The organism is Vibrio sp. SS-MA-C1-2 (genome assembly GCF_021513135.1).
Taxonomy (GTDB): domain Bacteria; phylum Pseudomonadota; class Gammaproteobacteria; order Enterobacterales; family Vibrionaceae.
In genome coordinates this window covers 2,191,520-2,249,190 of the sequence record NZ_CP090981.1, presented here as the reverse complement: position 1 = coordinate 2,249,190, position 57,671 = coordinate 2,191,520, and the positions used below count along the sequence as shown (strand labels likewise).

General features: G+C 36.2%; 49 protein-coding genes and 2 pseudogenes (1 of these 51 cut by a window edge). 25 read left to right on the top strand and 26 right to left on the bottom strand.

Annotation, left to right across the window (positions count from 1 at the left end; translation table 11 throughout):
• From L0B53_RS14600 to L0B53_RS14580, 5 genes are all read left to right on the top strand, one after another.
• Positions 1 to 314, top strand: partial view of an alpha-glucosidase gene (locus L0B53_RS14600; protein WP_235060334.1) — the end only. It extends 1,705 nt beyond the left edge of the window; 314 of the gene's 2,019 nt are visible here — the last part of the coding sequence; its start codon lies off the left edge, out of view; the stop codon is at positions 312 to 314.
• 392 nt (positions 315 to 706) lie between these two features.
• On the top strand, positions 707 to 1,120 hold the full coding sequence (locus tag L0B53_RS14595) for a hypothetical protein (protein WP_235060333.1): 414 nt from the start codon (positions 707 to 709) through the stop codon (positions 1,118 to 1,120).
• A gap of 56 nt (positions 1,121 to 1,176) precedes the next feature.
• Positions 1,177 to 3,300 (top strand): protein-disulfide reductase DsbD, encoded by a 2,124-nt coding sequence (locus tag L0B53_RS14590; protein WP_235060332.1) that lies wholly within the window; start codon positions 1,177 to 1,179, stop codon positions 3,298 to 3,300.
• A gap of 85 nt (positions 3,301 to 3,385) precedes the next feature.
• Positions 3,386 to 4,123, top strand: coding sequence for a DsbA family protein (locus tag L0B53_RS14585; RefSeq protein ID WP_235060331.1), 738 nt, complete (start codon positions 3,386 to 3,388; stop codon positions 4,121 to 4,123).
• A 150-nt stretch (positions 4,124 to 4,273) separates the two neighbouring features.
• Positions 4,274 to 4,741, top strand: coding sequence for an isoprenylcysteine carboxylmethyltransferase family protein (locus L0B53_RS14580; protein WP_235060330.1), 468 nt, complete (start codon positions 4,274 to 4,276; stop codon positions 4,739 to 4,741).
• A gap of 41 nt (positions 4,742 to 4,782) precedes the next feature.
• Here L0B53_RS14580 and L0B53_RS14575 read toward each other — a convergent pair whose 3' ends face one another.
• Complete coding sequence (locus tag L0B53_RS14575; RefSeq protein WP_235060329.1) at positions 4,783 to 4,947, bottom strand: hypothetical protein; 165 nt, start codon at positions 4,945 to 4,947, stop codon at positions 4,783 to 4,785.
• 202 nt (positions 4,948 to 5,149) lie between these two features.
• Positions 5,150 to 5,638 carry a hypothetical protein gene (locus tag L0B53_RS14570; RefSeq protein WP_235060328.1) on the bottom strand — a complete coding sequence of 163 codons (489 nt, stop codon included), beginning with the start codon at positions 5,636 to 5,638 and terminating at the stop codon, positions 5,150 to 5,152.
• 378 nt (positions 5,639 to 6,016) lie between these two features.
• On the opposite strand from L0B53_RS14570, the gene L0B53_RS14565 reads away from it, so the two are divergent.
• The 5 genes from L0B53_RS14565 (at position 6,017) to L0B53_RS14545 (ending at position 11,739) form a co-directional block, all read left to right on the top strand.
• The gene (locus L0B53_RS14565) at positions 6,017 to 7,057 is read left to right on the top strand and encodes a CDP-glycerol glycerophosphotransferase family protein (protein WP_235060327.1); all 1,041 of its coding nucleotides are present in this window, start codon (positions 6,017 to 6,019) and stop codon (positions 7,055 to 7,057) included.
• A 394-nt stretch (positions 7,058 to 7,451) separates the two neighbouring features.
• Complete coding sequence (locus L0B53_RS14560) at positions 7,452 to 8,270, top strand: O-antigen ligase (RefSeq protein WP_235060326.1); 819 nt, start codon at positions 7,452 to 7,454, stop codon at positions 8,268 to 8,270.
• A 69-nt stretch (positions 8,271 to 8,339) separates the two neighbouring features.
• A complete protein-coding gene (locus tag L0B53_RS14555; RefSeq protein WP_235060325.1) occupies positions 8,340 to 9,335 on the top strand; it encodes a glycosyltransferase family 9 protein in 996 nt (331 codons plus the stop codon).
• A 608-nt stretch (positions 9,336 to 9,943) separates the two neighbouring features.
• Positions 9,944 to 10,675: a glycosyltransferase family 25 protein gene (locus L0B53_RS14550; protein WP_235060324.1), complete on the top strand. Its 732-nt coding sequence runs from the start codon at positions 9,944 to 9,946 to the stop codon at positions 10,673 to 10,675.
• Entirely contained in the window at positions 10,672 to 11,739 is a 1,068-nt protein-coding gene (locus tag L0B53_RS14545) for a glycosyltransferase (protein ID WP_235060323.1), read from the top strand. Before L0B53_RS14550 ends, L0B53_RS14545 begins: the two co-directional genes overlap by 4 nt.
• 247 nt (positions 11,740 to 11,986) lie before the next feature.
• Here the strand turns inward: L0B53_RS14545 and L0B53_RS14540 are convergent, their stop codons facing one another.
• The 4 genes from L0B53_RS14540 to yddG all read right to left on the bottom strand — a co-directional run bounded on the left by L0B53_RS14540 (position 11,987) and on the right by yddG (position 16,194).
• Positions 11,987 to 12,514: a glycosyltransferase gene (locus tag L0B53_RS14540; RefSeq protein WP_235060322.1), complete on the bottom strand. Its 528-nt coding sequence runs from the start codon at positions 12,512 to 12,514 to the stop codon at positions 11,987 to 11,989.
• Positions 12,515 to 12,618: 104 nt separating this feature from the next.
• Positions 12,619 to 13,080 carry a hypothetical protein gene (locus tag L0B53_RS14535; RefSeq protein ID WP_235060321.1) on the bottom strand — a complete coding sequence of 154 codons (462 nt, stop codon included), beginning with the start codon at positions 13,078 to 13,080 and terminating at the stop codon, positions 12,619 to 12,621.
• A gap of 13 nt (positions 13,081 to 13,093) precedes the next feature.
• Complete coding sequence (locus L0B53_RS14530) at positions 13,094 to 14,917, bottom strand: DUF3413 domain-containing protein (protein ID WP_235060320.1); 1,824 nt, start codon at positions 14,915 to 14,917, stop codon at positions 13,094 to 13,096.
• 395 nt (positions 14,918 to 15,312) lie between these two features.
• A complete protein-coding gene (gene yddG / locus L0B53_RS14525; protein ID WP_235060319.1) occupies positions 15,313 to 16,194 on the bottom strand; it encodes an aromatic amino acid DMT transporter YddG in 882 nt (293 codons plus the stop codon).
• A gap of 297 nt (positions 16,195 to 16,491) precedes the next feature.
• Here yddG and L0B53_RS14520 point away from each other — a divergent pair, with 297 nt between their 5' ends.
• Positions 16,492 to 16,938: a gamma-glutamylcyclotransferase gene (locus tag L0B53_RS14520; RefSeq protein ID WP_235060318.1), complete on the top strand. Its 447-nt coding sequence runs from the start codon at positions 16,492 to 16,494 to the stop codon at positions 16,936 to 16,938.
• A gap of 150 nt (positions 16,939 to 17,088) precedes the next feature.
• Here L0B53_RS14520 and gnd read toward each other — a convergent pair whose 3' ends face one another.
• The 4 genes from gnd to L0B53_RS14500 form a co-directional block, all read right to left on the bottom strand.
• A complete protein-coding gene (gene gnd, locus L0B53_RS14515; RefSeq protein WP_235060317.1) occupies positions 17,089 to 18,537 on the bottom strand; it encodes a decarboxylating NADP(+)-dependent phosphogluconate dehydrogenase in 1,449 nt (482 codons plus the stop codon).
• A 26-nt stretch (positions 18,538 to 18,563) separates the two neighbouring features.
• Positions 18,564 to 19,280 (bottom strand): 6-phosphogluconolactonase, encoded by a 717-nt coding sequence (gene pgl / locus L0B53_RS14510; protein ID WP_235060316.1) that lies wholly within the window; start codon positions 19,278 to 19,280, stop codon positions 18,564 to 18,566.
• The gene (gene zwf, locus L0B53_RS14505) at positions 19,277 to 20,779 is read right to left on the bottom strand and encodes a glucose-6-phosphate dehydrogenase (RefSeq protein WP_235060315.1); all 1,503 of its coding nucleotides are present in this window, start codon (positions 20,777 to 20,779) and stop codon (positions 19,277 to 19,279) included. The genes pgl and zwf overlap by 4 nt, the downstream gene beginning before the upstream one ends.
• 364 nt (positions 20,780 to 21,143) lie before the next feature.
• A complete protein-coding gene (locus L0B53_RS14500) occupies positions 21,144 to 21,977 on the bottom strand; it encodes an NAD(P)H-binding protein (RefSeq protein WP_235060314.1) in 834 nt (277 codons plus the stop codon).
• 255 nt (positions 21,978 to 22,232) lie between these two features.
• Between L0B53_RS14500 and L0B53_RS14495 the strand changes: the two genes are divergently transcribed.
• The 3 genes from L0B53_RS14495 to L0B53_RS14485 all read left to right on the top strand — a co-directional run bounded on the left by L0B53_RS14495 (position 22,233) and on the right by L0B53_RS14485 (position 26,213).
• A complete protein-coding gene (locus L0B53_RS14495; protein WP_235060313.1) occupies positions 22,233 to 22,997 on the top strand; it encodes a transporter substrate-binding domain-containing protein in 765 nt (254 codons plus the stop codon).
• Positions 22,998 to 23,275: 278 nt separating this feature from the next.
• Positions 23,276 to 24,997, top strand: a complete 1,722-nt coding sequence (locus L0B53_RS14490; RefSeq protein WP_235060312.1) for a glycosyltransferase family 39 protein — start codon at positions 23,276 to 23,278, stop codon at positions 24,995 to 24,997.
• Positions 24,998 to 25,184: 187 nt separating this feature from the next.
• Complete coding sequence (locus L0B53_RS14485) at positions 25,185 to 26,213, top strand: NADP-dependent oxidoreductase (RefSeq protein ID WP_235060311.1); 1,029 nt, start codon at positions 25,185 to 25,187, stop codon at positions 26,211 to 26,213.
• Between the two features lie 299 nt (positions 26,214 to 26,512).
• Here L0B53_RS14485 and L0B53_RS14480 read toward each other — a convergent pair whose 3' ends face one another.
• The 3 genes and pseudogenes from L0B53_RS14480 to L0B53_RS14470 form a co-directional block, all read right to left on the bottom strand.
• Positions 26,513 to 27,244: an amino acid ABC transporter ATP-binding protein gene (locus L0B53_RS14480; RefSeq protein WP_235060310.1), complete on the bottom strand. Its 732-nt coding sequence runs from the start codon at positions 27,242 to 27,244 to the stop codon at positions 26,513 to 26,515.
• Positions 27,244 to 27,908 (bottom strand): annotated as a pseudogene (locus tag L0B53_RS14475) (amino acid ABC transporter permease). The gene L0B53_RS14480 and the pseudogene L0B53_RS14475 overlap by 1 nt, the downstream one beginning before the upstream one ends.
• A gap of 129 nt (positions 27,909 to 28,037) precedes the next feature.
• A complete protein-coding gene (locus L0B53_RS14470) occupies positions 28,038 to 28,820 on the bottom strand; it encodes an amino acid ABC transporter substrate-binding protein (RefSeq protein WP_311197299.1) in 783 nt (260 codons plus the stop codon).
• A gap of 233 nt (positions 28,821 to 29,053) precedes the next feature.
• Between L0B53_RS14470 and L0B53_RS14465 the strand changes: the two genes are divergently transcribed.
• Positions 29,054 to 30,127 carry a low specificity L-threonine aldolase gene (locus tag L0B53_RS14465; RefSeq protein WP_235060308.1) on the top strand — a complete coding sequence of 358 codons (1,074 nt, stop codon included), beginning with the start codon at positions 29,054 to 29,056 and terminating at the stop codon, positions 30,125 to 30,127.
• A 258-nt stretch (positions 30,128 to 30,385) separates the two neighbouring features.
• Positions 30,386 to 30,607 (top strand): hypothetical protein, encoded by a 222-nt coding sequence (locus tag L0B53_RS14460; RefSeq protein WP_235060307.1) that lies wholly within the window; start codon positions 30,386 to 30,388, stop codon positions 30,605 to 30,607.
• Between the two features lie 398 nt (positions 30,608 to 31,005).
• Here the strand turns inward: L0B53_RS14460 and L0B53_RS14455 are convergent, their stop codons facing one another.
• The 5 genes from L0B53_RS14455 to L0B53_RS14435 are packed head-to-tail and all read right to left on the bottom strand — an operon-like array spanning position 31,006 to position 35,557.
• Positions 31,006 to 32,079: a c-type cytochrome gene (locus L0B53_RS14455; protein WP_235060306.1), complete on the bottom strand. Its 1,074-nt coding sequence runs from the start codon at positions 32,077 to 32,079 to the stop codon at positions 31,006 to 31,008.
• Between the two features lie 9 nt (positions 32,080 to 32,088).
• Positions 32,089 to 33,168: a c-type cytochrome gene (locus L0B53_RS14450; protein WP_235060305.1), complete on the bottom strand. Its 1,080-nt coding sequence runs from the start codon at positions 33,166 to 33,168 to the stop codon at positions 32,089 to 32,091.
• Between the two features lie 14 nt (positions 33,169 to 33,182).
• The gene (locus tag L0B53_RS14445) at positions 33,183 to 33,542 is read right to left on the bottom strand and encodes a cbb3-type cytochrome c oxidase N-terminal domain-containing protein (protein ID WP_235060304.1); all 360 of its coding nucleotides are present in this window, start codon (positions 33,540 to 33,542) and stop codon (positions 33,183 to 33,185) included.
• Complete coding sequence (locus L0B53_RS14440) at positions 33,539 to 34,156, bottom strand: cbb3-type cytochrome c oxidase subunit II (protein WP_235060303.1); 618 nt, start codon at positions 34,154 to 34,156, stop codon at positions 33,539 to 33,541. Before L0B53_RS14440 ends, L0B53_RS14445 begins: the two co-directional genes overlap by 4 nt.
• Before the next feature lie 3 nt (positions 34,157 to 34,159).
• Positions 34,160 to 35,557: a cbb3-type cytochrome c oxidase subunit I gene (locus L0B53_RS14435; RefSeq protein WP_235060302.1), complete on the bottom strand. Its 1,398-nt coding sequence runs from the start codon at positions 35,555 to 35,557 to the stop codon at positions 34,160 to 34,162.
• Between the two features lie 277 nt (positions 35,558 to 35,834).
• Here L0B53_RS14435 and L0B53_RS14430 point away from each other — a divergent pair, with 277 nt between their 5' ends.
• Complete coding sequence (locus L0B53_RS14430) at positions 35,835 to 36,389, top strand: hypothetical protein (RefSeq protein ID WP_235060301.1); 555 nt, start codon at positions 35,835 to 35,837, stop codon at positions 36,387 to 36,389.
• A 40-nt stretch (positions 36,390 to 36,429) separates the two neighbouring features.
• Here the strand turns inward: L0B53_RS14430 and L0B53_RS14425 are convergent, their stop codons facing one another.
• Positions 36,430 to 37,287 carry a MurR/RpiR family transcriptional regulator gene (locus tag L0B53_RS14425; RefSeq protein WP_235060300.1) on the bottom strand — a complete coding sequence of 286 codons (858 nt, stop codon included), beginning with the start codon at positions 37,285 to 37,287 and terminating at the stop codon, positions 36,430 to 36,432.
• A gap of 227 nt (positions 37,288 to 37,514) precedes the next feature.
• Here L0B53_RS14425 and murQ point away from each other — a divergent pair, with 227 nt between their 5' ends.
• The 4 genes from murQ to L0B53_RS14405 all read left to right on the top strand — a co-directional run bounded on the left by murQ (position 37,515) and on the right by L0B53_RS14405 (position 42,261).
• Positions 37,515 to 38,411: an N-acetylmuramic acid 6-phosphate etherase gene (gene murQ / locus L0B53_RS14420; protein WP_235060299.1), complete on the top strand. Its 897-nt coding sequence runs from the start codon at positions 37,515 to 37,517 to the stop codon at positions 38,409 to 38,411.
• Between the two features lie 23 nt (positions 38,412 to 38,434).
• Positions 38,435 to 39,904: a PTS N-acetylmuramic acid transporter subunit IIBC gene (murP, locus tag L0B53_RS14415; RefSeq protein ID WP_235060298.1), complete on the top strand. Its 1,470-nt coding sequence runs from the start codon at positions 38,435 to 38,437 to the stop codon at positions 39,902 to 39,904.
• A gap of 289 nt (positions 39,905 to 40,193) precedes the next feature.
• Entirely contained in the window at positions 40,194 to 40,874 is a 681-nt protein-coding gene (locus L0B53_RS14410) for a response regulator transcription factor (protein WP_235060297.1), read from the top strand.
• On the top strand, positions 40,867 to 42,261 hold the full coding sequence (locus L0B53_RS14405; RefSeq protein ID WP_235060296.1) for a HAMP domain-containing sensor histidine kinase: 1,395 nt from the start codon (positions 40,867 to 40,869) through the stop codon (positions 42,259 to 42,261). Before L0B53_RS14410 ends, L0B53_RS14405 begins: the two co-directional genes overlap by 8 nt.
• A 68-nt stretch (positions 42,262 to 42,329) precedes the next feature.
• Here L0B53_RS14405 and L0B53_RS14400 read toward each other — a convergent pair whose 3' ends face one another.
• The 6 genes from L0B53_RS14400 to nrfB form a co-directional block, all read right to left on the bottom strand.
• Positions 42,330 to 42,791, bottom strand: coding sequence for a cytochrome c-type biogenesis protein (locus L0B53_RS14400; protein WP_235062265.1), 462 nt, complete (start codon positions 42,789 to 42,791; stop codon positions 42,330 to 42,332).
• 23 nt (positions 42,792 to 42,814) lie between these two features.
• Positions 42,815 to 43,381, bottom strand: a complete 567-nt coding sequence (locus L0B53_RS14395; RefSeq protein ID WP_235060295.1) for a DsbE family thiol:disulfide interchange protein — start codon at positions 43,379 to 43,381, stop codon at positions 42,815 to 42,817.
• Positions 43,382 to 43,434: 53 nt separating this feature from the next.
• The gene (locus tag L0B53_RS14390; protein WP_235060294.1) at positions 43,435 to 45,333 is read right to left on the bottom strand and encodes a heme lyase CcmF/NrfE family subunit; all 1,899 of its coding nucleotides are present in this window, start codon (positions 45,331 to 45,333) and stop codon (positions 43,435 to 43,437) included.
• 239 nt (positions 45,334 to 45,572) lie between these two features.
• On the bottom strand, positions 45,573 to 46,529 hold the full coding sequence (nrfD, locus tag L0B53_RS14385) for a cytochrome c nitrite reductase subunit NrfD (protein WP_235060293.1): 957 nt from the start codon (positions 46,527 to 46,529) through the stop codon (positions 45,573 to 45,575).
• The gene (gene nrfC, locus L0B53_RS14380) at positions 46,526 to 47,212 is read right to left on the bottom strand and encodes a cytochrome c nitrite reductase Fe-S protein (RefSeq protein ID WP_235060292.1); all 687 of its coding nucleotides are present in this window, start codon (positions 47,210 to 47,212) and stop codon (positions 46,526 to 46,528) included. The genes nrfD and nrfC overlap by 4 nt, the downstream gene beginning before the upstream one ends.
• Positions 47,209 to 47,811: a cytochrome c nitrite reductase pentaheme subunit gene (gene nrfB / locus L0B53_RS14375; RefSeq protein ID WP_235060291.1), complete on the bottom strand. Its 603-nt coding sequence runs from the start codon at positions 47,809 to 47,811 to the stop codon at positions 47,209 to 47,211. Before nrfB ends, nrfC begins: the two co-directional genes overlap by 4 nt.
• Positions 47,812 to 48,351: 540 nt before the next feature.
• On the opposite strand from nrfB, the pseudogene nrfA reads away from it, so the two are divergent.
• The 4 genes and pseudogenes from nrfA to L0B53_RS14355 all read left to right on the top strand — a co-directional run.
• Positions 48,352 to 49,722, top strand: a pseudogene (gene nrfA / locus L0B53_RS14370) (ammonia-forming nitrite reductase cytochrome c552 subunit); the annotation flags it as partial.
• A 135-nt stretch (positions 49,723 to 49,857) separates the two neighbouring features.
• The gene (locus tag L0B53_RS14365) at positions 49,858 to 50,547 is read left to right on the top strand and encodes a hypothetical protein (RefSeq protein ID WP_235060290.1); all 690 of its coding nucleotides are present in this window, start codon (positions 49,858 to 49,860) and stop codon (positions 50,545 to 50,547) included.
• Positions 50,548 to 50,759: 212 nt separating this feature from the next.
• A complete protein-coding gene (gene gnpA / locus L0B53_RS14360; RefSeq protein ID WP_235060289.1) occupies positions 50,760 to 52,967 on the top strand; it encodes a 1,3-beta-galactosyl-N-acetylhexosamine phosphorylase in 2,208 nt (735 codons plus the stop codon).
• A 165-nt stretch (positions 52,968 to 53,132) separates the two neighbouring features.
• Positions 53,133 to 55,694 carry a polysaccharide lyase family 8 super-sandwich domain-containing protein gene (locus tag L0B53_RS14355; RefSeq protein WP_235060288.1) on the top strand — a complete coding sequence of 854 codons (2,562 nt, stop codon included), beginning with the start codon at positions 53,133 to 53,135 and terminating at the stop codon, positions 55,692 to 55,694.
• 343 nt (positions 55,695 to 56,037) lie between these two features.
• On the opposite strand, the gene L0B53_RS14350 is transcribed toward L0B53_RS14355, so the two are convergent.
• Entirely contained in the window at positions 56,038 to 57,534 is a 1,497-nt protein-coding gene (locus L0B53_RS14350; protein WP_235060287.1) for a sulfatase, read from the bottom strand.
• Positions 57,535 to 57,671 lie beyond the last annotated feature (137 nt).

The following is a 57,671-nucleotide window of genomic DNA, read 5'->3' as shown; positions in this document are numbered from 1 at the left end:
CCGTTGAAGAAAATGCAGCCAAAGGTATTCCGGTTCAGCGACCACTGTTCATGCATTATGAGCAAGATAGTGAAGCGTACGACATTAAGTTTGAGTACCTATTCGGCCGTGATCTACTGGTTGCCCCGGTTTATAACCAAGGTGAAGTCGAAAAAGCGGTTTACCTGCCTGACGATGAGTGGGTTCATGTTTGGACTGGCGATACTTACACCGGTGGTCACATCACGGTTGATGCCCCAATTGGTCAGCCTGCGGTATTCTACCGTAAAGACAGTGAGCATGTTGAGTTGTTTAAAGCGTTAAATGATATCTAATCATTAATCAAAAGATGCCACATTAAAAGCCAGTTTGTTTTTTCATAACTTGAATGAACGGACTGGTTTTTTTCTATGGGTATTGAAAAGTAAATAAATTTACATGTTATAATTGATGCATTGTTCTTTGCCAATATTCTCTTTGTAGTTGCTTTAGATTGAATGCGTATGTGAATAAAAGTTAAATTATTTTAAGTGATGCTCATTAAAAAATAACTTATTAAAATTCGATTGATAATCAGCCTATTAGTTCCATTTTTTGATGCGAATTAATAGGCTTTTTATTATTAATTTTTCATTTATTGGATGTTTAAGCAGAATAAATAAAAACAAATTGAAATTTATGTCAATTTCCTTACTATAATCTTCTTTTTACCTTGTTAGGGTTAAGCTTGAGTCTTACTTATTTAAAACAACGACAATATAAAGCTGCTATCTGGTCATTATTTTCGGTGATGATAGTGGTCTTTGTCTGTTTATCTAAAAATTATGATTACTCAAATTACTGTCCGGTAAATGCGGATAGTACCTTTTCGACGTCTAAGATTGTAAAAAATGACGCTCTATCTAGTGTTGAATTAGGAAAGATAACTGAGAATAGTAACATTAATGGTGAGTGCCATAGTGCCGAGCAGTTGATCAATCATGATCTCTCTTTTCTTTACCTTGCTATTTGCGCACTGATTCTTCTATTCTTTGCCTTTCAGTTCCAACTACGATTTAAACCACATAAATACTCTGTACACCTTTATAACACCAGTTATGGCGTTCGGCGTCATTTAGCCTTCTGCACTTTTCGAGAGTAAGCTTTTTAGATTTACCAAATAAAAAAGCGATTTAAAATTTATAACTTGGAAAATCTATGTTAATTAAAACAGCAAGAAAGCGATTTACAATATTAACTCCTATTTTTAGCACCTTAATTTTAGGTGTTATGGTTTTATTTAGTCATATGACTATGGCCTCTGAGCCATTATCGACAGGATGGCTGACCAATCCTAATCACCCGCCGGCAAAAGTCAATGTGATGTTTACCGGTGAAGTTGATAAGAATACCAATACGTTAAATGCAGTCATCGATGTTGAGCTAGATAACGAATGGAAAACCTATTGGCGTACTCCAGGAGAAGGGGGTATTTCACCAAGCTTAGCATGGCAAGCTTCAAGTAATGTAGCGGCTATCAATTGGTTATGGCCGATACCTAAATACTATGAACAGTTAGGTTTAATGACGTTGGGTTATAAGCATGAGGTGGTTTACCCGCTTCAAGTACAGGTTGATGATCTCAATACCGCAACTAAAGTAGAAGGGGTACTAACGCTGCCCACCTGTACTGATATTTGTGTATTGACGGATTATCCATTTTCATTAGATTTGCCGCCTGCAAACCAATTAAACACCAATAGTGACACGTTCTTTTTATATCAGAAAGCACTCTCTAAGGTACCTGTTAGTAGTAATCAAACCAAAGTAGAGGCTGCATCTTTTGATAAAAATAGTCAAAAATTACAAGTTAAACTTACTAACGATAAAGTTTGGGAAAATCCACAAATATTAATTGATGGTAAAGATGTTGAAGATGATAGTTTTCTCCAGCCTGATATTAAAATTGAAGGTACAGAATTAACCGCGACCTTTGCGGTAACTAATTGGCTAGGTGAGGCTGAACTTGTTGGTAAAAATGTTCAAATCACAGTATCAGATAACCAATTTAATCGAGAGCTTTCGGCTCAGATAGATGGTGCGCCTTTTGTTATTCAAAAAGATAGTTCGATAATAAAACTGCTGTTTTTTGCTTTGATTGGCGGTTTAATTCTCAATGTTATGCCTTGCGTGTTACCTGTTATTGGATTGAAAATTAATACTATTTTACTCAACAATAATAAAAGTAGCCGACTGGTTAGAATGCAATTTTTAGCTTCTGCAGCGGGAATAATTTTCTCTTTTTGGTTATTGAGTGCAGGGTTAATTGCCATAAAACTCACTGGTAATGTCATCGGTTGGGGGATCCAGTTTCAAAGCCCGATCTTTTTAGCCTTTATGTTAATCATTACGGTACTCTTTACTGCAAACTTATTCGGTATTTTTGAGATTCAATTACCGGGACGTTTTTCAACATCCATCGCGAATAAAGGTGGGGATTCTGTTGTTGGATACTTTGTTCAAGGGATGTTTGCGACTTTATTGGCAACACCTTGTAGTGCACCGTTCCTAGGAACTGCCGTTGGCTTTGCATTAACATCGAACATCTTGACCATGTTTGCGATATTTACCTTCTTAGGGTTGGGGATGGCGCTACCTTGGTTACTGCTGGCTATTTTCCCGAAAAGCATTGCTATATTGCCGAAACCGGGAGCGTGGATGAACAAAGTTAAACTTTTCTTTGGTTTGATGATGTTTGCAACAACGTTATGGCTTCTTAGCCTATTAACGATTCATATTGGAACAGCAGCGACAATTGGGTTGCTGGTTGCACTTATTGTGATTTTCTTTGGTTTGTTGATTAAAAAGCAAGGCGTAAGAGCGGCGGCCATTTTATTCTCTTCATTAGTACTTATTGGTGGTTGTGGCTTCTTTGTTGCAAGCATGACCAGTGAACATTGGTCAACACCGATAGTGGATGAATTAGAATGGCAACCTCTACAAGAGCAGAGTATTCAACAATATGTAGCTGAAGGGAAAACGGTCTTTGTTGATGTGACTGCTGATTGGTGTATCACATGTAAAGCCAATAAATTGGGCGTTATTCTGCAAGATCCGGTCAACTCAAGATTACAGGATCAAAATATGATTTTAATGAAAGGGGATTGGACACGTCCAAGTGAAAAAATCACTAACTTCCTTAAAAAGCATAATAGCGCAGGTGTTCCATTGAATATCGTTTATGGGCCTAAATACCCAAATGGCATAACACTGCCTGTTATCTTAACGGATAAAGATGTATTAACGGCAATAGATCGCGTAAATCCAAATTTTGGACAATAATTAAATTAATCAATAAAAATCTTAGCCGGTACTTTAATTTTCTAAAGAAGCTATCGTTGCCGGCTAAAAACTAAATGGAACTGTGATGAGAAAATTTTTAGCTTTATCAATCTTGGCAATTAACTTATTGGTCACTCCTTTTGTTTCTGCTGCACCGTTAACAAGCAGTCAAAAACAAGAATTAGAGCAGATCAATAAAATTCTGACTGAGAACCCAGATATTATTGAAGCGTTACATGCAAGTTTACAGAGTTACCTTGCATCTCAGGTCACGATGGAAGATACCTTAGTTGCGAGTCATGATTACCTATACAACAATCCAGTTCATCCTACTTTAGGTTCTGATAAGCCTGAACTGACTATTATTAATTTCACTGATTATAACTGTTATTACTGTAAGAAGCTTGAAGGCGGCATGGTAGAAGTACTGAAAGACTACCCACAAATTAAGGTTGTTAATGTTTTACTGCCATTTCAGCAGCGAATCATTACGGGTATGAATATCAGTTCTGCGGAATTTGCGATGGATGTGTGGCAAAATCACAGAGATAAGTTCGCGGAAGTACATAAACTGATGTTAGCTAAACCGGGTAAACTTGACAAAGCTGCGATGATTAAGATTACTGAGCGTACAGGCACTCAAAGTTCTTTAACACCGAACCCTAAATATAAAGGGGTTGTACAACAAAATAGCCAGATCTTCTCGAACCTAGGTTTACGTGGTACACCAAGTTTAATCATTGGTGAGCAGATTATCCCTGGTTATATGCCAAAAGATCAACTTGAAGCAGCAATTAAAAGAGCCCTTAACGCTCAATCTTAATTATTGCGTTACTTTGGTATAAAGAGATACTCAAAGAGACAAAATAGGTAAGAAAATAGCCGATAATCCACACGGATAAAACGTTAATCTGTTTTATTGGTGTGGATTTTTTTGAGCTGTTCACATGTTTAACTTAGGAAAGGAAAGAAAATGAAGATGCGATGGCTTGAATGTCGAATTCCTCCTCCCATACTGTTTAGCCTCACTTTCGTCCTTATTGGCTATTTAGCGTATTCTTATCCTGTTATCAAAGCGTATCTGATACTTCGGTTAGCTGCCTCTGCTTTGTTAGTACTATTGAGTGGTTGGCTAAGTATTCAGGCTGTTAAGCAGTTCCGTCAATATCAGACTACCGTTAATCCGTTACATCCTGAGAACTCAACGAGATTAGTCAGTCAAGGTGTTTACGCACTAAGTCGTAACCCGATGTATTTATCATTAGCGATCATGTTGCTTGCTTGGGTGATCTTTCTCGGAACTATATGGGGAGTAATAGTGTGGATTATTTTTGTTTTATTTATTACCCGGTTTCAAATTATGCCCGAAGAGCGATATTTACTAACAATATTTAAGTTAAAGTATTCTCGTTATTGTCAGCAGGTGAGGCGCTGGTTTTAGATAATTAAAGCATCATAGATAGGTAAGGTTAACGAGTCAACCTAATGATGTTTGAAAATATGGCGCACAACAAAGGCTGTGATAGCAACAACAGCACCACAGATCATAAAGCTAATGGTAGAGCCATTTTTATCAGAGACCAGCATAGCGATAACAGAGAACGCCACACAGAATGAGACGAAGGTAAGATAGATTTTGTGGTACATTTCAGTTTTTCCTTAAAAATTACCTTAAAATAGAGTGTAGATTTATAAAAAGGTTCATTTTAAATGTAAAATTTAAGAAATAGAAGCATTACTCTTTATAAACAGCAGGTTATAAAAAACCTCTCGATTAAAGAGAGGTTTTATTATCGGATTTGGATTTTTAGTCACTTCTCTATAATGAGAAGTAAAGTTTGCTCGCTAATTAAATGCCAGCACGCTTTAACAAACCATTCATTAGTGAAGAGCTAGATTTGACTTGTTTCGCTTTGTTTTTTAGATCACGAGCAAGTGATGGATCTTTAATCTCATTGGCGATATAGACCATAGAGTTGTACATATCTTTAGGGGTCTTTATGCGATCTTTATCATTTAATGGACTAATCGTTTTAATCACATCTTTGCCTTTATGGCCATTTTCAGTTGCATTAACCAGTACAGAATCAAGTAGACGGTCTAAATCAACAAGGAACTCAGAGTTTTCCTGGCCCTGCTTCTTCATCTCTTTTAGATTTTTCTTTCTTACTTGATTGATAATAAACTTCGGTGTGTTAATTTTCTTGTAGCCGTAGAAACCCGCGATAACGAGTACAGCAACACCGCCTGCAATATAACCCCAGATAGAACCGGAAGACTCTGCAACAGGTTGTGCTGCTGCTGCGATATTTGTGATAGAGCCGGGTACGTCAGACATATTTAAAACCTTATATGTTATTTAGAATGCGATATTGAGTGCACAATACACGTTTCATCACCTTCTTGCTATGAACTGTGTCATCTTTTTCATAGAAGAGGGTGACGGGTATCTCGTTTTTAGATATTTTATTTAGGTTGTAAAATAAATGTATTTACTGATAGCCATTGTTTAAAAGGTGGTTATCAATGATTGTCAAAAGTTGTTGGTTGTTACCCTAAATAGAGATAGCCAAATTGTGTTTTGCGCATTGAACAGACAATTTTAGGTCAAAAATTGTCTAATACCAACTTTTATTATCAATTTGAATGGATAAATTGCGTGTGGAATTCTCATCAACTATAATAAATCATTATTTTCAAAAGACTTGGGTACAACGTGTCTCAAAAATCAAAACGCTATTTAATGTACATAGCTCAAAACTATTCATATGCGATTTTACGCCCTCTACAAAAGGTGATTTTAGCGCGTGGAGATGAAGTCTGTTGGTTTTTGGAAGGCAAAGAAGTTTCAACTAATCACCTTGAGGACTCTGAGATACATTTAAAGTCCATCAAAGACGTTCGTCGCTGGAAGCCCGATGCGGTGTTTGTTCCTGGTAATATGGTTCCTAGTTTTATCCCTGGTATAAAAGTTGAAGTTTTCCATGGTTTCAATTCTAATAAACGTGGGCCGATGGAGCATTTTAGAATCCGTGGCTGTTTTGATCTCTATTGTACTCAGGGACCAAATACGACGGAAACTTTCCAGAATTTGGCTGATGAATATAAGTACTTTCAGGTAAAAGAGACGGGGTGGCCGACGCTTGATCCATTATTTACTGTGACTGAAGATAATCCTTATATTGATACAGAAGACAAACGTTCAACGGTTTTAATGTGCTCTACATTCTCTAAGAATCTAACTTGTGCGCCAATACTGTTTGATAAAATAAAAGAACTTTCAACAAATGGGAAGTATCGCTGGTTAATTCAATTTCACCCTAAAATGCCCGTCGAAATTGTAGAGAAGTACAAATCATTGCAAAATGAAAATTTAACGTTTATTGAAACGGATAATGTTATCCCACTGCTTCAAGCTGCTGATGTAATGCTGTGTGATACTTCCTCAATATTATTGATGTTTATGTTACAACGAAAACCAGTGGTAACTTTTAATAATCAAGCACCAAATCATACATTGATTAATATCTCCGACGTTAATGAGCTCGAAGATGCATTACAAAACGCACTTTCTAGACCTGAAAATTTAATGGCAGCCATCAACAAGTTTTGTCAGGAATTACATCCTTATCGAGATGGCATGTCGAGTGAGAGGGTGTTGAGTGAAACGGATAATATAATTGAATTGAGTACTGTTGGTGAAACTCGAAAACCTATAAATTTGATAAGAAATCTGAAATTATTTATTAAATTGTAAGAACCACATTGGAATTCATATTATGAAGATATTCAACAAAAAGTTTATAATAGACTTATTTATAATGTTACCGATTATTTGGACATTTACAGGCATGCTTTTATATAAACACTCTAAAATTGATATGATGGCAATTAGCATTGTAGCAATACTGGTTTCTTACAAATGGTACGGGTTTAAATCTTGCATTTATAATGCAGGTATGTCTAGAGTTTTATGGTTTGTATTTTTACTATTTCTTTTTTCTTCTATATCAAAAGTATATCATGGATATAGCACTAATAGTATTAGAGTGTATTTTACATTATTTATTTATTTTCTCTTTATACCAAAACACATTGTACTTATTATTAGACGAAAGCTGTATTTATTGATTTTTATAGGTTCACTATGTATGTTTACTTATAGTTATTATCAATATTACGTATTAGAGCTTGGCCGTTCTTGGGGAATTAACCCAATTACATATACTACTATGAGTGCATCTATAGCTATTACAAGTCTTGTTATTTTATTTTTAAAAAATAAAAAACTAATGTTAGTATCTTTCTATCTTTCATTTAATTCACTTTTAATTGGTGAGTCGAGAGGAGTTATACTTGCATTTTTTTGTGCTTTTCTCGTTATCTTAATGATGATGAGTATCTGTAAAAAGATAACAAAAAAACATATTTTTTATATTTTTGTGATTATTGCTGCTTCAATGATTACAAATTATTCAGTTATTAATAAAAGAATAACTGAGTCACGTGTTGAGGCTGTGAAGATTGAAAACTCTAATATGAATTCATCAGTCGGCTTACGCTTGCAAATGTGGAAGACCGCAATTATATTAATGCAAGAAAAGCCAATTGTGGGATTTGGTGATGATAATATACATGAGAAGCAGTTATTGGCCGATCAGGGAGTTATTACTCAACAAGTTGTACCTTTTTATCATTACCATAACTTATTTTTAAATGCTATGGTTAAAGGAGGTGTAATAGAGTTACTTTTAGTTTTATTTACTTTGTTCTTACCATTTTATTTATTTAAAAATAAAAAAATGGTAAGAACCATAATACCGCTAAGTATATCTTTAGTACTGTTTTTTGCATCATTGACTGATGTTCCTTTAACACACTCACCTATAATTAATCTATATTTCATGCTGCTATTCTTGACTGAGCACAAGAATTGCAAGCTGTCGACCTCTTTTTTTCATAGCCATTGATGGATTGGACAAGATATGTTACTAAATAAAATTAAAAAACATTTGAAGTTGAGGTTATATAGTATCTTTATGAATAAACCTATAGGTGATTTGAATGTATTAAAAAATATAAAGTCTATCGCAATTCTTCGTTGGGATAATAAATTGGGTGATAGTATTATGTCTGGTTTATTTATAAATGCAATACATACGTATAGACCAGATATTGAGGTTACTGTTATTGGAACCTCCACCACAATTGACTGGCTCAGCAAGGCTACAGGTTGTAATACGGTTCTTTGTAAAAATAGAGAGCACGAAACTGCTAATGAATTATCGAAACTTGATGGAAAATATGATGCTATTATTGAGTTAGCATCAGGTATTGGTGTTAAGGGTTTATTTGGATTACATAATTTAAATTCTCGATATAATATAGGTTATGATAAAGAATCATTAAAAATTTTTAATGTAAATATTGATAAAAGTAACATTCACTTTAGAGACAGATACTTAGCTGCAGCGAAATTATTTATCAATGAGAATATATTACCTTGTATACCTCTAATTCCTTATGATAACAATTTAGTATCTTTGCCATTTCAGAGTTTTAGGAACGTTATAGCAATAAACCTATATGGTGCAGTGAAATACCGTCAATTTGATAATAAATCTGCGATAGAGCTAATAAGTAATTGGTTACAAGAGTTTCCAGACGATAATTTAGTATTAATTCCAACACCTGGAAAAGTAAATGAATTAAGATTTATTCAATCTTACTTCTCATCTGAACGTGTGATTCTACCAAATTTAGCCCCTTCTTTTGAGGTGACTTTATCTATATTATCACAAGCAAGTATTTGTTTTACACCGGATACAGCAGTTGTACATTTAGCTAGTGCAATAAATTGTCCTACTATAGCTATTTATAGTGAATATAATCGCAATTATGAAGAGTGGGCTCCATTAGCTAGTCGTTCTGAAGTGATTTTTAATAAAAGAAAGGGTAAAACTAAACATACACTTGTCCATGACTTTAAATGGATGCACTTAGTATCCGCAAGGAATCGTATACTTAAAAATTAGTCCTTTTATGTTTATATAAAGAATAGAATTAGTCTGATCTGGAAAATTCAACTCTTTATATATTTCGAGTGGATAGACTAATTATTTTTTACTAATATGCCATTTTAGCTTATTTATTAAAATAAGCTATCAAATCGGTTTTTCAAAGAGAATAATGATTACTAAATGCAGAGTCTAATTTACCTTCGTATAAGTGAGTATCATACAATCATTTGTCTGATTTCTAGATTTTTTAAGATAAAGTATTAATCGGTAGATTATGAATAAAAGTATTCATCTAGTTACATATTTTAAATAGTGATTAATTGGTATTAATATTGTGTAGTCTTCAACTAAAATCACTCGAAACATTTTATAATTAACGATATAATGATATATTAGATAATTTAATGGTTGTTATTAATCTAGGGAAAATTTTTGAAAAAATTAATGATAATTATTGACTTCGATGTGATGGCGTTATGTCTATTATGGTTCCATTTTTCGTAATTTAGAAATAAAATTACTGATATCATAATTAAGGTATGGTTAAAGTGCAGGAAAAAGAAATTAGTTTATTTATTAGTAAGATATAACGATGCTTTGGTTTAAGTTGAGATGAAATTATTATGAAAAGTTACGTGATTAGTTTAAAAAGAAATACAGAAAGAAGATTACATATATGTAAGGAATTTGAGCGTGCTAATATTCATTTTGACTTTTTTGACGCGATTGAACCTAATCACAATGAAATACTAATAAAGGAAAATAATTTTACATGTGAAATTGGAATGAGTGATTTAGAACTGTCATGCTTTTTTAGTCATATCGAAATATATAAAAATATGATACAAAAAGACATTAAAATAGCTGCAATTTTTGAAGATGATGTACATATAGGTCATGATGTTCAACATATATTTAATAATATTACTAGTATTCCTATCGGCATTGATATTCTAAAATTAGAGATGTTCAACAAACGAGTCAGGGTTTCGAAAAAAACAAAGTTTAATCATCATTCTTTATATAAATTAAAATCACGTCATCTTGGTGCGGCTGGATATATAATTACTTTATCTGCTGCAAAAAAGGTTTTAAGAATATTGTCTAAAAGTTTATTATTAAAACCGATTGATAAGGTTATTTTTGAAGATCTTATTTTAAATAAAGATATCCAATGTTACCAAATTTATCCAGCAGTTTGCATACAAGATTATAAACTGTATAAGAATAATGGAAGTTTTAAAAGTGATTTAGATAATGGGAGAGTATTAGACGAAAAAGTTAAAATTTCCTTTTTACAAAAGATTAAAAGAGAAGCCAAAAGATTAACATATTTAAGGTTGAAATTTAGATGAAAAGAGTTGCAATATTTTGCCATAATTTATTAGAAAATGGTACAGTTAAAGCTGCTCTCACTCAAGCAGACTTGCTGTCTAATTTTGGATGTGATGTACATTTATTTCTTTTTGAAGATAGAGGACTATTTTCAATTCCTAGTAATGTTAATGTACATTATTTGAATTTTATAAAAAAAGAGTCAACTAGTAGTAAAGTTGATAAGTTAAAAAAAGAAATAGAATTTTTTGAAAAAAGCATAGGTACTTTTGATCTTTTTTTATGTAATTCAACCGATTGTGATCTTATTGTTTCTCATTGTGAGTTAACAAATGTTTACTTCTTTTGTCATTGTGCATTAAAAGAAGAATTTATTATGGAAGCAAAAAGAGGACCAGTCCATCTATATAGAAAAATTAAAAAAATACATGCATTAAGAGATAAGAAGCTAATAACAGTATCTAAAGGTTTAGAAAAGGAATTAACAGGATATAAATGGTTAAAAAGTAAAAGCATTCAAACTATCTATAATCCATTAGATATTGATTTAATTCATAAAAGAATGATTATAGAAAATCCGGTGATTCCAACTGAACCTTATATGATTTATATTGGTCGAGTGACAAAACAAAAAAGACTAGATGTTTTGTTCAAAGCTATAAAATCAATGAAGAATAATCTTAAATTAGTTATATTAACGAATAATAATAAAAAGGCATTTACGTTAGCAAAAAAATACAATGTCGAAGAAAGAGTGATTCTTCCTGGTTTTCAAGATAATCCATATAATTGGATTGCTAATGCCGAGTTGATGCTCTTATCATCAGATTTTGAAGGTTTCGGTCTTGTAATTGCAGAGTCTTTAATCTGTGGAACTCCTGTTATAAGTACTGATTGTCCATATGGACCAAGTGAGTTATTAATAAATAATCAGAAGAACTTTTTGGTCTCAGTTGGTGATTATAACATGTTAGCTAAGAAGACTGATGAATGTTTATTAAAGCCGCCTTTAATAAATTTAGATGATTTAAATATGTTCAGAGGGGATGTTATAGTTGAACAATATTTAAAGCTAATGGATTAGATAAATACTAACCACTATATTACGAAGAACGACTGTTCTTCGTAATAAAAATAATGTATCAATTTGTGAAAATTAAAGAGTATATATGTGCTTTTCTAATAATTCTATGTCTATAACATAAATAAAAAACTGAGGGATAATATATCTAAAAGTAATTTGATAATACCTCACTAATACTATTAAAAGAATGTATAACTAGCGAGGTACTTATCAATATTTTAATACTTAAATCCAGCCTATAAATATTTTAGATAAGATTTAAGTATTGTCTCGATATATTATCAGCAGTTACTAAATCTAATATCTTTGCATTTTTGATATTTGGTGGCTGTTTTAATATTTTATCTGTTTTTAGTGCTAAATTCACGAAATTTTCTCTATGAACAAGAAATTCTTCTTGTTCATTTAATAATATTTCTTTAGGCCCATGCGGACAATCGGTACTGACTACAGGCGTATCACAGATTAACGATTCAATTAATACAGTTGGTAAGCCTTCAAAATCTGAGCTCAATAATAAAGCCTTAGCATTTTTAATCCATGGATATGGATTTTTTTGAAATGATGGAAATATTAATCTATCTTCAATATTAAATTTTTTAGCAAGCGCCATTGCTTTTTCAGGTTTATGGCAAAGTATTACAACCGGTAATTTATTCTCCATGTTCGCAATAGCTTGAAATAATATATCGTGCCTTTTTTGTTTGACAAATCGGCCAATGTGGATGAGATAATCCCCTTTAGGGATTTCACTATTAATCTCATCAGCTTTCATTTTTATAGATTTAATATCAAAAGGATTGTAAATTGTTTGTATACTCTCTGGTTTAAATACGTTATTACTGATAATTTCATTAGCAATTCCTTTTGAAACAGTAATTACTTTTTTCCATTAAGCGCTTTTTTGCAACGAAGCTTTTTATAATATTGTATTGGACCTAATTTAGCTCTTCTTTTTAATTCCTCATTAACAGAAGCGTGAACAACAAAAAATATATTTTCAATTTGTAATTTAGACATAATCAGGTTTGTTCGGTCTAAATTAGAAATAACTAAATCAAATTTTCCGTATGAATCTTCTATTTTAGATATATTTGATTTTACTTCATCAACAACCTTATTGATGTTGAAAAGGCTATTGAATTTGTTTTTATTGTGTATTAAGCAAAGGTGAGTATGAATATCTTTACAGATCGTGTAGTCAATTTCATTTTTCATTATTAAAAAATGAATATTGTGACCTAGTTTTAAAAGATCTTCAGCCAGTGAAAGCATTACTTTTTGTGCTCCACCTCCGTTCAAACTATCAATAGCTATAGCTATATTTTTACTATTTTTCATATTATTGTTGATCCTATTGATTATAAGCACTTATCATTTTTAATGCTTCATTAATTTGTTTGTAATTTTTCTTTAAATCTGGATTATTATGATTAGTTCTATCCATTAAGGTTGATTGACCTAAACCATTAACTTCCAAGATACTTGTTTTATTTATAATCGCATATCCACTATATTTTGCTGATATTAACCATTTTCTATCAATAGGGTTAGTAAATAAGTCAATACCTGTAGAATAATCATGGATTGAGCTTTTTACACCTAAAATATTTTTCATTAAAGTTGGAGCTAAATCATAATGTGAAGTAAAGTAACCTTTATTCCAAGGATTAACCTTTCCTTTTAGAGTTGGTGATTTAATAATTAAAGGGATGTGTATTTGTGCATTTGTATAATTGCTATTATGTCCCCAATAATTTAATTTATTATCATTTAATTCTTGAGCATGATCCCCGGTTATAATAAATACTGTATTTTCAAAATCACCGGATTGCTTTACTGTTTTAATTACTTTTTCAATTTCATTATCAACAAAATGGACACTATTTTTATACCGGTTAAATAATGGTGTGACATTATAATCATTATTTAATGCTAAATAATCTATATTTTCTGCAGCTGGTTTATATACCTGTTTATAATCCTTTGGGGCATCATAACCATGTGGCGCATCATAAAATAAAAAAGAGAATTTTGATTGATTCTCTGGTTGAGATTTATACCAGTTTATCCAATCATTCGTTAAATTAATATCCCTTTCAGATGGAGTTTTTCCCTCCGATCTAATCCTTAAGTGATTAATATTCTTAAAAACGGTCTGGTTAAACTCTGGTTTTGTCAATTTTGCTGATGCAAAAATTCCGAGGTTATAGTCTAATTCTTGTAGTCTATCAATTAAAAGTGGCGACTCTTGGTTTGCTAAAAATGAATGCCAGTATGTACCTGGTAGGCCATAAAAAAGTCCAAATATCCCCGTTCTTGTTGCATTACCCGTTGAAATTTGATTGTTAAAAACCCACGAATTCTTTGCTAGATCATATATTGTTGGAGTGTTGTCTTTATTGAAAGTATCGTACCTCCAAGAGTCTATAACGATAAGCATAATATTTAATTTATTTTTAGGTTCTTCTTTATCTAATGGTTTTAATGGATAATGAAGATTATTTGATTTCGAAATTTTTAACGCCTGTGATTCTTGTAATGCTTTCTCATTTATAAAGCCGTATTTTTTCATTAACTTATTAGAAGTTGCAGGATAGAATAGAGGTAGGTATTGCTTCGAGGTTGTAATTGGCTGAAATGCATTCGCTGCTGCCCAAATATGTAAGCCATGAGTAAGAAGTAAACTAACAATTGAAAGGCTAATAAATAGTCTTAAGACAGATTTCTTTGTGTTCTTTTTAGTACAATAAGAAAATAATAGGTATTGAATAATAAGAATACTTACAATTGATGAGATTACGGTAAATATAGTTGATAATGGAAAATCTACAACATCTCCTGATAGAACTAGTTCAAGAACGATTGCATTTATATGAAAACGATATTGCGCAAATACCAAAGTGTCGATGATCAAGAGGGATAATAATAATGTTGTAATAACTGGTATTAATATTTTTTGTATTTTATTTTTTAAAAGTAAAATAGGTGAAGTGACTATAAATGCTAAAAGCGTAAATATAGCCATTTGACCAATGATCGATACACCAACAAAAACAATACCCAAAAAGTCATTTGGTATCTGAGGCATAAAATAGAAGTATCTTAGGGATATTAGCATCGCAATGATACTATTCACTACAAAATAAGTACTAATCCCTTGATTTTTTTTAAACATTTCTAAATCCAATATTATTAAATTGCCTAGATTATAACATTAGAACTGGTCTTCAGTAATTGAAAAATTACACATATATATTTGCTATTATTTTTTTCTAGTTTTTTAACTAGATCACATTTTTTACTCTATACTTTAATGGTTATGTGAAGTGGTTATGATTTTGGAGCGAAATGATGAAAACGATAGAGCTTGGTATCAATGTAGGAATGGCGTTATGGCGTATGAGATTTCGTTATGACAACATGATTATTCAATCTTACATGGATGCTTAACAACAAAATAAATGGACATTGATATGGATATTATCAGTACAGGATGCGGCAAAGAAGAGGTCAGAGTTGACCTCTTTTTTATTGCCTAAAATTTTATTCGGTTATCTTTTGTTCAATTTTCTACTTTTTCCTAGTCAGAAACCAACAGAGTAGGGAGGCAATCGTCACCATCAATACTCCTTGCCAAAAGATAATGCCCAATGTTAGGTTTAATAAATAAGCTGAGAATAGGGTTGATAACAATGGGGTGAAGTAAGACAAGATAGCAAGTAATACCATATTTCCATGAATAATCGCGACATTCCATAATGCATATCCTCCCGCCATGACGGCAGCCGCTAGAAATAAGTCAATCGTAGCAGAGGTAGTGAAAACCATTACAGCCTCATCACTGATTAAATATTTGAACCATAAACTAATTGCGGTGCCAATAAAAAACCAAGTGATGGCATTTTTTCCGTTAGCTAAATATTTAGTAATATTGCAATAAATAGCCCAAAGAAATGCGCCGGTTAATGCTAGTGAATAGCTTATTGGGTTACTTTGAAAATTGTTTAATAGCGTAGTAAATGATAAACCGTTTTCTCCACTACTGGTCCAAGCAACACCAAAAAAAGAGAGTAAAATAGCGATTAATAAGGGAATTGATATGGGTTTACGACTAATTAATAACGAGAATACCACAGTTAATGAAGGCCAAAGGTAATTAATTATCCCCATCTCGACAGCTTGAGAACGTGAGTTTGCAAGCCCTAGTGCCAATGATAAACAGACTTCGTAACTGATGAATAATCCCCCTCCGATTAATAAATACTTTTTTGGAAAAGAGCTTATTTTAGGCAAACCAATCGTCATGATTAACAGAATTGAGCTGACGGTATAAATGAGTGCCGAACCCCCGATAGCCCCGAGTTGTTCTGTCACACTACGGACAAACGCAATGGTGGTACTCCATAGTATAATGGCACCAATGCCGGCAAGAGTATATTTAGAAGAAAGCATATATAAACTTTAGTTATTATTATTATCGTCAAATTATCGCTTTGTTAATACTACTTAGCAAGTGTGAACGTTCTAATTGTTTGATTTTTATTTTAATTATATTTTGGTTATTGGTGGTTAATATAAAACTTGTTTCATTTGTCGCTGTATGTGTATAATCGCCGTCTATACCTATTTATAACTTCTCACTGATAATAATTCTCTCGTGTCATTTTTGATTGGATTTCAAATATGCTATACAGTTGATTTTATACTTATTATTAAAGTGTGATGGAAATGTTTGGAGCGGTTTATATAATGTTAATGAGTTCAAATCTTATTATGGTCTATGGTTCATTGAAGCAAGGGTTTCATAACCATTTTTTATTAGATCATGACCAAGCAGAGTTTATTACGACTGTTGAAAGTTGTGATTCAATTTTTAATATGGTTTCTGTTGGACTTTATCCTGCCGCAACACCTGATGGCAATAACCGATTAGTGGGTGAGCTTTATCGAGTCAATGATTTTACAGAATTAGATAAATTAGAAGAACATCCTGCCGTCTATTGTCGCGAACAGCGCCTAGTTGTTGATTCACAAGGTAAGCAACATCAGGCATGGATTTATATTTATCAAAAAGAGACCATGGCCCCTTATTATTCATTGAGTGATTCTGGTGTTGTGGAGTGGATCAAGAAAGGTTTATATGGTGAAGTACTTCATCATCAAACTGAAAAGCAACAAGCGTTGTCATTAAGCTGATTCATCTTCTTTTTTGAATGTCTCGACTTCAAGTAAATAGAACAGACAAATAAAAAGCCTCAATAACGTTGATATTTGAATCAGGTTATTGAGGCTTTTTTGTTAATTTCTATTTATTAACAATAAACAGTCATAAACTTTAGCGAGTGATTAAACATCGTACGTTGTTGATGCAGTATCGCCGCCAGTACCTGTCCAATTGGTGTGGAAGAACTCACCACGTGGACGATCAGTACGCTCATACGTGTGAGCACCGAAGTAGTCACGTTGAGCTTGAAGTAGATTTGCTGGAAGACGTGCAGTAGTATAACCATCAAGGAAGGTCAAACCTGCTGTCATACAAGGCATTGGAATACCGACTTCTAATGATTTAGATGCCACTTTACGCCATGCTGCTAGACAGTTATCAATAATTCCTTTGAAGTAAGGGTCTGAACCTAAGAACGCGATCTCTGGGTTTGCTTCAAATGCATCACGGATGTTGCTTAAGAATGCAGAACGGATAATACAACCACCACGCCACATTAAGGCAACGCTACCGTAGTTTAGATCCCAACCATTTTCATTAGACGCTTCACGCATTAACATAAAGCCTTGTGCGTAAGAGATGATCTTAGAGGCAAGGAGTGCTTGACGTAAAGCATCGATCCAAGCTTGTTTATCACCATCTACAGGAGTTACTGTCTTATTGAATAACTGAGAGGCTTCTACACGTTGATCTTTAAGTGCTGATAGGCAACGAGAGAATACAGATTCGGAGATAAGCGTTAATGGAATACCCATATCTAACGCATTGATTCCTGTCCATTTTCCGGTACCTTTCTGGCCAGCAGTATCAAGAATCTTCTCAACTAATGGGCCGCCATCTTGATCTTGGTAACCTAAGATGTCTGCTGTGATCTCAACTAAATAGCTATCTAGCTCAGTTTTATTCCAATCAGCAAAAACAGCTTGCATCTCTTGGTGGTTCATACCAAGTCCATCTTTCATGAACTGGTAAGCCTCAGTGATAAGTTGCATATCGCCGTATTCGATACCGTTATGAACCATCTTAACAAAGTGACCAGCACCATTGTTACCAACCCAGTCACAACACGGTTCACCATTTTCAGTTTTCGCTGAGATACCTTGGAAGATAGGTTTTACTGCTTCCCAAGCTTCAGGTGCGCCACCTGGCATGATAGACGGACCAAAACGAGCACCTTCTTCACCACCTGATACGCCAGTACCGATGAAGTAAATACCTTTTTCGCGTAATGCAGTAACACGACGGTTGGTATCAGGGTAGTTAGTGTTACCACCATCAATAATGATGTCACCTTCATCTAGAAGAGGAACCAGTTGATCGATAAATGAATCTACAACATCACCTGCACGAACCATTAACATCACTTTACGAGGTGTTTCTAGCTTATCAACTAACTCTTGTAGGCTGTGTGCACCTACAATGTTTGTGCCTTTTGCTGGACCATTTAAAAAGTCATCTACTTTTTGAGCAGTACGGTTATAAGCGACAACGTTGAAGCCATGATCGTTCATGTTCAAAATTAGGTTTTGACCCATTACCGCTAAGCCAATTACACCAATATCATTTTTCATTATTTCTCTCCTGTCAGCACGTGGGTTTATTGAATGTCACGAGCTGCATCTGAATCCAAGAACCACTCTGTAGTTCCATTCTTTGATTTAATTTTAGCGGCTGGATAAGGTAACGCTTCAGCCGGTGTTGAATTGATCTCTTTAACAATTTCAACTTTACCTGCACCAAGTACTAAATAGCTAATACGTTTAGCCGCTTCTAATACTTGTGCTGTTTTTGATACGCGAATCTGTCCGGACTCTGGATGAGAAGCAAGAACCGCTAAGTTTTGATCTTGATAATTCGTTGCACCAGGGAATAGAGATGCCGTGTGACCATCAGGACCGACACCTAATAGGATCCAATCAAAAACAGGAATACCATTTTCACAAGGGATAACATCTGCCATCTCTTTTGCAAAACGTTCTACTTCGATTGCTGGCTCATCTTCACCACGAATACGGTGAATATTTTCTGCTGGAATCTCAATTTGAGAGAAAAGTAGGGTATTGGCTTCACCAAAGTTACTTTCTGCATCATCAGGTGCAACACAACGCTCATCGCCCCACCAAAAATGAAGATTTTTCCACTCAATACTCTTTGCATAGCTGTCTGTAGCAAGTAGCTTGAATAACATTTTTGGAGTACTACCGCCGGAAAGCGAGATATGTACAGGGCGTTGTTGCTTGCTGTAATCCAACATATCGTTCGCTAAACTTTCAACTACTAAATCAGCAGTAGCAAATATTCGATGATTTATCATAATTCACAATAATCCGTATCAGTTAAATTTTTACAAGGGAATCGCCAAGCTCGGTTATCACGTGCAAGCAGTTGGTCGGACTCAATTGGTCCCCATGTACCGCATGCATAGCCAAATAATGCTTGAGGATCTTGTTTGTAATCTAAAATAGGTTGAACAAACTTCCAACAAGCTTCTACTGCATCAGTACGTGCAAATAGTGTTGCATCACCATTTAACGCATCTAATAATAGTCGCTCATAAGCCGTAAGCATTTTGGTTTCCGTCATATTTTGATAATGGAAATCCATTGAGACTTCTTTCGCTTCAAAACCAGCACCCGGCTCTTTTAAACCAAAGCGCATTTGAATGCCTTCATCTGGTTGAATTCGAATGACTAGCTTATTTTCTGGTGCTGATTGACCAAATACCGGGTGAGGCGTTTTCTTATAATGAATAACAATCTCAGTCACTCGAGTCGGAAGACGTTTGCCACTTCTTACGTAGAAAGGCACGCCATTCCAACGCCAGTTATTAATAAACATTTTTAAACCGACATAAGTCTCTGTTCGTGAGTCATCAGCAACGCCGGGTTCGTCTCGGTAACTTGGTAAGAATTTACCACGGACATCAGAACCTGTATATTGACCTAATACTAAATTATTTTTTAGATCAGATTCTGTTAGCGGCTGCAATGAGTGTAAGACTTTATACGTTTCATCACGAAGTGCATCGGCGTTGATTTCTGCCGGTGGCTCCATTGCAACCATCGCAAGGACTTGTAATAAATGGTTTTGGAACATATCACGCATTGCGCCAGAACCATCGTAATAACCGCCTCGACCTTCAACGCCAAGTGGCTCTGCGCCGGTGATTTCGACATACTCGATAAAGTTGCGATTCCATAGAGGCTCAAACATTGCATTAGAAAAACGGAAAACCAATAAGTTTTGTACCGTTTCTTTACCTAGATAATGATCAATACGGTATATTTGGTCTTCATTAAAGTGTTCGTGGATTTCTTTATCTAAAGATTTGGCAGACGCTAAATCATAACCAAATGGCTTTTCGATAATAATACGACGCCAACCATTATCTTCTTTATTTAGGCCATGTTTACCCAGACTCGTTGGAATCACACCATATAAACTTGGTGGTGTTGCTAAATAAAACAGAACATTATTTTGTTCGAATTGATAATCTTTTTCTATCTTATCTAAGCGGTTGGCTAAATTAACATAGTCATCAACATCTAGAGTATCAATGGCTTGATAATGGACATGTTGCATAAAAGATTCGAGGATATCAGGTTGGGTTTGCTCTAACTCGTGTAGTGATTTCGTGAGCTTTTCTCGGTAGGATTCGTCGCTATAAGAAGTGCGGCTGACACCTAGAATTGCAAAGTTATCAGGAAGTTGCTGGTTCTCATAAAGATGATATAACGCAGGGATTAGCTTACGATAAGTTAAATCACCTGATGCACCGAAAATAACGATGCTACTGTTATCTGGAATTATCATTATCTTTCCTATAAAAATAGAATTAATACTTCACTGTTTAATATAGCTAACTTTTTGGGTATTTATATTACCCCCTTAGTTATATTTTTTATTGCGAGTATAAATATGACGTTTAAAAACCTGTAAAGTTATACTTCACATGATCAATAATTTATCACTACATTTAATATGGTTCTAAGTTTAGTTTAAACAACCGTCATTGGGTTGATTTAAATTTTTACTAAATATACCTACATCGATCACAGTAATCTAGCAAAATAACATTTTTATCTGCAATATTAGTAACTGAAAAATGCAACATAGCTAATATAGATTAATTATTAGCCATCCTGACCGGTGAATATTCATGAATGGCTCATCAAGGCTAAATCGCCTCTAAGATATGGTGATATTTATACTTAAAACCTTGAGCAATTAACTTTTTAGTACTGATTGATTTATCAGGTATATCAACCACTGGGGGTAAATTATTCTCAGAGTTAACTGCGTTTAACGCTGCTTGGTAAAAATCGGCTTTACTGACGGTATTTGGGGTCGTTACATTAACGATCTCATTAGTAAGCTGGTTTATAGCAAATTGAATAGAGCTTATTGCATCATCTAAGTGCAGCATATTTGCAGGAGCAGCTTTACTGACTTGTTTTAGGTGTAATACAAAACGAGAAGGGTGACGCTGCTGGTTAATTAACCCACTAAAACGTAGAATTGAGTAATCAATCTCGGAATTGATAAGATAATCCTCTGCTTGAAGCATTATTCTGCTATTTTCTGAATAGGCAGTATTTTCTTTTGCTTTATCAAGGGACGCTTCTGGTTCTTCCATGACCTCTGGTTCACTTGGATAAACCGTGGTTGAACTAACCATAATAATTTTTTTTATATTGGTTTGTTGTGCAGCTGAAACCAGTTGTTGCCATTGATGAGAGTATTGCTCACCGGCACCTCGACGAAAACCAGGAGGAAAAGCTCCGATAAGTATTTCACAATTTTGCTTCTTCAAGGTCATTGCTAACGCTTCTGTCTCTATTTGATTGTTCTCATCTGTTAATTGACAAAAAAAGCTATTTATTCCCATCTGTTTTAATTGGCTGATACCATCTTGGGTCTGTTTACTGGCAAAAACGGTGTGACCTTCTTCAGTTAATTTTTTTGCTAAAGGTAAGCCGAGCCAGCCAGTACCTATAATTGAAATGACCATTTCTATCTCCGTATAAATTAGTACGAACTTTTCTTACTTGAAGTAATGAGGTAGTTAGAACACCTGAGTATTTATTTATTGTAATAAGTATATATTAAAACAAAGTAAGTTGATTCTAATGAACATATCCGATCTGTTGTTAATCTTGATTATTTATTAAGCATCTACAGTTTGTACTATTCAATTGATACAGGGATACTGGTAGGGTAGAGAAAGTGAATTTAAATAATAAGAGATAAGGATTGTTACGTGAGAATGAAATTTGTACCAAAGGTGATTGCAGCTTCTATTATAGCATGTAGTTTTTATGCACAAGCTGACCTTTTAGAAGATATTCAACATGATGGTGTATTAAAAGTCGGTACAACAGGAGATTATAAGCCGTTCTCCTATTTTGATGGCAAGGAATATTCAGGTTATGACATAGATGTTGCTAAACACATAGCTGCCGAGTTAGGTGTGAAATTAGAAATAGTTAAAACCTCATGGAAAAATTTAATCCCAGATCTGGATGCTGAAAAGTATGATATCGCCATGGGGGGGATTACTCGTAAAATACAACGCCAATTAGCGGCAGAGCAAACGCAAGGCTATATGACATTTGGCAAATGCTTTTTAGTGGCGAATGGGACGGAAAAGCAATTTGATACCATCGAAAAAGTGAATCGCCCAGAAGTCAAAGTCGGTGTCAATATTGGTGGAACCAATGAAGCTTTTGCTGATAAATACTTAAGTAAAGCAACGATTATCCGCTTTGATAATAATTTAGATGTGCCTAAAGCGGTTGCAGAAGGTAAAGTAGATGTCATGGTAACCGAAACGCCTGAAGCGCAATTTTACCAAGTGACGGATAAACGATTAGATGCGGTACGTGAAGATAACCCTTTCACAAAGAGCCAGTTTGGCTATTTAATTCAAGATGATGAGCAGCGTCTATTAAATACGGTTAACTTTATTATGGATGAAATGAAGTTAAAAGGCATTGATAAAGAGCTAATGAAGAAAAATCATTTATTATAATTGACGGGTTTACCCCTTTAATATTTGAAGCTGCTAGGTTGTTGACTGGGCAGATTCGTCCTCCTCATAGAATTAATCTATACTCAGGGCGCCTCATTTACTTTCCGCCTGATCGAAAAAGAATGGGGTTCAAAAGAGTAAATTTAGGGTATCTATCACTGTTAGATATCCTTTTTTATATTTAATTTTTAACAAATTTATCTTATTTATAACAGTAATAATCTTTAATCATTTACTATATAATATGACACAAATTAGTTAAAACATGGATTTAATAGATGAATAATGACGCTTTCTTGAAAGATCAATATACACAAAACCTCCTTTTTATTCTTATTGTTGCATTTGTGGTTATTGGTACGGGTATTGGGATTAGAGACCCTTGGCCTGCAGATGAGCCTCGTTTTGTTGAAGTTGCAAGAGAAATGGTCAACTCAGGAAACTGGTTTTTCCCAATGCGTGGTGGCGAGTTATATCCCGATAAACCGCCTGTTTTTATGTGGTCAATTGCGTTTTTATATTGGCTTACAGGCAACCTTTCCGATACTTTTTTAATTCCCAATTTCATTGCTGGTTTAATTACCGTTCTTTGTGTGTTTGATCTTGGTGCTAAATTATGGAATGTGAAAACAGGTCGTAATGCGGCACTTCTTTTAATGATTGCACCACAATTTATTATTCAAGCAAAAGCTGCACAAATAGACATGATGGTCGCTTGCTGGATAACGATTGGAATGTATGGATTTATCCGTCATTTCTTTATAAAACCAAGCTTGAATTGGTATATCATCAGCTGGATTGCTATGGGGTTGGGTATCATTACCAAAGGTGTCGGTTTCTTGCCCATTCTTGCTTTGTTGCCCATTTTCTACTTTCATTTCAGAAAAAGTCATGACTTTGGTGAAGCGGTAAGCAAAAAACTATTCTATGGTCCTTTGGCCATGTTAGTGGTACTCATTTTATGGTTACTGCCTGTACTTTATTATGCAGCAACCAGTGATAATCCAGATTTTGCTGCATACAGAGATAATATTCTGTTTAAGCAGACAGGGGAGCGTTACGCAAAATCTTTAGGTCACCGTGAACCCTTCTATTATTTTGTTCTGAGTGTGATTCCAACCTTATGGTTTCCTCTGTATCTATTCTTTGCCAACGGTAAGTTTTGGCGAGTGGTTAAAGACTCAACGCTAATTAAAACGTTATTAATGTGGGTTGTTTTAGTGGTGATCTTCTTCAGCATTAGCCCAGGAAAGCGTGGTGTGTACATTCTTCCTGCACTTCCGATGCTCTCCTTAGCTATCGCTGCGGTGATGTCACAGATAGAAACACCAAAATGGTTTAATAAAATTCTTTCTGGGATTATTCTGCTTTTAGCTATCTTATTCCCAATTGTGGCTGTCGTTAGTTTGTTTGATATTGAAAAGTTAGCAAAGTATGTGGCGGGCAATCATACTCAATATTTCTTCTTCTTTATCTCGGCAACCATTATTTGGGCTGTTATCTTCTGGCGTAAAAGGTTTCAGCAGAATCTCTATAGTTTTGCTCTTGCATTGGGATTAACATGGGTACTTTATAGTTCTTGGGGTTACTCGCTGTTAAATCCTGTTCGTACTCCAGCAAAGGTGATCATGACAAAAGCTGCCGATATTGTTGGTCAAGATGGGGAGTTAGGTTTAGTGAAATTTAAAGAGCAGTTCTTGCTGTTTTCACCGATTGGCTTAACACATTTTAGTTACCTTAGCTCAACTGAAGAGCAGTATAAAAATGCTTGGCATTGGATGAGTAAAGATAACGTGGCAAATCAAGAAAACAAAAAGCGTTATATTTTGACCCATAATCTTGAGCATACGATCTGTTTCGATACGACTAAAGCTATCCCTCTTGGTCATGCTCATCGACGTGATTGGTTTATCTTTGATCAATCGGCGATGCTTCCTGAGTGTGGAGCGCCGAAACGTATAGTAAGTTACCATATCGATGGTGGTGGTTTATATCAATAAGCTAACTCGCTTCATACTTAAAGTCGTGGTGCTTATTCATCGTTAAGATTCGATCGATTAGCTAAAGTATGAATAGTCAGTTTGAAAGGTCAATAAGTCATGGATTTATTGACCTTTTTCTATTTAGAACTATGATATTGATAAAGGTGAAATATTTAGCCTCTTCAACCTAAGCAAGGATGTTCCAATGACTGATTTCAATCGACAAATTATTTTAGCTTCTCGACCATTAGGAAAACCCGTAGAAAGTAACTTTGCTATTCATAAAGAGCATAAACCTGTCCCGCAAGAAGGTGAGATGCTGTTAAGAACGGTGTATCTCTCGTTAGACCCATATATGAGAGGGAGAATGAGTGATACAAAATCCTATGCTGATCCGGTTGCTATTGGTAATGTTATGGTAGGGGGAACGGTTTGCCAAGTTGAGACTTCATTACATCCCAAGTTTAAGCAGGGAGAGTGGGTCTTGGCTTATAGTGGGTGGCAAGATTTTGCTATTTCAACGGGTGAAAATGTCATTAGTTTAGGAATGACCCCAACGAACCCTTCATTTGCATTAGGTGTGATGGGAATGCCTGGTTTTACCGCTTACATGGGCTTACTTGATATCGGACAACCAAAAGCAGGTGAAACGATCGTGGTTGGTGCAGCGACAGGTCCTGTTGGAGCTACAGTTGGTCAAATCGGCAAGTTAAAAGGGGGTTATGTTGTCGGTGTTGCTGGTGGTGAAGAGAAATGTCGCCATGCGGTAGAAGTATTAGGCTTTGATCACTGTATTGACCATAAAGCGGATGATTTTGCTCAAAAATTAGCAGCAGTATGTCCAAATGGGATTGATGTTTATTTTGAAAATGTCGGAGGTAAAGTCTTTGATGCCGTCATGCCGTTACTTAATACCTCTGCTCGAATCCCTGTTTGTGGTTTAGTTTCTCAATATAATGCAACCAGTTTACCTGATGGCCCTGATCGTATGTCTGCTTTGATGGGGCTGTTATTAGTTAAACGCATTAAGATGCAGGGCTTTATTATTTTTGATGATTACGCTCCACGATACAATGAATTTGCGACGGATATGCAAAAATGGCTAGTTGAAGGGAAAATAAAATATAAAGAACAAATTATTCAAGGTGCAGAAAAAGCACCTGAAGCCTTTATGGGATTGTTAGAAGGCAAAAATTTCGGTAAGTTGGTTATTCAATTTAATGAACCAATCTAAATGATTTTTTAGTTTTAATCTGAGTTTAAAAGGCATATTACTGGTTAACTGTAATATGCCTTTTTATATGAAGTTGAGGCTATACCTTTCTTACTTGAAGTTGCTAGGTTGTTGGCTATACTCGTTCGCCCCAATCATATAGAATACCTATACTCATGGGGTCTCACTCGCTTGCCGCCTACTAGCTACTCCAATTACTTTAGGTATATATTGCTTAGACTTGAAGCGGCTAGGTTATTGGCGTGCTCGTTTGTCGCTTATATCTAGCCTTATAGAGCCTCATTTTTTTCTTCATATAATTAAGCAATTCGGTTTAAGAATGCCTTGGTTCTTGGATCTTTAGGACGGTTGAATATCTGATCAGGAGAACCATCTTCAACGATATAACCATTTTCCATAAAGATAATACGATCCGCAACCTCTCTAGCAAACTGCATTTCATGAGTAACAATAAGCATGGTGACGTGACGCTCTGCCAGTTCACGGATAACATCGAGTACCTCTCCGGTAATCTCTGGATCGAGTGCTGAAGTGGGTTCATCAAAAAGTATGACATCAGCCCCTTGTGCCATTGCTCGTCCAATACCAACACGCTGCTGTTGTCCGCCAGAAAGTTGAGAAGGCCAGTAATCTGCCTTATCACTAAGACCAATGTCCTTTAGTGCTTGGAGTGCTATTTTTTCCGCTTCTTTTTTACTCAGATGTTGAACCGTGATCAACCCTTCAGTGATATTCTCACATGCCGTCTTATTTTTAAAAAGACCATATTGTTGGAAAACAAACCCTAAATGCTGGCGTAGTCTAGCCAGTTTTTTTGTATCTTTAGTGTCAGCATCAACGGTGATATTTCCAACTTGGATTGTTCCTGTATCTGGTTGTTCTAAAAAGTTAGTACAACGAAGTAATGTCGATTTCCCGGTTCCTGATGGACCGATAATCGCAACGGTTTCACCCTTATTAATATTTAAATCAATTCCTTTTAGTATTGGCTTACCAGCATAATTCTTTGTTATATTTTTTAGCGTTAACATTAATAAGCCTCATTTAATTTTTTTCTAAACGATGTTGTAGTCGAGTAAAGAACACAACAACAGCCCAGTAGACTAGAGCAACAAGTAGGTAACTTTCAAAATATTTAAAGCTACTTGCAGCTTCTAATTGTGCTGAAGCCATTACCTCTACAACACCCAATGTAAAAGCCAAAGAGGTTGATTTTAATAGGTCGATAAAATTATTCATCAATGGAGGAAGAGCGCCACGAGAAGCTTGTGGTAAAATAATACGACGCATCGCTTGCCAAGGTGTCATACCAACACTGTAAGCGGCTTCTAATTGATGCTTTTCAACGCTAATAATTGCACCACGCATACTTTCCGCCATGTAAGCGCCAAAGTGTAAACTTAAACTAATGATCGCGGCGGTAAATGGCCCCATTGAAACCAATGAAGGGAAAAGTTGGGGTAAACCATAATAGATCAAAAACATTTGAACAATTAAGGGTGAGCCTCTAAAAAAGGAGAGGTAAAGGTCAGCAATATAAACAAATGGTTTGAGCTGGAAAACTTTAATAAGCGCAACGGTAAGGCCAATTATTAAAGCAACTATCGTTGCACTAACTGTCATTCCCATTGTTGTCCCTAAATGTTTAATCACATAGGGAGCAAGCTCAAGCATATAGTTAAAATCAATATTCATATAATTATTATCGTAGGTTCAACTAGGTTTAAAACGAGAAATTGACAGAGACTTTAAAACAAGTCACTGCCAATCCTTGGGTGTTTGAATTTTTTAATACTCTTTATGTAACTGAGTTTAAATTCGTTATTAATGTGGTTTAGTAATATCCGTTTTAAACCACTTCACTGAAATTTCAGCTAATTTTCCATTTTTACGAAGTGTATCTAACGCTTGATTCACTTGATCTCGTAATTGGGTTTCTTTTTCGGTCTTAGCAAATGGGAATGCATTCTCTAAAACGTTAAATTGCTTACCTGCCAATTTAAGTGGTTTATCCCCATCGGTAATTAATGCAAGTGCTGAATTTCTATCCATCACGAAAGCATCAGTACGGCCAACAATGACATCTTGTTCAATACCTGAATCATAAGTCAAGATTTTGATTTTATTATCTTTATCATGGTTTCGAAGTAAAGCTTCAAAGTTTGAACCCAAATTAACTGCCACAGAATGACCGGCTAAATCATCAATACCTTTGATGGTTGTGTTGTCATTACGAACGACAATTTGAGCACCATCATAAACATAAGGTTGACTAAAATTGTATTTTACTTTTCTTGCATCAGTTGCCGTGATTTGGTTTGATATTGTATCGATCTTACCCGCTTCTAACATCCCAAATAGTCCTGAGAAATTTGCCGTTGAATATTTAACGGGGCGATTTAACTCTTTGCCAATTGCTGTCCATAAATCGACTTCAAAACCTTGAAGTTCACCTTGTTTAACAAAAGTGAAAGGGTAATAAGTACCAGACATACCCACTCGAATTGGTTCAGCCTGAGTCGCGGTATCTTTCTTCTCACCATTACAACCAACAAGTCCAACTGTAAGAAGAACAAGGGATGCGATTGTGATTATGCGCTTAAACATTGGTAGCTCCATTAACATAGTGTTCATAAATTATAGAAGAAAAATTAATAATTACATCTTACGTCACAAAATAGTAAATAAATAAGGCATAAAAGATATTACTTATAACGTTTTGGAATATTGATGGATAAATAAACGCTTTAAAAACAGAGACAAAGAGGCACGATTTAATTTATACCGCTATGTTATGATGATTATCCATTTTGGGTGCTCAAGAGTTAAAGGAACAAATAATGACATTAAGCTTGCGTGATAGCTGTGAAACAATTTTATCTGGACATAAACAACCAAGACCAAGTGAGTTATACCAAGCTATGGCTGAGTGGTGTGAAAAACATAATATTAAAGATGATGTCTATGGTGAAGGAGAAACCATACAACAGTTTGAGGATAAGGTTGCAAAGCTGCTAGGGTTTGAATGTGGTCTATTTTTTATCACTGGAACCATGACTCAACCGACGGCATTACAGTTAGCATGTGAAGCTCGCCAAAGTCATCTTGTCGCGATGCATCCATCTTCTCATATCTACATTCATGAAAAGCAGAATTATCAGTTACAAAATCGTTTTAATATTTTACCTGTAGGAAATCCATATCAGCCTTGGAAAGTATCGGATCTAAAAAAATGGCCAGATAAAATTGCCGCCGCACTTTATGAGTTACCGATGCGTGAAATTGGTGGGCAATTGCCGTCATGGCAGGAGTTAGATGAAATAAAGGCTTATTGTCGAGAACAAGATATCCATCTTCATATGGATGGAGCGCGTTTATGGGAGACGGGGGCATACTACCAAAAAGCGTATAATGAGATCGCCAATGGTTTTGATTCTTGCTACATCTCTTTATATAAAGGCATTAATGGGCTTGGTGGTGCGATGCTCCTAAGTGATAAGAAGTTTATAGATAATGCGAGATTTTGGATGCAACGCCAAGGGGGGAGTGTTTATCATCGAACGCCATATATCGTTTCTGCTGCGATGCAGTTTGATCAACGTTTAGCTGCCATGCCTACTTGCTTTGAGCGAACCAAGGCGTTGTATCAGATTATTGCGGAATATCCTCAATTACAATTAAATCCTCAAGCGCCACAAGCAAGTATGCTACATCTTCATCTTCCAGTGAGTGCTAAACGTGCAATTGAGATTCGAGATCAACTAGCGGTTGATCAGAAGGTTTGGTTTGGTAATCCAAGACAGGGTGAATTAGCGAACCAATCGGTGGTCGAGTGGTATGTTGGGGATACCTTAGTTGAATTAGATGATGATAAGCTACGTACAATCTTGAATTATATTATCAAACATTGTTAATTATCTGATATTTTAACTTGGTTTGACTTGAATCGGTTATACCCTTCATACTTGAAGTCGCTAGGTTGCTGCTTGGAAAGCATTAAATTTCAAGTAGCAAATTGTTATCCATTTTTCTCATTCTTTGATCAGTTAATTCTAAAACTGCTACAAGGCTAGCACTTTTAGATAAAATAATTGATTATTTTTTGTCCGTATATTGATTTATTTTCGAACAAAACTAACCTGATTTTATAGTCTAAAAAAACAGAGGAACGTATGATGGGTGAGAGTTTAATTCGAATATATGATTTATCTAATGGTCAATATAATGAGATTAAAAATACCGGAAAGATTGATGATCAAAAGGCCGTCTCTTTATGGGGCTCGATAGAGGCGCTGGAGTCCCCTTCAGACTATGCTTTGTGCTTAATACATAAAGAGTTAGTCAATACCAAGTTTGTTGATAGAACGGACATTGAGAAATTGCTTTCTGATTAGTAACGATACCCTTCTTACTTGAAGTTGCTCGGTTGTTGGCTACGCTCATTCGCCCCAATCATAGAGTATACCTATACTCATGAGGGCTCATTCACTTGCCGCTGACTAGCCACTCCAATTACTTTGGGTATAAGTCTATAAGATCAAATTAAGAAATAAGCGTTTAAAAGAGATGTAGAAAACCAAGCATTTAACTTATGTTCTATTAAGACTTTAAGATAAATGCTTGGTTTTTTATTTGCCAGTAAATCGTAACATAGAGTATAGATAGAAAAGAGAGTCTTTTCTGAACTATTCACTTCATAATCTCGATGTCTTAAAATTCAACAAAATAAAGAAAAAACCCAATAGATGATGAATCTATTGGGTTTCAATTTTAAAGACTGATTAGAAATAATTTAATGAGGGTTTGCTTTATGATGTTCTTCAAGAGCAGAGCTCCCTAATGTTACTCCATTGATCGTCTGACCGTAGGCATCCCCTTTACTGTGATAGGCTTTTTTGGTCTCTTCCATTGTGCCTTTAAAGCGTGGATCTTGTGGACGTTCATGGGAATTCATAAATATAGCCACATCCCACGCTTGCTGTTTAGTTAACTGTACGCTTTTTCCTAGAGGCATATTCTCATAAATGAAGGCAGCTGCTGTTTTGAATTTATGCATACCTGCGCCCCAGTTATAACTATTCGGCCCCCAAAGTGGCGGTAAAGATTTAATACCTGCCACTTCTTTACCTTGACCATCCGCGCCGTGGCATGCAGCACAGTGTTCAGTAAAGACCTGCTCACCACGTCGATAATCAGGTTTTAGTTTAGGTTTTGCTAATTTAGGGAAGCCACGACCTGGCATTTTTGCTCTTGTATCTTTGGTGCTTTCAGCCTTGTCGAGTGCTTTTTGCAGTTCAGGATGGAAAGGGAAGTTATCTACTTTTCCACCGACTAAAAGTTGCTTGTCAGTTAGTTCAGGGACGGGAACACCTTTTAGGTCATACATATTGTATAAGGTGGTTACACCCGACCAATAAGCATAAGCCGAAAAATCAACTAAGATATCACTGTCGGTTTCAGGCATGATTCCATTCATTGAATAGATAAAGCACCCTTGGATACGTTCTTGATAAGAGTTGACATGCTTATTTTTAGAACGGTACGCAGGGTAAGCAAAATAAGAAGCGCCCATTGGTGCTGCATTAGCTAGACGGCCAGATGATAAGTGGCAGTTAGAACAGTTTTGCTCATTAAAGACATATTGATCTCGCACACTTTGAGAGTTAGTCATTAATTGATAACCACGTTTAACCTTTTTACCAAATGGTGTATCAGGGATCTCTGACAATTCATAAGGAAAAAGTATTTCAGTACCATCAATTTTATTGATTGATGGGAGATCGGGTTGCTTTTCGATCAAATCTGAATGGTCAGCCATTGCAGAGAAAGAAAAGAGCAGAGGAATTAGCGTAATCAAATATTTCATTGCAACCTCCTATTGTTTTTTAGCGAGATATTGCGCAACGGCTTTAATCTCATCTTTGGTTAATTTGACGGCAATATTTTTCATCATGTTGTCATGATCTCCGGTTCGTTTTCCTTGTTGCCAATCTAGAAGTTGTCGTTCAAGGTAACTAGCATTTTGACCGGCTAGGCGTGGGAATTCATCAACACCTAATGTCGCCGTACCATGACAAGTGACACATGATGGAATTTGACGACGCCAGTCACCTTGGTTAACCAGTTTTGCTGCGGGATCGGTATAGATAACCGTGGTGCCTCGCGGTGATTTATCTTTAAGCGGGGCAGGCTGTTTTGCATAATATTCCGCCACTTCTTTGATTGAATTGGCGTCTAAAGCGGCAACCATAGATTTCATTGTCACATTTTGACGCTGACCAACTTGGAAGTGCTTAATCTGATTCTCAATATAGAGCGCAGATAAACCAGCAAGTTTTGGCGCAACATCACCAGACCCTTCACCATGTTGGCCATGACAACCGACACAAGTTGCAGCTGCTGCTGGCATTGCTATTTTTGACGATGATGTGTTTCCAGCAACTATTGGAGCAGATGCTTGAACTGGATAGTCAGTCTGAATACTTCTTAAATAAGTACCAACCAGCAGGATTTGATTATCCGTTAAACGATTATCAAAAGCCGGCATTTGGTTGTTGAGACCTTTAGCAATACTGTGATGAATTTCTTGCTCTGTTCCACCATGAAGCCAGATATCATCGGTTAGATTTGGCGCGCCAATCGCTTGATTGCCTTTACCATCGGGTCCATGACAAGAGCTACAGTTCGCGGTAAATAGCGGATCAACATCTTTGACGTTATTAATATTTAACACGTATTGAGTCAATTGGGTGACTTGTTTGTCTGATAATTGAGTATCCCAAGCCGGCATCATGCCATGTCGGCCATGAGTGATGCTGGTAATAATGTGTTGGTCATTACCACCATACAGCCAATCACTATCAATTAGGTTAGGAAAATTATACTGACCTTGTCCCGAAATAGTATGACAAGCGGCACAGTTATCTTTAAAGAGTGCTTCACCTGCTTGAGTCAAATCGTGATTTTTTGCTAATACGGTAAGGGGGTGTTAGTTGGTGTCTTTAATGTGGTCTCAATCACCTTATCAACATTTACTACATGCCCTTTGACCGAATCTGTTTCGCCAGTCCAATTTAAAAGCCCTTTCCAAGAGGCAATGCCTGGAAATAGAACTAAATAGACAACGGCACCGATAAAGAAGGTGAGATACCCTAAAAATAGAATATTTGGGATAGGGGCATCATTTTCTTTAATACCATCAAATGTCCCTAAGGTTTTTTTGGAATCCGCTTTATTATTGCTTCGAAAGAGGCCAACAACCGCTAATACCATACAAAGGAAGAAGAGGAGCGTAAAAACGCTCGACCAATCATGCCAAAAATTACTCATTGTAGATCCTCCTGATTATTGTGAGTATCAACGCCTAAGCTCATTAAATAAGCAACCAGTGCATCACCTTTAGTTTTCCCTTTGACATCATCTGCTGCCTTCGCAATCTGTTTGTCGGTATAAGGAACACCTAATTTTTTCATTACTGCCATTTTTTTACTGGTAACTGAAGCCTCGATAGGTTGCTCAAATAGCCAAGGGAAAGGAGGCATAATAGATTCAGGTACGACACTTTGTGGATTTTTCAAATGCTTAATCTGCCAATCTGCGGTGTATTTCAAGCCGATATTGGTAAGATCTGGCCCGATACGAGAAGAGCCCCATAGAAAAGTGTATTCATAAATATCATCTTCCATTTTATTAGCTCGACCATAACGGATACGTTCGGCTTCAATATTTCTAACCATCTGAGTATGACAAACATGGCAACCTTGAGACATATAAACATCACGTCCTTCCAGTTGTAATGCGTTTAATGGTTTAGCATCTGTCACTTTAGCGAGTTGAGGGTTTACAAAAAAGCCAGGTAATACCCACACTAAAAAAGAGAAGCCGGCGACAACAAATGAGATACTAATAAAAGCGGTAACCGATTTAGTGATATTAAAACTCATCGCTTAACCCTCCACAGTCGTTGTTGATAGTTGCTTGTTAGTGACGGTTTTATAGAGATTGAAAGCCATTAATAGCATTCCAGAAACATAAAGTAGACCACCGAAGAAGCGAAGGAACATGTAAGGAGAAATAAAGTTTAAGGTATCGACAAAACTATAACTCAGTGCGCCAGTCGATTCTTGCGCCTGCCACATGACACCTTGACCAATTCCGGCAATCCAAAGCGCGATAATATAGAACAAGACACCAGCACTGGCTAAGTAGAAATGATATTTTACCCACTGCATCGAGTAGAGTTGTTTATTACCAAACAGTTTTGGAATCATGTAATAGAACGCACCAATACAGCTCATGCCAACCCAACCTAACGCGCCAGAATGTACGTGACCAATAATCCAGTTGGTATTATGGGCAATGGCATTAAACCAGCGAATAGCCAGGAGTGGACCCTCTGCCGTTGAAAGTGCGTAATAGATAATCGCTGATAAGAAGAACCAGAGGATATAATTCTCTTTTAGTTTTTTCTTATCTGCCGTGACTGTTCTTAGAATATTATATGCGCCAGCCCAAGAAGGAAGCCAAAGAAGAAGAGACATCACGATACCGATATTTTGAATCCAATCTGGTATCGACGAATAAACCATATGATGAGTTCCCGCCCAAGTATAAAATCCAATAATCCCCCAAAAGTTAATCATAGAGAGACGATAAGAGTAGATTGGCTGGCCGGTCACCTTCGGAATAGTGTAATAATTAATACCGATAAAAGAAGCTGTTAAAAGGAAACCAACAGCATTATGTCCCCACCACCATTGTACTAATGCATCACTGGCACCTGAAAAGATAGAGTAAGATTTAGTTAAGGTGACAGGAAGGGCAAGGTTATTGGCAACAAAAATCATCGTTATAACAATAATGACTGAGCCAAAAAACCAGTTAGAAACAAAGATATGGTTCGTTTTTTTTGTGGCTAACGTTGCAAAGAAGATATAGCCATAAAGTAACCATAACAGAGCCATCAAAATATCAAGCGGCCACTCTAACTCTGCGTACTCTTTTGTGGAGGTAAAACCTAAAGGTAATGTGATGTATCCCATAACCAATAAAATTTGCCAACCATAGAAGAGAATCCATGCTAGTTTAGTCGATATTAATTTGGTCTCTGATGTCGTACAGACCACATACAATGAAACACCAATTAATATATTACAGACTAAGCCAAAAACAACCCCATTAGTGTGGAGTGGACGGAGACGGCCAAATTGAAAATGTTCTGATGTAAAGTTTAATTCTGGCCAGTAGAGTTGAGCAGCTAAAGCTACTCCTATTGTCATTGCAATAACCCCCCAGACCAATGAGGCGATAATAAAATACCTCATTACCTTTGTTTCTTGCACCATAATGAATCCCTAAATATTATGTGATATGTGATATGTGATATGTGTATTATTGTTATTTAATATTAGTTGATCATTTAAATTTGTGGCGTTGATATTCAACTTTTTGCTGGGTTTTTTAATCACTATTAAAATTAGTGTGCTAACCGTTGGAAGAGAACATTAACTTTATTTAATCTTGTATTCATCTTGAAGATAGTTGGGGTGTTCTATACTTCTTTCATCGGTTAGGCATCGAACATTTAATAAATACATATTTGATAAAAAGAAGGTACAAACTATGAAGATTAAATCAGCAGCGTTAACACCATTGATTACCATTCCAGCTATCGCATTTACTGCGTCTGCAATGGCTGGACATCACGGCAATAAATTTCAAGAGATTAGTCAGTTACCTTCGCCTTCTGTGATGGAAATAGTTAAAAAGGTAGAAACTGAATATAAAACAACAGCGGTTATTACCGAGTTTGAATTCGAAATGGAACGCGGTGCAGCAACCTATGAAGTGACGTTATATAATAAAGATGAAAACCGTTTTCTTGAATTAGATCTAGATGCAAAAGGAAATATCGTTGAGCAAGAATATGATGACGTTGATCATGATGATAATGATACCCTAGCGGCAGTGGCGGCATTTAATAAACAAAATATGGCACTGAGTGAGTTACTCGCTAAAACAGCAACTAAAAATCCGAGTTATATTGTTGAGTTTGAGCTAGAGAGCGATGCTGGAATTAATTATATTCAGCTAAAACAAATTAGTGAAACGGGGAAAAAACGATTAGCGATTGACCTAAACAATGGCCAAGTTTTGCCTATTCTAAAGTGGGACTAAATTAAGCTACATTCCTCATAAATTATGGTATGTAAAGGAGCTAATCTAGCTCCTTTACTGCATTGGATATATGAATAATTGATTCTTCAGCACTTTTTCCTCGACGTTTAATTAAACCAAAAAAGAGTAAATCAATCAGCGTCTGCTGTGCCTCACGTGATGAAATAGACGAACTACGCCACTCTGCTTCATCAGCAATACAATCAAAAGTAATATCTGCGATGGTTCTTAATTTACTTTGTTTTACCGAGGTTAATGCGATCACGGTGACACCTTGTTGTTTTGCTATACTAGCAATATTATTTATCTCTTGATGCTTCCCTGAAAATGACAGCACGACTTGAATATCTTCGCTTGTTAATATTTTTGTGGTCGCTAATTGAACATGTGAATCTCGATCTATTAAAGGCGTCACACCAATTTTTAGTAACTTATAGCTAAAATCCTGAGCCACCAGAGCTGATGCGCCTAATCCAATAATTTGAACTCGTTTTGCTTGGTCTATTAAAGCGATCGCTTGATGAAGAACTTCATCGTTAACTGAGCGTGTCGTTGCTTCAATGGCGAGTATCTTCTCGTTTGCTAATTTATCCGCAATGGTCGATAAAGCGTCATCGGAAGATATTTGGTTATGAATCGGGGAGTGGGTACTTTGTTGACGAACATGGTTTTCGCCTACCGATTTACTGATAGCTATTTTAAGGGAGGTAAACCCTTTAAAACCTACTTTTTGAGAAAACTTAATGATTGCAGATTGACTGACTTCAGCTCGTTCAGCAAGCTCCATAGAAGAGGCACCCATAACAAACTCAGGTTGCTGCAAAATCATCTGAGCAATTTTCTTTCCATTGGTGGACAGTTCTGATTGTAGATTACTTATTTTAACCAATACGGACATTTCAACGCTCTGTTATTACCTGTTCTGAATCTTATATTGCCATAAAAACAGGTAGGAGTAATGGTCTATTTTCCTCAGTTTTTATCTACCTCTTTATATTCTTGATAGCTTGGTTGTGACCTTAGTCATAAATTAGAGTCTGTTTTAACGTTTTGAATTTTTTATTTCTTACTTTTAAGTATAATGGAATTAATTATTCATTAATCCGGTATGGAAAGGAATTAAAAATGAAAATTGAGCTTAATGGCTTAGTTACGGAAGGTCGTAATAAAGCAAGCGAAATGATTGATATGGTTTCGACAGAAGAGATGCTGAAAATCATCAATAATGAAGATAAAAAAGTGGCGTTGGCTGTTGAAGCGATTACACCGACCATTGCTCAAGTTGTTGATGCAGTCGTCGATTCATTTAAAAAAGGTGGACGTTTAATCTACATCGGTGCAGGTACTTCTGGGCGCTTAGGTATATTAGATGCGAGTGAATGTCCTCCGACTTTTGGTACACCTAAAGAACAGGTAGTTGGCATTATTGCTGGTGGGCATCAAGCAATATTAAGCGCAGTAGAAAACGCGGAAGATAATCGAGAAATGGGGCAACAGGATCTTAAAGATCTTAATTTCAACGCTAATGATACCTTAGTGGGTATTGCTGCGAGTGGACGTACGCCCTATGTGATTGCTGCAATGGAGTATGCCAAACAGTGTGGAGCTAAAGTGGGTTCCATTAGTTGTAATCCAGAAAGTGAAATGGCTAAGTTAGCTGACTTCCCCATGGTTGTGGTTGTTGGACCAGAAGTTGTGACAGGCTCTTCGCGCATGAAAGCAGGAACGGCACAAAAGTTGGTTTTAAATATGATTTCGACCGGTGCAATGATCCGTTCAGGTAAAATTTATGGCAATTTGATGGTAGATGTTGAGGCGACCAATGCCAAATTAATTGAACGTCAAAAAAAGATTGTGATGGAAGCGACAGATTGCAGCTATGAGCAAGCAGCTGAGGCGTTATCTGAATGTAACAACCATTGTAAAACTGCGATTGTAAAAATATTAACGAAAACCAATGCAGTAGAAGCCGCAAGTCGACTTGAAGCAAAAGATGGTTTCATTCGTCAAGCACTCAAATAATTTCATACAAGGAGCGTTGAAAAATGGCAAAAATAACCCGAGAGTTAATAACCGATATTATTGCTGTAATCGGTGGGGCAGGGAATGTTACTCAATGTGGTAACTGTATGACTCGTTTACGTTTAACGTTGAGTAATAGTAATGTTGTTGACCAAGATAAACTTAAACGCCTTAGTGGTGTCTTAGGTGTCGTCGAAAGTGATGAGCAATTACAGATTATCCTTGGTCCAGGTAAAGCACAAACTGCTGCTGAACTAATGAGCGAAATGTTGGCTGAAATAGGCGCACCGGTAGGACAAATCGTCACACCAGAAGGGATGACGACAGATGCAGATCTTAATGATATTGCAAAAAGTAATAAAAAACAGTTAAAAGCAAAGCAGACTTCTAAGATTCATCAATTTCTTTCTAAATTTGCCACTATTTTTACCCCTTTAATTCCAGGCTTTATTGCTGCGGGTTTATTGTTAGGTTTTGCCACCTTATTTGAACAACTATTTGTTCATAACACGTCAACACCAAATGAAGATCTTATTTATCTTATTGGCTACATGAAGATATTCAGTAAAGGTCTATTTAGCTTCTTAAGTATTCTTATTGGTTATAACGCTCAAAAAGCCTTCGGTGGTTCAGGTGTTAATGGGGCAATAATAGCGGCACTTTTTGTATTAGGCTATGATCCTGAAGCAACAAAAGGTATTTATTCTGGTATTAGCTCGTTCTTTGGACATACGATAGATCCTCGAGGAAATATCATTGGTGTATTGATTGCGGCAATTGTTGGTGCGAAAGTGGAACGAGCCGTACGTAAGATCATGCCTGATAGCTTAGATATGATTTTAACTTCATTTGTGACATTGTTAATCATGGGTGTTGTTACCTTTGTGGTTATCATGCCAATTGGTGGTTATTTATACCAAGGGATGACTTGGCTGTTTCTAAATTTAAATGGTAACCCATTTGGTAGTGCTATCTTAGCGGGTTTATTCTTAATCTCTGTCATGTTTGGTATTCATCAGGGTTTTGTGCCTGTTTATTTTGCTCTAATGGATGCTCAAGGGTTTAACTCATTGTTCCCAATATTAGCAATGGCAGGAGCTGGTCAAGTTGGTGCCGCATTAGCACTTTATAAGCAAGCAGCGAAAGACTCATTAATTAGAACACAAATTAAAGGCACAATTATTCCCGGTATTTTAGGGATTGGTGAACCATTGATTTATGGTGTGACATTACCAAGAGTGAAGCCATTCATTACCGCTTGTTTAGGCGGCGCAACAGGCGGCTTCTTTATTGGTCTTATTGCATATTTAGGGATGCCTGTTGGACTTAATACTGTCTTTGGCCCTTCTGGTTTGGTTGCTTTACCATTGATGACGTCTAATGCGGGTATCTTTATGGGAATGGCTGTTTACGCGGCGGGTATTTTAATTTCATACATTGCTGGTTATATCTTTACTCACTTCTTTGGTGTTAAAGATGTTGATTTAAGTTAATTTTATCTAAAAATAAGATTAACTTGTGATGAAAATTTGCAAGATAAAAGCCCGTTAGTTGATAGAGACTTATCTTCTATTAACGGGCTTTTTTTGCTTAAGAAAGCAGAATAACGTAATAAAAAATGATTCTGATCGATGAAGAACTCTCCATACTTGAAACCGTTTGCTCGCCTTCAATAATTTTGGGTATATACTTAAATCAGTCATATATATCCTTCATATTTGAAGTAGTTAGCTTGCTGCCTGCGATTGTTCACCTCGAATAAAATGATTTTTGGAGCCTAATTTGAAAGTATTAATTATTGAAGATGATAAAACTAACCTTGGATATTTAGAAAAAGGGTTTAAAGAGCAAGGGTATGTCGTTGATACTGCCGATGATGGTCAACAAGGTCTATTTTTGGCGACGTCTGAAAGCTATCGTTTGATTATCTTGGATAGGATGCTACCTAAATTAGATGGTTTATCGATCCTTATTGCACTGCGAGCCAGCGGCAATAAAACACCTGTGATTATTTTATCTGCTTTAGGCGATGTTGATGAGCGTATCAAGGGATTAAAAGCGGGGAGTGATGATTATCTGGTTAAACCATTTTCTTTCGCTGAGTTGTTATTAAGGGCAGAACGCTTAATTAAACAGCCACAAGATCAGAGCGAAGGAACAGAAATATTATTAGGGAACCTTTCTCTCGATATATTGGCTCATAAACTCTTTATTAATGATCAATATGTCGATTTGCAAGCAAAAGAGTTTAAATTAATTAGATTTTTACTTGAACATAAAGACCAATTGGTGACAAGAACGTTACTGTTTGAATCAGTTTGGGACCAATATTTTGATCCGGGTACTAATGTGATTGATGTTCATATCGCCCGTTTACGTAAAAAGTTAACTGCGGCTGGAGCAACCGTAATCATTGAAACGGTAAGAGGGGCGGGCTATCGGTTGAGTATAAAACATGAGTAGTGTCGTTAGTCTATTGCGATCATTTAAAAAAGCATTTAATCCTAAATTTAATTCAGTTTGGCGGTTAACATTAGGGTTATCGTTCATCGTTACTTTGATGCTGTTGTTAATGACGATTTTGCTTTATCAACTATTAATCGGTGAGCAGAAGCGGCAAGTGATTAATGAATTAACACAACAAAGGGATCATTTTATTGCGGTTGCTAATAGTAGTAGTGAGTCACAGTTTACAGAACAATTTAATCTCGTTGCCGATAATCAGAGGATCTTAATTATCTGGCAACAGGGAGAATTAATTCACGGTGCCCTCAATCATTTCCCTGCTGGTGTACCATTATTACCAAAAACCAGTGAAATCCCTACCTACGATCCCAAAAGACAAAGTATTCGGTTACTCACGGCAGGGCAAGTCAATACTCGTTATGGCAAACTTGCTTTTGCGCTGCCTACTGAAGCATTAAGTCAACTTATACAACGCTTTATTAATCTTGCAGCGATGATTGGTGGCGGGCTTTTATTACTTACCTTGTTGATCGGGTACCTTTTTGCATCCAAGCAACTTAAAAGATTGAATCAATTTAATCATGATATAAGGAAGGTCGAGCTGGGTGATCTTGCAGTACGACTCACTTATCAACCTAACGGGGATGAGTTTGATCAACTTGCACTTTCAATTAACAATATGGTTAATACTCTCCAGACTAATTTAGAAACCGTTCGAGGGATCACTAACAATATAGCCCATGACCTTAGAACGCCTTTAACCCGAGTGAGGTTGGGCTTAGAACAGCGTTTGAGCCAAGATGAAAGCATTGGAATTGAGATAGAACAGTTGGATAATACTATCCACACTTTCGATGCAATGTTGGCGTTAACAAAACTAGAAAGCCACCATCAACCTGTTGTTCGACAAGAGATCTCAATAAATGATTTGATTGACGATGTGGTCGATATGTTATCATTTTCTGCTGAAGAGTGTGGAGAACAGCTTAATTCAGAATACACTGAGATTAGCTATTTAGGTGATAAACGATTACTTTTTCAAGCACTGTTTAATTTAGTGGATAATGCGATAAAGTACTGTTCACAAGGTGATAAAATACAGCTTTCTGTGAATTATTGGTCAAATAGGGAAGGAATCGATCTCATTGTAGAGGACAGTGGTAAAGGTGTTGAAAGCTCACATCTTGATCGGCTGGTGGAGCGATCTTACCGAGTTGATTCAAGCCGTCAACAGTCGGGGTTTGGTCTTGGACTACCAATGGTTAAAGCGATAGCAGAGCATCATGGTGGTAAATTAGAGATAACCTCAGGGGTAAATTCAAACAAAAGATTAAAAGGACTAAAAGTCGTTATAAAGCTACCGCTCGTTAATCGACTTAATTAATCATATCCAAATTCAGCCCTTAAATAAGCAAATAAATTAATCTCTTGGTTGGGTATTCTAATATCGATTTATTGATCTTTTATCGCTTTTCTTTGTTTCAGTATCATTCGAGCAAAAATAGAGATTAATAAAAGAAATAGTCCAAAAGGTAAGAACCATAATAGATAGTTTTTTGGTTCTATCGTCGGTTTATAAAGTACAAAATCCCCAAACCTTGAGGTTAAATAGTCGATGATTTGTTGATCACTTTCGCCAGATTTTACTTTTTTATACACTAACAATCGAAGATCTTTGGCAATGGGGGAGTTTGACTCAACTAAATTTTGATTTTGACATTGAGGACATCGCAGAGATTTCGCTAAATTAATTGCATGAGCTTGCTGTTCTGGAGAATTAAACTGAAATAACTCCACCTGTTCAGTGACCTGTTTATCCGTTGCACTAAATAGGTTAGTGACGTTGTCACTTATTGCATACTGAGAGAATAGCATCATTACAGAAAACAGCATTAATTGAATAGGTTTTATCATCGATTTCATTGTGGTATTTCTCATTAATTGACCGTTTTTGGATTGCTGTTTATTTGTTGGATGATCGGTTTAAAATGCTGTCGCCAAATTTCTTCAGTAAGGACACCGGTGTAGCGATAGAGTATTGTACCTGATTGATCAATAATAAATGTCTCAGGCGTTGCATAAACCCCAAAATCAAGCCCTAACTGACCTTTAGTATCACTTAATGTTGCAATATAAGGATCACCTTTGCCTGATAACCATTTATTGGCCAAGCTTGGTGTATCTCGATAATTAAGCCCGTAAATTGGGACTCTTCGTTCTTTTAGTTCAATAAGATAAGGGTGTTCTTGCTGGCAAGGCGCACACCACGTCGCCCACACATTTAATAATGACCAATTGTGTTGAGAGAAGATAGATTGATCAATTTTAATTTTTTTATCTTTTAACGATGAAATTGAGAATTTTGGTACGGGTTTTCCTTGCATCGGTTGATATTGCTCATCACTTTTATTCGTTAAGCCAAACCACAATAATCCAGCTAATAGTAACAGGCTTAAAATAACGAGAACTAAGGCAAATTTACCTTTAGGTTTAGTTTTATTCATTGATGGTTAAACCTTATTTTTATGATTCTTAATCGAGGTTTTAAATGAGCAATTCATGAATAGAATTTCTTACGTAAGGTTAAGAGCCCACCAAACATCGCGATAAAAGAGCCATACCAGATCCAAGAGATATAAGCTTTAAATTGAATTCTTAATGCATAACTACCATCATCCAGCTTTTCACCCAGTGTAATATAGATATCACCATTCCATAAGCTGTAAATCGCAGGTTCACTCATATTCATGACCCGAACCTGATAAAAGCGTCTTTCTGGCTGAATTAAAGTAACAAATTTACCGGCTTTTTTTATCTCAAGTTGCGCTTGTTCCGCGGTATAGTTTGCACCAACAATTAACTCAGTATCAAGATAGTTAACTTGGTAATCTGCAATTTCTGTTGTTTTACCGGGTTCCATTTTAGCATTGACTTCAAATGAGTGATAACTGTTCATCGCTGCCCCAATCGCTATGATGGCAATACCAATATGAGCAAAGACCATCGCTGATTTTGTTCCTTTACTCTTAATCAGTAGGTGAAGATTGGTAATAACCACCCAAAAACTCAATCCAATAACCAATAGTGGAACAAGGTGCAAGGTATTCGCTTGTGCTTGATAAAAAATAGCAGAACAGATAAAGGCGACAACAAAAGTCATCGTAACTTGTTTAAAAAATGTCTTTTTTGCTAAAACAGGTTTATCTTGCCAGTTAGACCAATAACTTAACGCCATAAAGATAAGGGCTATCATCACCAAAGGCAAGAAAAGGGCATTGAAATAAGGTGCGCCAACAGATATTCGTCCTAAATTAAACGCTTGGAAAATCATCGGATAGAAGGTGCCGAGCAAGACCATAAAAAGAGTGACAGAGAACAGTGCATTCAGTAATAGAAACAGAAAATCACGACTGACAAATGAGGTGATTAATGTCGATTTGATGGCCTGATAGCGCAATGCATAGATAATAAAGGCGATAGAGAGAACCGCCATTAAGATAGCGAGCAAGATTAACCCTCGTGTCGGATCAACCGCAAATGCGTGAACTGACGTTAACACACCTGAACGTACGACAAACGTGCCTAAAATACTGAGTGTGAAGATAATCATCGTCAATAAAAGTGTGTAGTGCCTTAAAATACCACGTTTTTGACTGCCAATAAGCGAATGGAGTAGTGCTGTGCCTGCAAGCCAAGGAAGTAGAGACATGTTTTCTACGGGATCCCAAAACCACCAACCGCCCCAGCCTAGCTCATTATACGCCCACCATGCTCCAAGAATAATACCAAGTGAAAGGAATAACCACGCAACCATTGTCCAACTACGGCAGTAACCATACCAGTCTAGATTTTTTCGTTGTTCTTCATCTACAAAAAGAGAAGCTAAACCAAAAGCAAAACTTGCTGCAAATCCCACATAGCCTAAATAGAGTAGAGGAGGGTGAATGATTAAACCAATATCTTGTAGCATTGGATTGAGATCACGCCCCTCTGTTAATGGATAAGCAAAGACCTGAAAAGGGTTTGATGCCATTAATGTAAACAGAGCAAATAAAAAGGTGAGGGCGTTAAGAATGACAAGAACATAAATAATATATTGCTGTGGGTAGGATTTACGTTTAAATGCGATGGTCGCACACCAGCCACTTAATGTCAGCACCCAAAATAGCAGAGAGCCTTCATGCCCTCCCCATACAGCTGCAAGACGGAACATAGTCGGTAAGTGTGAGTTAGAATGTTCAGCAATATATTTAATTGCAAAATCATTAACATAAAACCCATAACCTAGGATACAAATCGACAATAAAGTAAACAGAAAGGTTAATTTAGAAAGAGGGAAAATAATGGATTGTAAATAATTAAATTTAGGCTTACGAGCAATAGCAACAACAAAGATTGAAGAGAGTGAGAGAACGGTGGCAAAAACCAACCAAAGTTGTCCTAACTGTGAAATCATATAAAACCTATTTTAATTTAACAAAGCGTTATCATATCATCCTAATAATTTAATTTAGGATAGTAACCAATAACAAAATAAAACTTAACTTATTAATAATATAAAAACAAATAGTAAAAAATAAATGATGTAACGTAACGAAAAAAATAAAAATAAACAATAAAAAAGAAACTAAAAACAAATGCCGCTTTATTCATTATTTAAAATAATAAAGCGGCATGAAGATAGTACTTATGCGTTTAGACCAGTGTCATTTGACCAGCATATAGAATGAAGATACGTAACATCAGTACGCCAATCAAACTTAATGAAGTCACAACCAGCACAAAACCATTGGTTTTTTGTACTTTTGTTGGCGCAAAGTAGTTCATCGCTAAAGGAATAATCATTCCAACTGCGATGACACCTACCCAGAACCAGGTTGCCCAGAAGCCATGACCAATTGCATTCCAAGCTGCGACTTCACTTTGTCCACCACCTAAAATGAGGCCAACAAAGAAAGTTACCAATAAGAAGAGTTCAAATAGAACGACTGGCTTTTCAACTCGGTGTAACCAAGCAACGGCGTCACTATGACTAGACTCTTTAAAGCCGATAATACCAAACAGTAAACATGCCGCAGCACCTGATGATAAGCTAGAGAATAGAAATAGAACTGGCAATACTGGGTTATTCAACAATGGATAAGTTTTCAATGCTGAAAGTAGGAAACCAGTATATGCAGCGAGTAAGATAGCCAAGATAGCTAATACAAACTCAATGGTTTTCGTTAATGGTTGGATTTTTTCAATAATCACATTCACAAAGTCTAACTTTTCAGGAAGAACAGCGCGAAGTTGCTTATGAAAAATTATCGCCAACCAAGCAAACAGAACCACCATATAGACTTGGAATAACACCACACCCATCGACATAATTGATGATGGATTGAAGTTAAACATTAAGTGCCAAAATGTCAGCGGTCGGTGTAAATGGAAGATTAAGATAGTTAAACCAATGATAATACCAAGAGGTGCTAATAAAGCCATGGCTTTAATAATTCCACTCTCTGATGCATCACCTTTGATAACATTTTTCTTCAGGTAGATTGTTAACATTACCGCACCAGCAGAAACACCGGCTAAAAATAGGTAAATGGCAATAATCCAATCCCAAACTAAAGAATCAAAGTTAAACGCGGCTTCCCATGCACTCATCGTTTTATCTCCCCTGGCTTACTTGGAATTTTAAATAGCTTTGGTTGTGTTCCAAGTTCAACTTTATCGCGATAGTAAGCATTTTGGTTGAGCACCAAATTAATCTCACTATTTTGATCGTTTAAGTCACCAAATGTTAGTGCCTTAGTTGGACATGATTCAACACAAGCCGGTTGTTTACCTTCTGCCAAATTAGTATCACGACAGAAGTTACACTTATCTGCAGTTTTTGATACTGGGTGGAAGAAACGAACTTGGTAAGGACAAGCGGCAATACAGTAACCACAGCCGACACACATATCATGATCAACATCAACGATGCCGGTTTCTTCATCTTTATAAGCCGCATTTACTGGACAAACCATGACACAAGGTGCGTTCTCACAATGCTCACAAGATTTACGTGTGAAGGTATACTCAACGTTTGGATATTCACCTTTTGGCTCACTACGAATAATCTCTAAACGAGAAACACCTTCAGGAACTTGGTTTACTTCACGACACGCTTCTTCACAAGCAGTACAGCCAATACATGCAGATTCATTATGAACCATACCGTAACGTTTTTTACCATCTTTCATGGTGTAGGCAAGAACTTGAGAGCTCATTGAAGTTGCAGCTACGCCGGTCGTCATAATGACAGCACCGCTACCCGCTAAAAATTTACGTCTTGAACAACTCATTCTGACTCCTCATTTTTTGCTTTGATTTGATTGAAGTCGCTATGGCAAGCTACACAAGCACCCACTTTTTGCTTCTGATTCAACTCAAGGATAGAATTTTTGCTGCTATGTAAGCTGTGACAAGAAGAACAGGTCAATTCATCAGCATGAACATCATGTGTCCAATTATCTTCTTGCAATTTCTGAGGGGTGTGACAGTCGCTACACTCTTTATTGGCGTCTAAAATTTGATTGTGTGATTCAACCTTTTTATCTGTTCCAACTTCAGTTTGAGCTGCACTGTATTTAATTACCGTTGAACCACCATCACGATGATCGGGACCGATGTTACTGTGGCAATCGACACAGTTGATATTTTTATTTATTTTATTGAAAACATCATGATCATTATGAGAGGTACTGATGGTTTGCTCGGCGTCTTTATGACACTGAGTACAAGCCACATCACGATCACGTGTTAATGTAACGACATGTCGAGTTGAGGGGGTCGAGTCTGAAACTTGTGGTGTTTCAGCCATCGCTGTGAGCGAGAATCCATAGCTAAAAAGGGCTAATATTCCTATTAACATTTTAACTAGAATACTATTGATTTTACTCATTAGATATCCTTTGCTTCATTATTGGTGTAATGATTTTTTGTATAAATATTACCAATTTGAACAGAAATATAAGTCAAAATAGGTAATTTTATACTTATTATTTTCCGTCATTAAATGATGCAATAATTCAATTGTTAGCCACAACGCTATAAATTGCATCATAAATGATATTTTAAAGTAACGCAATGAAATAAATGAGTTAGATTTCATAGTTTTCTTTCAAATGATACTTATTATCACTCCATGAATTACTACAATTTTTGATAGTTCAATTTTATTTAACTACCTATTTGGCATTATTTAAATTATGTGCAATAGATCACCTAGTAAAATTGATCTGGATCAATTGCATTGCATGCGCCCCCTATTTTTAAATTTATAATAAATTATGATATCTGTGATTCTCTAGTTCATTGTTTAGATCCACACAACGCTCTATAAATGTATTAAGAATTACGGAGAAAAATTTTGAAAATACAGTTTAATCGTCGTGTTTTAACCACGCTCACTCTTGCTGCAACAATTTTATTTAGTGGGTTAACAAGCGCTGCTGATAGTTCAACCATGAAACAAGGCGATCCGCGTAATGACCAGTTCGCTGCTCAACATGCTGATCAATACGAGACATGGAAAGCTACTTCAGAAAGTGAAAAATTAACCGATGGTATCGGTGGTGATACGAATATGGTCGTTCTATGGGCTGGCTACGGCTTCTCTAAAGACTATAATGCACCACGCGGTCACTTTTACGCGATTGATGATATTCGTCAAACATTACGTACAGGTGGTCCAACAGGACCTGACAATGGCCCAATGCCAATGGCATGTTGGAGCTGTAAAAGTCCGGATGTAGGTCGTTTGATCGAAGAACGTGGTGAAGAGGGATACTTCTCTGGTAAGTGGGCTCGTTTAGGTGCAGAAGTTAGCAACCCAATTGGCTGTGCTGATTGTCATGCAACGAATACTGAAGAGTTCAAAAATGGTGGGCCAGCACTACAAATCAACAAGCCGCACGTAAATCGTGCAATGAATGCGATTGGTAAACCTTTTGAAGATCAATCTCGACTAGATCAACAGTCTCAAATCTGTGGTCAGTGTCACGTTGAGTATTACTTTGAAAAAGTAGAAGGTAAAAAAGGTTTTGTTAAATTCCCATGGGATCAAGGTATGGACGTTGATTCAATGGAAGAGTACTACGACAGCATTGAGTTTGTTGACTGGACTCACAAGATCTCTAAAACACCAATGCTAAAAGCACAGCACCCTGAGTATGAAACTTGGAGTATGGGTATTCATGGTAAGAATAATGTAACCTGTATCGATTGTCACATGCCTAAAGTGACGAACGAAGATGGTACGGTGTTTACTGATCATAAAGTCGGTAACCCATTTGACCGTTTCGAAGATACTTGTTCAAAGTGTCACACTCAGTCTAAAAAGCAGATGCAAGACATTGTTAAATCACGTAAAGATCAAGTGCTTAAACTTAAGTTAGCAGCAGAACGTCAATTAGTTGCCGCTCACTTTGAAGCTGGTGAAGCTTGGAAAGTAGGCGCAACCAAAGAAGAGATGGAACCAATCCTTAAAGATATTCGTCATTCACAATGGCGTTGGGATTATGCAATCGCTTCACATGGTATTCATATGCATGCTCCTGAAGTTGCGTTAGAAGTATTAGGGACTTCTTTAGAGTTGTCTGCGGATGCACGTACCAAGTTAGTTCGTGTTCTTGCTAAACATGGTATTACTGAACCCATTGAAATCCCTGATATCTCAACGAAAGCTGCAGCACAGAAAGCAGTAGGTTGGGATATGGATAAACTAAACGCTGAGAAGAAAGAGTTCTTAGAAACAGTGGTTCCTAAATGGGAAGCTGAAGCGAAAGAACGCGAAGCAATGTATAACTATTAATCCAATGATATCTAGTTTATAACAATATCAATCGATGATTAAGAGCCGACCATTTCGATGTTCGGCTCTCTTTTTTCATTAAGAAGACTAGAATAGTATCGTTTTCACGGTTCAGAGTTACTTAAGGAGCTGACTATGCCATTTCTCATTATTGCGATTATTTCCCTTCTCATTGTTATTTTGGCCATTTTTATTCATGACAAAAAACACTTTAAAAATACGCAATTTGTAAGTACTAAAGCAAATAGTCAACGGCCATTGATATTAATGGTTACTGCCGTATTAACTTTAATTACAACTCTATATTTTGTTATTAATGCTTTTCATCAACCGTTGATTAATAAAAGTCAGCAACAAATAGAACAAGATAGTCAAGTGGTCACCTATGAATCTCAAATGACTTCGTTACAAGATAAGCTAAGAGAAGATACCAATAATTCAGAGTTATGGTTTCAATTGGGAGAAGGCTACTTAATTAAAAATGAGTTAGAAAATGCACTTCAGTGTTTTAATTACAGTATTCGTTTGAGTAACGATGTATCTGCTAATCAGTTAGCGGCGAAAGCAACGGTACTTTATTATCTATCTAAGCAATCTATGACAGACGAAGTGACAGCATTACTGACCGCATCATTAAATATTGATCCCTATAATCAAGCCGCGTTGACATTGTTAGCCAATGATAAGTTTGTTGAGTTTAAATACCAACAAGCAATTGATTTATGGCAAAAAGTGCTGGATTCAGAACGTACCGATGTCGATAGAGTCACCATTATTAATTCGATTAATAAAGCTAAACAGTTAATGAATAATAAATCTAAATAAAATTTAATCGATTCTTATTTATGATAAACAGAGTCCGAGTTATTTAACTCGCTCTGTTTATTTCCATTTTTGTCTATGCAAATTCATTGATTCATAAGTCCTTGCTATATAATTTACCAACTTATTTTTACATTATTGAGCGCTCCAATTTAATCGTTTATTCGATTTTATAATGAGTTGTTTAGTTTGCTAGATAGCAAGGTTGATTAATTATGAATAAATTTAAGTCATCTAAAAAACGGAAAGGCCACATGACCCTTCCCGTCGAAGTTGGACAAGAAGAACTGGTTTTAAATCTCGTTAATCGTTGGAATGTTGATGCATTACGTGACTGTGATGGTACTGAAATGCCGGATTCATTACTTCAATCTGACCGAGATATTTATTCAATAATCTGCCTAGTCCGTGCAGATCAAAGTTATGCAAACCACCATCCAGAGTTTTTACATCGCAAATATTTACTTTCTGAACGAGTTATTGCTTTTAGTGATTCAATGACGTTTAGCCCACTTAATGGATATAGTAAAGATAAATATGAAATCGATGACTTTAGTGATCCGAGTTGTTGGTGGGAAGTGAGAGATCGTACAACGGATGAAATTATTGATAGTGAACAATGGTTCTTTGATTTTAGTCATGACAGATTAACCATTGAAAATTGCAAAAAATTCCATGAGTATACCGTCACATTTTTAGTTAGGCAGGTGTGGGATAGTGTCTCAATGTATAATGCATTAACCAATGATTGGGATGGGCCTCCGATAAAAAGTTTAGACCCTTATCATCCTTCATGTCGTCAGCATTTAATTGATTACTATCAGAAGTGGCTTGATGATCATCCTGCAACCACAGTGGTTCGATTTACCACGTTTGCTTATCTTTTTGTGATCGACACTGGGGAAAAAAATCAAGATATCTATCGTGATTGGACGGGATATGGTGAAACGGTCAGTCCGAGAGCATTAAATGATTTTGAACAAAGGTTTGGTTACCGACTATCACCAGAAGTTTTTGTCGATGCGGGATATTACAACGGAACTTATAAATTACCTTCTCAAGAATATTTAGATTGGATGACCTTTATTCAAGACTTTGTGGTTGAATTTGCTGCTGAACTTGTGGCTATGACACATCAAGCGGGGAAAAAATCTGCGATGTTTCAAGGTGATCATTGGGTTGGAACTGAACCCTTTTTAGCCAAATATCAAGATATTGGTTTGGATATTAATATTGGCGCTGTAGAAGATGGCGTGGCATTAAGACGTTTAACCGATTCACCAGGGAGCCAGATTCGAGAAGCCCGTTTTTACCCTTATTTCTTTCCCGATGTATTTCAAACCAGTCATGATCCCGTTATTGAATCTCAAGGTAATTGGAATAAGATTCGAAGAGCCATGTTGCAAAAGCCATTACATCGGATCGGTTATGGTGGCTATCTCTCATTAGCAAATCAGTTTCCTCATTTTATTCAGCATATCGAAGAGATCTCTGATCAATTTGAACAATATTTGCAAAACAGTCAATCGACTGAATCATTAAAACTTCCATTTAAGGTAGCGATTCTTAATGGATGGGGAGAATCGAGAAGCTGGTTACAAAACCAGAGTCGAGACCAACGTTTCTATCTACCTCCTCGTCCAGACGTCATGGATTTTGTTGGCAATAATATCTTGGAGTGTTTAGCCGGGTTGCCGATTGATGTTGAGTTTATTAGTTTCGAGGATATACGTCATCGTGGTATTGATCCGACTATCGATATTATCATTAATAGTGGTGATGCTAACTCGGTATGGAGTGGCGCTCAGTTGTGGGATGATAGTGAGATAATTATAAAAATCCGTCAGTTTGTCTCACAAGGTGGAGGCTTTTTGGGAGTAACCGATCCCTCAGCTTATGACAAAGGCGGGCGATACTTTCAATTAGGCGATATTTTAGGTGTTGAAAAAGAAAATTCATTAACAATGGGGCGAGTTGCTGCTCCAATTAGTTATGATAAAACACATTACCTCAGTCATTTTGTTTCAACAAAAAGTGACTTTGGAAATTTAAGTTACGTTTATCCTCAAGCTGATAACCTCTCTATTATTGCAGCCCAAGAACAACATTTGGCATTAACCGCTAGGGAATATGAACAAGGGCGAGCGGTCTATTTAGCCAATCTACCTTTTAGTCGGGATAATGCTTATTTATTACAACATATCTTGATCTGGCTTGCTCAGCAAGAGTATCGAACTCACCCTTGGTTATCTAACAATCCGAACGTAGATGTTGCTTACTTTCCAACAACAAAGAGGGCGACAGCAATGAATGCAACACCGAAAAAACAAGTGGTAGAAATCTTAGATATTCAAGGGATTCATAAGATCATCCACTTAGCGCCTTATGAATGGATATGGCGAGGGGAGGAAGGTGAATTATAAATATTAATAAATATATTCCAAGAATTGGCGTTGCTAGTAGGCGACAAGTGAGTGAGGTCCCATGTGTATAGGTGTACGATATGATTGGAGCGAGTAAACGTAGTCAACAACCTAGCCGCTTATCCTTAATAGTCTGTTTAACATTTTAATGAAATGGTGGTTGAGATGAAATTGATACATGGATTGAAAATTTTATTACTTTCTCTATTCTTTATTCAAAATAGTGTATTTGCTAATGACTTAATGGTTTTAACCGAACGGGTAACTCCGAGTGTATTTAATAATGCTAAATCTTTTGCAGAACGAGGTGGTGTTAATCTTCAGGAAGTTGCTAATGAGTACCAACAATCGTTGCAACCTGATGGCAGTTGGCCAGATCTTCCTTATCAGGAGATATCAAATAATGACTATCCAATAAGAACACATTTAGACAGGGTGCAAACCATTGCCGCTGCAGCATATGAAATCGATAATCCAGCTTATATTCAATCAGTTATTGATGCCTTACTCTTTTGGTATTCCGAGTCAAGGGTAAATAGTAATTGGTGGTGGAATGAAATTGGTAAACAGCTCCGATTAGGTGTTGTAGCTTTAATGCTTAATGAAACGCTTCCCTCCAATGTTTTACTTATGATTCAAAATGATATGCCGAAGGAACCCTATAAAACAGGGGCTAATCGAACAGATATCTCGAAGCTTGTTATATATGGTGGCTTGATTGCTAAAGATGAAGCATTAGTTCAAAGTGGGTTAAATGGAATATCTGAAACTATATTTCTTACTGACAATGAAGGAATTCAACAAGACTACTCTTTTCAGCAACATGGTCCACAATTGTATAATGGGGGTTACGGAGAGGTTTTTTTCAATACTGCTGTTTTTTGGGCTTATCAGGTCAGGGATCTGCAATGGAAATTCACCGCTGAGCAAGTTGATATATTGTCGAGTTATCTATTAGATGGTGTCCAATGGATGAACGCAAAAGGGGTCCTTGACTTTAATGTCAATGGTCGTGGAATTAGCCGAAAACAAGCTGAAATTAAAAAGTTACCCATATTAAATACAGATTATATTGCTGACTTGAACCCTGAAAGATCAAGGGAAGTATTGCTATTTAAGCAACATATAAATGGAGAAAGTGCGGGATTAAATGGATTCAAATCTTTCTGGCGCTCAGATTATGTTGCCAAAGTTGGAGCTGGACATTTTATTGGGATAAAAATGAACTCTAATCGAACAGAACCGACTGAGGCTGGTAATAATGAAAATTTAAAAGGTCAGTGGCTTGGTTTTGGTAGTATGGCAATTATGCAAACGGGTGATGAATATTACAATTTATTCCCTGTTTGGGATTGGCGGTTAATTCCTGGAGTAACGGGACCTGAGATCGACAATAAACCAACTAATTGGGGACAAATTATGATGGATACCTCATTTGTCGGTGGGGTGTCAAATGGTCGGTTTGGTATTGCGGTTATGGATATGAATGCTTACTCTACTGAGGCAAAAAAAGGTTGGTTTAGTTTTAATAATGAATTAGTTGCCCTCGGTGCGGGTATTTCATCCTCTCATGAAAAGTATGTCAGTACTACAGTCAATCAGACTAGGCTAAACGGTGACGTTACTGTGGATGGCGCAATCTATTCAGTAGGAAGTCGTCAATTAGTTAATACATCATGGGTTCATCATGATGGCGTTGGATATGTATTTCCAGCGAATTGGTATGGACGACTAGATAACGATTCCAAGAGCGGTAATTGGTACGATATCAACCGTTCACAAGAAAAACAACAGGTTAGTGATGATGTTTTTTTATTAAAAATAGGACATAGCTGGCAACCAACAAATGCTAAATATCAATATATTATTGTGCCAGAGATGACAGCACAGCAGACTCAAGCTTATGCACAACGACAATCAATTACAGTATTGATGAATACGGATGAAATACAGGCGGTATCACAAACTGACCTCCAAGTGGCTGGAATTATTTTTTATCAACCAGGCACCATTCAATTACCTAGTGGAACTCGTCTAACTGTTGATAAAGCGAGTTTAGTGCTGATTGATGAATCAAAGGAAAAGCCAGAGTTGACATTATCAACACCAGGAAGTGGAACGGTTGTGAATTTAACTATTAATAATGGCATTAATGAATGGACGACAACAGTGTTAACGCCTTCAGAAACAAAATGGTTAGGTAGTAGCGTTGCCGTAAATTTTGGAACTCAACAAGTTGAAATTGATGTTACACAAGATGCATTTATCCGAGATGGTGCTTATAAAGATCAAGCTTTTGGAAAAAACAGTTATTTAGCGGTCAAAAATGATACCGAAGGGTATTCAAGAAAAACAATACTTCAGTTTGATACATCAAGCTTAGAGTCAATGAATATTCTGTCAGCGAAATTACGTTTACATGTGAAAAATATCAATGATAGCTTAGAGCGAGATTTAACTCTCTCTAGACTGGTTGCTTCTGATTGGAATGAAGAACAACTGACTTGGCGTTCACAATTAGCCAAAGATCTTATTGGTCAGACATTTACCGTAAATCATAGTCAGTTAGATCAGTGGGTTGACATTGATATCACCGATATCATAACAACGGGCAGATTAAATTTATTGATAGAAAATAATGGAATTCAAGACAGTAAATCTGATATGAGCTTTTCCAGTCGAGAGGTGGGGAAGGGGGCTAAATTAATGATTACCATTGATGAGTAATTAGAAGCAACTGAAATGCTACTTATTCGCCCCATTGATGTTATTGAAATTATATCAATGGGGTTTTGTTCTCCCTATTACTTGAAGTTGCTAGCCTAGATTAGTAGCATTAGTAGTAACGTCTACGCTCGTTCACTCCAATCATATAGTGCAGCTATAGCCTTCATACTTGAAGTCGCTAGGTTGTTGGCTGTATTCGTTCGCCCCAATCATAGAGTACACCTATACTCATGGGGCCTCACTCACTTGCCGCCTACTAGCAACTCCAATTATTTTAGGTATATAGTCATGGGGCTTCACTTACTTGTCGCCTACTGGCCGCTCCAATTACGTTGGGTATCATTTAATAAGGAACAATCTTGGACAGAATTTTACGCTTATACCAAGGATCTTCAACTCGGATTAATTCTTTAGCGAGAATACGGAGTAACTCTATTTCATCTTTACCGTTTGGATTAAATGGCAAATTATTGAGTTGATATGGGTCTTTAATATTATTAAAATAAAGTGTATTAATTAATTTATTTTGTTCATTAATTTCTAGTGCTAGGGTTTTCGTTGTTGTTTTTACCCCTCGACTACAAGGGAAGTAATTAATGAAATTATTATTTTTATCTCTTTCTCCATCTAAATTTTTAATATAAAGTGCAGCCTGATCTTGATTGTTTTCTTTATGGTTTATATTATTTATTAATTTTTTGGAACGACTTTTACCATCAATATTTATCGGGCATATATCATCTAGATTTAATTCAGTTAGAATTGTAGGAAAGATATCTGCACTATTAATGAAAAGTGAGTTAATCTCAAGACCGTTAGCCTTTGCACTTTTTAATAAAAATGGAACAGAAAAGGCTTCATTATAAATACAGTTTTTTTCCTCTTCAATACCATGACTACACAGCATATCACCGTGGTCACTAGTAAATATTATGACGGTATTATCCCATTCGCCCATATCTTTAACTTGTTGGATAATTCTGCCAAATTGTTGATCGACACCAGTGACACTGGCAAAATAAAATTGTGCAAATTGGGTTTTATTAAGATTGAAATCTACGTTATCCCTTAATAATAGTTCATGAGGCGCGCGATCTTTATAGGTCAACCAATCGCTTTTTCTACAATCATCGACACTGGAATAAGGAGTATGAGGTGGGTTCATTGCGATAAATAGTGCAAAAGGCTTATTGATATCTCTCTGATGATGACTGTTTTTGAGGTAATCAATGGCTTTGTTGGCCTCATGCTCGGCAGACCAGCAATTTGGTATCGAACGAATTCCATCATTGTCATAATAATGTGGATTATTGTGCTGATCGAATGTTCCATAACCGTACCAATAATTAATGTTATGACGTCTATGAGGTTCGGTGTATGAATCCCAAACAGCTTGAAAACTGTTCATTTCTTTATCAGACGATGAATTTACACCGACATAATTTAATGGATTAGCAGGATCATTTTTAGTTGGAAAGTCGAGGTGCCATTTCCCAATGTACCCTATATCATAACCAGACGCTGCGAGTAAATCGGTTAAACACTCAGCATCTGAAGGAAGTTCTGACAAAGGACGTTCCGAATTACAATTTAAAGGCACCCCACTTTTTGCTGGGTACTGACCTGTAAATAGACTTCCTCGATAAGGACTGCAGAGTGGACAGTTACTGACTGCATTGGGGTAGATTGTGGATTGCATAGCAAAAGCGTTTAAATTTGGTGTTTCTACCGGATCGCCATTTCCTGGTATTAAGTGAGAGAGTTGAGAGTCTTGCCAAATACCTAATGACATTTGTCGAAATTGATCTGGAAATACATAAATTAAATTTATATTTTTCATTGTCACTCTTAGTTGAACGATGTTTATTTTACGATATCAATTATAGTTATTCTTTTTTGTCTCATATTTAAAAATAAACACGATTAAACGTTGGAGAATAAGATCACTTATAAAATGGATGAGTAAGTTGTGTTTTA

Bases quoted from the DNA above. Each gene is read 5' to 3' on its own strand.
- L0B53_RS14590 (WP_235060332.1), top strand. From the start codon at position 1,177: ATGTTAATTAAAACAGCAAGAAAGCGATTTACAATATTAACTCCTATT.
- L0B53_RS14585 (WP_235060331.1), top strand. From the start codon at position 3,386: ATGAGAAAATTTTTAGCTTTATCAATCTTGGCAATTAACTTATTGGTC.
- L0B53_RS14580 (WP_235060330.1), top strand. From the start codon at position 4,274: ATGAAGATGCGATGGCTTGAATGTCGAATTCCTCCTCCCATACTGTTT.
- L0B53_RS14575 (WP_235060329.1), bottom strand. From the start codon at position 4,947: ATGTACCACAAAATCTATCTTACCTTCGTCTCATTCTGTGTGGCGTTC.
- L0B53_RS14570 (WP_235060328.1), bottom strand. From the start codon at position 5,638: ATGTCTGACGTACCCGGCTCTATCACAAATATCGCAGCAGCAGCACAA.
- L0B53_RS14560 (WP_235060326.1), top strand. From the start codon at position 7,452: ATGTTTACTTATAGTTATTATCAATATTACGTATTAGAGCTTGGCCGT.
- L0B53_RS14555 (WP_235060325.1), top strand. From the start codon at position 8,340: ATGAATAAACCTATAGGTGATTTGAATGTATTAAAAAATATAAAGTCT.
- L0B53_RS14550 (WP_235060324.1), top strand. From the start codon at position 9,944: ATGAAAAGTTACGTGATTAGTTTAAAAAGAAATACAGAAAGAAGATTA.
- L0B53_RS14545 (WP_235060323.1), top strand. From the start codon at position 10,672: ATGAAAAGAGTTGCAATATTTTGCCATAATTTATTAGAAAATGGTACA.
- L0B53_RS14540 (WP_235060322.1), bottom strand. From the start codon at position 12,514: ATGAAAGCTGATGAGATTAATAGTGAAATCCCTAAAGGGGATTATCTC.
- L0B53_RS14535 (WP_235060321.1), bottom strand. From the start codon at position 13,080: ATGAAAAATAGTAAAAATATAGCTATAGCTATTGATAGTTTGAACGGA.
- L0B53_RS14530 (WP_235060320.1), bottom strand. From the start codon at position 14,917: ATGTTTAAAAAAAATCAAGGGATTAGTACTTATTTTGTAGTGAATAGT.
- yddG (WP_235060319.1), bottom strand. From the start codon at position 16,194: ATGCTTTCTTCTAAATATACTCTTGCCGGCATTGGTGCCATTATACTA.
- L0B53_RS14520 (WP_235060318.1), top strand. From the start codon at position 16,492: ATGTTAATGAGTTCAAATCTTATTATGGTCTATGGTTCATTGAAGCAA.
- gnd (WP_235060317.1), bottom strand. From the start codon at position 18,537: ATGAAAAATGATATTGGTGTAATTGGCTTAGCGGTAATGGGTCAAAAC.
- pgl (WP_235060316.1), bottom strand. From the start codon at position 19,280: ATGATAAATCATCGAATATTTGCTACTGCTGATTTAGTAGTTGAAAGT.
- zwf (WP_235060315.1), bottom strand. From the start codon at position 20,779: ATGATAATTCCAGATAACAGTAGCATCGTTATTTTCGGTGCATCAGGT.
- L0B53_RS14500 (WP_235060314.1), bottom strand. From the start codon at position 21,977: ATGGTCATTTCAATTATAGGTACTGGCTGGCTCGGCTTACCTTTAGCA.
- L0B53_RS14495 (WP_235060313.1), top strand. From the start codon at position 22,233: ATGAAATTTGTACCAAAGGTGATTGCAGCTTCTATTATAGCATGTAGT.
- L0B53_RS14490 (WP_235060312.1), top strand. From the start codon at position 23,276: ATGAATAATGACGCTTTCTTGAAAGATCAATATACACAAAACCTCCTT.
- L0B53_RS14485 (WP_235060311.1), top strand. From the start codon at position 25,185: ATGACTGATTTCAATCGACAAATTATTTTAGCTTCTCGACCATTAGGA.
- L0B53_RS14480 (WP_235060310.1), bottom strand. From the start codon at position 27,244: ATGTTAACGCTAAAAAATATAACAAAGAATTATGCTGGTAAGCCAATA.
- L0B53_RS14470 (WP_311197299.1), bottom strand. From the start codon at position 28,820: ATGTTTAAGCGCATAATCACAATCGCATCCCTTGTTCTTCTTACAGTT.
- L0B53_RS14465 (WP_235060308.1), top strand. From the start codon at position 29,054: ATGACATTAAGCTTGCGTGATAGCTGTGAAACAATTTTATCTGGACAT.
- L0B53_RS14460 (WP_235060307.1), top strand. From the start codon at position 30,386: ATGATGGGTGAGAGTTTAATTCGAATATATGATTTATCTAATGGTCAA.
- L0B53_RS14455 (WP_235060306.1), bottom strand. From the start codon at position 32,079: ATGAAATATTTGATTACGCTAATTCCTCTGCTCTTTTCTTTCTCTGCA.
- L0B53_RS14445 (WP_235060304.1), bottom strand. From the start codon at position 33,542: ATGAGTAATTTTTGGCATGATTGGTCGAGCGTTTTTACGCTCCTCTTC.
- L0B53_RS14440 (WP_235060303.1), bottom strand. From the start codon at position 34,156: ATGAGTTTTAATATCACTAAATCGGTTACCGCTTTTATTAGTATCTCA.
- L0B53_RS14435 (WP_235060302.1), bottom strand. From the start codon at position 35,557: ATGGTGCAAGAAACAAAGGTAATGAGGTATTTTATTATCGCCTCATTG.
- L0B53_RS14430 (WP_235060301.1), top strand. From the start codon at position 35,835: ATGAAGATTAAATCAGCAGCGTTAACACCATTGATTACCATTCCAGCT.
- L0B53_RS14425 (WP_235060300.1), bottom strand. From the start codon at position 37,287: ATGTCCGTATTGGTTAAAATAAGTAATCTACAATCAGAACTGTCCACC.
- murQ (WP_235060299.1), top strand. From the start codon at position 37,515: ATGAAAATTGAGCTTAATGGCTTAGTTACGGAAGGTCGTAATAAAGCA.
- murP (WP_235060298.1), top strand. From the start codon at position 38,435: ATGGCAAAAATAACCCGAGAGTTAATAACCGATATTATTGCTGTAATC.
- L0B53_RS14405 (WP_235060296.1), top strand. From the start codon at position 40,867: ATGAGTAGTGTCGTTAGTCTATTGCGATCATTTAAAAAAGCATTTAAT.
- L0B53_RS14400 (WP_235062265.1), bottom strand. From the start codon at position 42,791: ATGATAAAACCTATTCAATTAATGCTGTTTTCTGTAATGATGCTATTC.
- L0B53_RS14395 (WP_235060295.1), bottom strand. From the start codon at position 43,381: ATGAATAAAACTAAACCTAAAGGTAAATTTGCCTTAGTTCTCGTTATT.
- L0B53_RS14390 (WP_235060294.1), bottom strand. From the start codon at position 45,333: ATGATTTCACAGTTAGGACAACTTTGGTTGGTTTTTGCCACCGTTCTC.
- nrfD (WP_235060293.1), bottom strand. From the start codon at position 46,529: ATGAGTGCATGGGAAGCCGCGTTTAACTTTGATTCTTTAGTTTGGGAT.
- nrfC (WP_235060292.1), bottom strand. From the start codon at position 47,212: ATGAGTTGTTCAAGACGTAAATTTTTAGCGGGTAGCGGTGCTGTCATT.
- nrfB (WP_235060291.1), bottom strand. From the start codon at position 47,811: ATGAGTAAAATCAATAGTATTCTAGTTAAAATGTTAATAGGAATATTA.
- L0B53_RS14365 (WP_235060290.1), top strand. From the start codon at position 49,858: ATGCCATTTCTCATTATTGCGATTATTTCCCTTCTCATTGTTATTTTG.
- gnpA (WP_235060289.1), top strand. From the start codon at position 50,760: ATGAATAAATTTAAGTCATCTAAAAAACGGAAAGGCCACATGACCCTT.
- L0B53_RS14355 (WP_235060288.1), top strand. From the start codon at position 53,133: ATGAAATTGATACATGGATTGAAAATTTTATTACTTTCTCTATTCTTT.
- L0B53_RS14350 (WP_235060287.1), bottom strand. From the start codon at position 57,534: ATGAAAAATATAAATTTAATTTATGTATTTCCAGATCAATTTCGACAA.